Below are 57,671 nucleotides of genomic sequence, written 5' to 3' on the forward strand. Positions count from 1 at the left end.
AAGAAGTCGTGGTACTGGATATCCGCGTGGTAATAGGACATCACCCCGTCCAGGTCCCGATGCCGCCAGCACAGGTGGTGGCGCAACACCAGTTCACGCGTGGCGTGGGAAGACTGGCTGTCATCGTCGGGGCTGAGGTCGGGCATGAAGTGCTCTGCGGCGGGTAAACCCTGGAGATTGCCGAATTTTCGCGGTGCGTTCAATGGACGGTGGCAACTTCTGACTAATGGCCTTTTGCCTAATTTCTTGTAAGCCGTGATCCATATCAAACGAATCGAAAACAACCGCCGAACGGGGCTAAAAAAGTCTCCTTGGGCTTGCGAACGAATGCTATTTTGAAGTTCTCCGACGCCACGACCAGTGAAGGTCATGGCTCCCTGCCGCGAGCTAAAGGAAGCGCTCAATGTACAAGGTGGGCAATATGAACAAAGTGACGTTCCCCAACGCCTGCCAGCTGATGCGCTGGCATTTTCATCCGATGGGCTTCGAGGCGAGCATGGACGCGCCCGGCAGTATGATCGCCCGCCTGTTCGACCGTGTCAGCGGCGAAACCTTGATCGCCATTGCGGGCATCCCGTGTGCCACGGTGATGAACGCCGCCGACGTGGAGCGCATCATCGAGGCGGTGGAGGATGAACTCGAGTCATTCGTGCCGCCGCTGTCGTTGCGGGCCTGACAGCTCATCCATCAAACAATGGGTCAACGATCTGGGTAGGCATCGCCGGCAAGCCGGCCCCTACACAAGGATTCGTTGGTCGTCGAAGAAGGCTTTCCTGCCATCCACCCGCTCCGAGGCTTTCGGCACATTCACTGCCGGACCTTCCGGTTTCTCCACATACCAATAGCAGTGGCTCACCGCTCGGGTAATGCCGACATAAGCCAGGCGCAGTACTTCGTCCTTTTGCGCGGTGTCATAGGGCTCGCTGTCACCGTCCTTGCCCAGGCCCGCCATGCGATAGACCTGATTCTTGTAGGGCGAGCTGGTTACGTGCTGGCAATCTCCCAGCAGGAATACCGCATCCGCCTGCAGGCCCTTGGCGCTGTGATAGGTCAGCTGTTTCAACCGGCGCGCCTGCACTGGCAAGCTGGAATCCACATTAACCACTGACTGAATATGTTCTTGAATCAATAGCTTATCGCTACTTTTTCGATACAACATCAATACTGAATCGCCCTGCTGATAGTGCTCCAGCAGCTTGCGACCCAAGGCGGCGTCGTCACGTTCGAGTACGGTGACCGGCACCAACGCCTTCGGTGTGCCAGCCGCCTTGGCTTTCTTGCCAGGGATCGCCGGTGCGGCCCGCACAATGTGCTCGGCAGCATCAATGATGTGCTGATGGCTGCGGTAGTTCTCACCCAGCATCACCCGCGTGGTACTCGGCGACGGGAACTCCTGGTTGAATGCCATGAAGTACTTCGGCGAACTGCCGCGCCAGCCGTAGATCGACTGCCAGTCATCGCCCACGCACAACAACGACGAGCGTTGCGCCCCCCGCCCGACATGCATCGCCGGGCCGCGACTGCGGATCTCGCGCAGGCTGGCGCGGAGCCACGAGACGATCTGCGGCGACACATCCTGGAACTCGTCGATCATCAGGTGCGACATCGGGCGCAACAGCGAATCACTGAGCAGCTTGAGGTTTTCCGGGGTATTTTCGCCGAACAGCGAAAACATCCGGTTGTAGGTCATGATCGGCGGGGATTGATCGAGCAGATGGTCTTCCAGGGCTTTCCAGAAAATGCTCAGGGCCTCGAAGAAGAAGCGATCGGGATCGTCCTTGGCAAAGCTCATGTTGCCGACGGCGGTCGGCACGTCGAGCCCCAGGTTTTCGATAAACCCCGCCGCCATGACAAAGCTGTCCAGCAACGGCGCCGAGGCCAGCTCACCCTTGACCTTGTAATCAAAGCCGGGCCCGGCACTGGCGTCACCGGCGAGGCTGCTCAAAAGACGCTTGGATGAGTCGTAACTATCCAACCATATCAATGGCTTATGACAGAAAGCTTGAAACAGGGTGCGCTTTACCGCCCACTCTGCACGCACCGACAGCTTTGCATTCGGCCGGCTGATCTGCGCGTTCTCCCGCGAGTCGAAGCCCAGCACTACCCAGGCATCCAGCTCCGAAATATAGCCATGGCAGTGAAACTGCGCACCATTGATTTCGAAGGTCTGGCGGCTGGGCTCAATGCCCTTGATCGGCCACGCGCCGGCACGGAACCACAGGTCCTCGATCACATCACAGAGCTCTTCATCACGCTTGGCGGCCAGTTCGGTCACCGCCATGCGCTTCTGCACATCCGGATGGTCGCGCTCCAACTCCTTGAGTTGCAGGCCTTGTCGAGCCAGCGGCGTTATCAGCTCGCGAAATCGCGCGTGGCGGCCATGCAACTGGTGATAGCAGGCATTCATCTGCTGGCGCTGGGCATCACCGATACGCAGGTCGAACGGGTTGCTGTCAGCCTCTTCGAAACCCGCGCTGAGGTTCTCGAACGCCTGCAGGCGCTCAAAACCCGGCAGGCTGCGCACCATCGGCAGGATGCGCGAATGAAAGGTGCGCACCACGGCCTGGGCTTCTTTAAAACCAAGGGGTTGGCCCCAGAGGTTGAGGATTTCCATGAGCTTGTTGATGAAGTCTTTGCGCGACTCGCGGGTGAACGTCACGACGGTCATCGAGCTGAGTTCAAAGCCCAGGTAATGGGTGAGCAGCAGAATCCGCAGCACCAGCGAGGTCGATTTGCCCGCGCCGGCGCCGGCAATCACCGAGGTTGACGGCGTATCGCTGAAGATCATCTTCCATTGCGCCGCGCTCGGTTGGGCATGGGCCGGCAGGAGTCGGGCAACGTCGGCCTTGATACGCTTCTTGATATCGGCCGTGAGCGGCAGGCGCCAATCGTCGAACAGGCTGTCATCCACGCCCGGCGCACGGTGCTCGTCCGGGCGGAAGTCGCGGATCAGCAGGACTTGGCGGCCTTCTTCAAGGCCGTCCGCCTTGCCCTCGCGATAGCCGTACTCCACCCCTGCTTCATGGCCGCTGCGAAAACCGTCGGCCTGGCCGTGCAACCAGGAAAACCGGTGCTGGGCACGCAACCGGGTCAGGCCATGGCCAAACAGGCGAGCGGCGAGGCGTTTCAACAGGGGCATTTCTGCCAGGGGGCGCAGTTCAGGGGGCAGATCAGGCTTGTGTTGCGGCACGCGGACTCCTGCGATGAGCTGAGTTTCAACAAGGTCGCCATGGTCGCCGGAATTGCCGTTCAGTTCCACCAATTGCTTTGCCGTCATGCAGTTAGGCGATGAACTGAAAGTACAAACGCCGGCTACCAATCTAATCGACTGATAGGAATCAGGCATTTTTTACGCTTTTTATCGATTATGCCCTGCTGGATCATAGGCGCCATCAACAGGAGACGATCATGCTTGAACTTCGACCTTTTACGACCTTGGGCGGCGCCCACCACGGCTGGCTCGATGCCCATCATCATTTTTCATTTGCTGAATACCATGATCCCAAACGCATGCACTGGGGCAACCTGCGGGTGTGGAACGACGACATTATCGCCCCTGGCACAGGCTTCCCGCAGCACCCGCACCGGGACATGGAAATCATCACTTATGTGCGTGAAGGCGCCATCAGCCACGCCGACAACCTGGGCAACAAAGGCCGCACCGAGGCCGGTGACGTGCAGGTGATGAGTGCCGGCACCGGCATCGCCCACAGTGAATACAACCTGGAAGCGACACCCACCAAGATCTTCCAGATCTGGATTATCCCGAACGAGGCCGGTTTGCCGCCGTCGTGGGGCGCCAAGCCGTTCCCCAAGGGTGATCGAGAAGGATTTGTCACGCTGGCCAGCGGCAAGGCCGGAGACAGCGAAAGCCTGCGCATTCGCGCCGATGCACGCCTGGTAGCGGCCAATCTGAAGGCTGGGGAAACTGCGCAATACCGCCTGGACCACGGGCGTCGGGCGTATCTGGTGCCGGCGACGGGCGTGATTGAAGTCAATGGCTTGCGTGCGCAAGCGCGAGACGGGGTTGCCGTGGAAGATGAGCAGATGTTGCACGTGACGGCAATTGAAGACAGCGAGATCGTGTTAGTCGATCTCGCTTGAGCCGTGGCTTGCCGGCGATGGCGGTCTTGCGAGCGCTATCACCGGCGAGCCGGCGCCTATAGCGGGTTATTCGCTGATGGCGACGTCAACCAACACTTGTGCCTCTTCTACCAGCTGCTTGAGGTGATCTTCGCCGATAAAGCTCTCCGCGTAGATCTTGTAGATGTCCTCGGTGCCGGACGGACGCGCGGCGAACCAGCCGTTTTCGGTCATCACTTTCAAGCCGCCAATCGCCTGGTTGTTGCCCGGCGCATGGCTGAGGATCTGCTGGATGCTTTCGCCGGCCAGTTCGGTGGAGGTCACCTGCTGCGGCGACAGCTTGCCCAACAGGGCCTTTTGCGCCGGCGTCGCCTTGGCGTCGACGCGAATGGCGAAGGGTTCGCCCAGGGCATCCGTCAATCCACGGTAGATCTGGCTCGGGTCCTGGCCTTTGCGCGAGGTCATTTCTGCCGCCAGCAGCGCCGGGATCAAACCGTCCTTGTCGGTGCTCCACACTGTGCCGTCCTTGCGCAGGAACGAGGCACCGGCGCTTTCTTCACCGCCAAAGCCCAGCGAACCCTCGAACAGCCCATCGGCGAACCACTTGAAGCCCACCGGCACTTCGTACAGGCGTCGACCGATGCGGGCCGCCACGCGGTCAATCAGGCCGCTGCTGACCACGGTCTTGCCCACGGCCGCGTCGGCACGCCAGTCGGGACGGTTCTGGAACAGGTAGTCGATCGACACCGCGAGGTAGTTGTTGGGCGCCAACAGGCCGCCGGACGGGGTCACGATGCCGTGGCGGTCGTGGTCCGGGTCGCAGGCGAAGGCAACGTCGAAGCGCTCCTTGAGGCCGATCAGGCCTTGCATGGCGTAGCTGGAGGACGGGTCCATGCGGATCTGGCCATCCCAGTCGACGCTCATGAAGCGGAACGTCGAATCGACTTCGGTGTTCACCACGTCCAGGTTCAGGCGGTAATGCTCGGCAATCGCCGACCAGTAGCGCACCCCTGCTCCGCCCAGCGGGTCTACGCCCAGGCGCAGGCCGGCGCTGCGGATGGCGTCCATGTCGATCACATTGACCAGGTCCGCCACGTAGCTATTGAGGTAATCATGGCGATGGGTGGTGTCCGCCTTGAGGGCCTGCGCGTGGGTGATGCGCTTGACGCCAGCCAGCTTGTTCGCCAGCAGTTCGTTGGCCTTGGCTTCGATCCACTTGGTGACGTGGGTATCAGCCGGGCCACCATTGGGCGGGTTGTACTTGTAGCCGCCGCTTTGCGGCGGGTTGTGCGACGGCGTGATCACGATGCCGTCGGCCAGGCCGCTGGTACGGCCGCGGTTGTAGCAGATGATGGCGTGGGAAATCGCCGGCGTTGGTGTGTACTCATCACCTTCGGCCAGCATCACGTGCACGCCGTTGGCGGCCAGCACTTCCAGGGCACCGGCGCCGGCTGGCGTCGACAGTGCGTGAGTATCCAGGCCGACAAACAGCGGGCCGTTGATGCCCTGGGCTTCGCGATACAGGCAGATGGCCTGGCTGATGGCGAGCACGTGCCATTCGTTGAAGCTCAGGTCGAACGAGCAGCCCCGGTGCCCGGAGGTACCAAAGGCCACGCGCTGGGTGGAGATTGCTGCATCAGGCTGGCCGGTGTAATAGGCCGTGACCAGTCGCGGGATATCCACCAGCAACTGGGCTGGCGCCGGCTTGCCCGCAAAAGGACTGATTGTCATGCATGAACCTCGGAAAGAAGGAATCGGAAAAGTCGCAGTTTACTGAGTGTTCGACTGCTGCGCGACGGTATCGATCCTACAGCATCAAGAGAAAATTCACGTATTCACTCCATCTGTGCCTGCCGCAGCGCGTCGCTCAATGCAGCCAGGGCAATATCCAGGTTGGTTTGCCCTTCAAAGGTATGGCTGATGCGCAGGTGCTGGCGATGCAGGCCGCTGACACTGAACAGTTCGCCCGGGGCCATCACCACGTGTTCAGTCAGCAGGCGCTGGAACACCTGGCGCATGTCGACCGGTCGGGTGCAGCCCAGCCAGAACGTCGCCCCGGCGGCGGGCGCGCGGTAAGTCACCTGGTCCCCCAGGTGCTGGTCCAGGCGCTGGCTCATTTCGGCGGCCTGCTCGCGCAATTGCTGGCGCAGTGCGCGCAAGTGCTGATCGATCCGGCCGCTCTGGTACAGGCGCGCAATGGCACGCTGGCGGATCGACGACAAGCGAAATGAACGCAGCAGAAACTGACGCTGTAATTCACTGCTCATGCGCCGGGACAGCAGATAGCCAAAGGGGGCTTCCGCGCCCAGGACCTTCTCGAACGAAGAAAACACGATCAACCGTTCGGGGTTCACCAGCTCCCGCAGGGGCGCTTGCGCCCCCTTGAAACCCAGCTCGCCAAAGGTGTCGTTCTCCAGCAGCCAGCAGCCGTATTGCTCCAGCAACTGCGCCACGCCCAGGCGTTCGCTGATCGACATCGCCACCCCCGAGGGCAAGCTGACCGCCGAGGACAGCAACACCAGGTGCACGGGCTCATCACGTAACAGTTGATCGAGGGTCGCCATGTCCAGGTGTCCGTCGGGCGTCCAGGGCAGTTCGATGAGGTGCACCCCGGCATCCTGGAACAGGCGCAGGATCAGCCAATCACACGGTGACTCCACAATCACCGTGGTGCCCCGCAGGCCCAGCACCTCGATCAGAATGTCCAACACCCCGCGCAAATCGGCACCGATATACACCTCGTCGGCGTGCCAGCAGCGCGTGGGCGATGTGGTGTAGCGCGCCGCCAACGCCGCGCGCAACTCCCACACGCCGCACGGCTGCGACCACGGCTGCAACGGGTGCGGATAGTGACGCACCAACTCGCGCTCCAATCGCAACAAGCTGCTATCCAGGGATGCCAGCAACGCCGGCTCATCGCCGCTGAGCACCAGCATGCCGGGGCGACGGGCCGCCGCGTAGAGCCGATCGAGCAAATCGCCGCCCGCCCAGGCCGACGGGCTCACCGACAGCGGCCAGGCGTAATAGCCCGATTTCGCCACCGAATAGACCCTGCCCTCCTTCTCCAACAGCGAATATGCGTATTGGATCGTCGAGATCGATACGTTCAGGCGCCCGGCCAGTTGGCGCAAGGACGGCAGTTTTACCCGGGCATCGGTACTGACCTGGTTGATCAGGCTGATCATGTAGCGATAGACCGCCTGATACGCGAAGTCAGCCTGCCGCTCGCCGCGCAGGCTCATTGACCGGACAATTGCAGGGCCTGCGCAGGGTTGCGGGCCGTTGCGCGGGCGCCGCGCGGTTTACTGCCCGTAATGACCATCGGCCGTTTCTGGTACAGGTGCAGCAACAACGGCAGCGGCAAGCCACTGGTGTCCACCACCCACTGCTGCAGCATGTCGGCGCAGGGCTTGCCCTGCAGCAGTTTGTGCAGCTCAGGCAGGGCCACCAACATGCCAGGATGGCACTGGCGCAAATAGCTTTCGAGCCTTTCGCCATGATGGATAAACGGCGAGAACAACAGGCAAGTCAGCTGGGTTTCATCCAGGCCGAAAAACTGGTTGGCCTGGGTGGCCGACAAGGTGCGGCCATCACCGGTGCAAGCCTCGGCGAACATCGCCTCGCTCAGGTGCAGGCGGCGCATGAACGGCGCCACCTGCTGGATAAAGCCTTCGACGCCCATTTCGTAGTCCAGCGTGCGCAGGCACTCGGCCTGCAACCCACGCAGGTGAGCCATCAGCAAGGGATGGGAAAAGGCCGGATGGCTGAAATGAAAGCCCAGGGCGTCAGGGGTGTGGGCCATGAACTCGGTGAGCAAGGACGACGACCGGGGGTCGACGCCATCGAGCAGGTCGGCAATGCCGATGTACGCCAAGTGGCGGTGGCCGGCGAGACTGGGCGTGACGCGGGGCGCATGTTCTTCGCCGTACAAGTCGTCGTAGTAAGCGGTGCTCCATTCTTCCATGCGCGCGAACAAGCCGTTGAGCGACTGCGGCCAGGCTTTGGGGGCGGCGACACCGGCGCCCAGCGCGGTTTTCTTCAGCCAGGCAAGCAAGTGGCTCTGTTTGCGTGGCGAATCGCCACTGACCAGCGCATGCACACCGCCGCGCCAGGTGCTGGCCCGCTGGTAGAAATCCCCCAAGGCCAGGTAGGTGTCATTGCTCAGCGCCGCGCGACAGTCTCCGGAGGTCATGTGCCCCACCATCACCCGATTGCGCTGGCTGATTTCACGCCCGGCGGCATTGGCCGGGCGAAGGTGGTTGAAGGGGTGAACGTCGTGGTTTTCCACCATCAACAACTCCACGCGCGGGTCGTCGTGGAGAAACAGGCGGCTGTAGCCTCGATTGAGGGTGTCGAGCCTGCTCTCGGTCATGCCGGGGTAGCGCAGGGTCGCGACCCGCAAGTGAAAGGTACGCGGGGCCCGGCCGGCAATACTCAGTTGCGCAGCGCGCAGCAGCGCCAGGGTGTAGCTGCTGACCTCGCCGCCGCCGTGGGCGATCAGCACCTTGTAATCCCCCACCTGTTCCATGCCACCCGCCGCGACCACGATACGCTGGATCAACAATTGAAGTGCAGTACGTTCAGCGCGATTAAAGTGCCCGATCAAGCGTTGTAGAACTTGCTGGTAAACATACGTCATGGCTTGTTCGTGAATAGTGCTCATCATTCTACTACCTGAGTTGAAATATCAGTTTCAAGCAACTGCTGACAGTGTTTGCTTGAGCTATTGCGCAGATAAGAAGTTCGCCCGTCGCCAGGTGCACCGATGAATAGACACTAGCACCGCGCAACAAAACGACACGGATCTCCTCGGGCATGGCTCACGCCTGGAAAACGCACAGACAGCCTTTATTACTGGGCCGAAGCGCGCCGAGGCGGCCATCCTAGGACTATTCCGACGCCCTCCTACGCACCTTTATCCAACAACTTGAAGAAACATCCGACAAATTGATTCAAGCAACTTCTGGCTGTCCACACTGTGAACTTCCCCTGCAAGTAAGTGCTCGCCCTGCACCACGTCTCGGCTGCGCGATGAGTTCGAAGCCCTCGCGGATGACGCATCAAATAGTCAATCATTGCTCAGTCCTTGAGATGAAAGTGAAGGGCAATTATCAGCGCTGGAATAATGATTAATAGATACAGAAGCTGGCCGAAAACCAGTGCAGATAGACAACGCCACGGGCGTTAATGACGCGCACACAACAACGCCGCGCTGGAATTCAACGCGGCGTCAGGGGGAAAGCCAGGAATCAGGGGCTCAAATGCAGGGAGGTCAACTTGAAGCCTGCGCGGCTTCAGCCCTGTCAAATGGCGCATTTGCCCCATGCGCCAGTGGTCAGGAACACTCGTTTGCGAATATTCCTACGCCTTAAACAGCTTCAACCTGCAGTGCCACACGCTCGCGGCACGGGCATTCGTCCATGTAGCGGTGTGCTTCCACGAACTGATTGAATGGAAACACCGTGGTTTTCAGCGGTACCAGCACGCGGTCAGCAGTCAGCTGGTTGATATCCCGCAAGGCGCGCTGCAAGGCGACCTGGTCCTGGATGATGCCCAGCTCAGGCTTGCCGGTGAAGTTACCGATGCAGTGCACAAAGAACTGAATGTTCTTCTGGAACGCCGCGCAGGCCGGGAATGGCGTCTGGTTGCCACCTTGCAGGCCATAGAGCACCAGGCTGCCACGTGGCGCCAGCACATCACCGAGCAGCGACATCTGCGGGCCGCCCAAACCATCGAACACCACGTCCACGCCGCGGTTGTCGGTGAACTTGTTGATCTGCATCAGCAGGTCCTGTTCTTCGGTGACGATGACCTTCTCCGCACCGAGGGACAGCAGGTATTCGCGCTCTTCGCTGTCCTTGGTGGCGGCAATCACCCGCACACCCAGGGCTTTGCCCAGTTGCACAAAGGAAGGCCCGGCGCAGTGGCTGGCGTCCGTCACCAGGGCAAATTGGCCGGGCTTGACGCGTGCCAGGTCCACATACGCAAAGTAGGCGATCAGCAGCGGCGTGTAGTGCACGCTGGCTTCTATGGGGCTCAAGACATCCGGGTAGCGGGTCAGGGCCGAACGGGGCAGGACGATCTGTTCGCCATACACCGGGTAATCATTGGGGCTCTCGGCCGGAAAACTGGCGACTTTATCGCCGACGGCCAAGTCATCCACGCCATCGCCTACGGCAACCACGACACCGGCCATCTCATGACCAAGGCCGGACGGCAGGCGTGCATGGGAAGACGCCAGGTTCTGGCGCCACAGAATGTCATACCAGCTGATGCCAATCGCTTCGACACGCACCTGCACTTCGCCCGGTGCGGGCTGCGCGGCTGCATGCTCTTCGCATTTGAGCACCTCGGCCGGACCAAACTTGTGAAAACGGATCGTGCGGGACATCGCAAACCTCGTCAAAGTAACCTCTAATGCCATGAACTCTATCTGGGCTTTCCAGGTAAGACCACCGGTCGCCGTTAATAGTCGACATGTCTGTTATTGATTCCGCAACTGAGGAATTGACCTCAAGTATCGTAGGAAAACTCAATTATCCTGTGCAGAGTACCAGCCTTTCCCCGTAAGATTCATGCCGGTCATTGTTCCTATGTGGCCGCTCTCGTCAAGTTTGCTGACTCTTCCAGGACACAAGATGAACCGTAACGACCTGCGTCGTGTCGACCTTAACCTCTTGATCGTATTCGAAACCTTGATGCATGAGCGCAGTGTGACCCGCGCTGCCGAGAAATTGTTCCTTGGCCAGCCGGCGATCAGCGCGGCATTGTCGCGCCTGCGTGGGCTGTTCGATGACCCGCTGTTCGTACGCACTGGCCGCAGCATGGAACCGTCGGCCCGCGCGGTCGAAATCTTCGCCCTGCTCTCCCCGGCCCTGGACTCGATTTCCACCGCCGTCAGCCGCGCCGCCGAGTTCGACCCGGCGACCAGCACCGCCGTTTTCCGTATCGGCCTGTCCGATGACGTCGAATTCGCCCTGCTGCCCCAACTGCTCAAGCGCCTGCGCGCCGAAGCCCCCGGCATCGTGCTGGTGGTGCGCCGCGTCAACTACATCCTGATGCCCGGCCTGCTCGCTTCTGGCGAAATCTCGATTGGCGTCAGCTACACCGCCGACCTGCCGGCCAACGCCAAGCGCAAAGTCCTGCGCCGCAGCCTGCCGAAACTGTTGCGCGCCGACAGTGTGCCGGGCTCCCTGAGCCTGGACGACTTCTGCGCCCGCCCCCACGCGCTGGTGTCGTTTGCCGGCGACTTGAGCGGGTTCATCGACGAAGAACTGGAAAAGCTCGACCGCAAGCGCCACGTAGTGCTCGCCGTGCCGCAGTTCAACGGCCTGGGCACCTTGCTCTCAGGCACCGACATCGTCGCCATCGTCCCCGACTACGCCGCCGAAGCCCTGACCGCCGCCGGCGGCCTGCGCGCCGAAGAGCCGCCGTTGCCGGTGCGCTCGTTTGAACTGCACATGGCGTGGCGAGGGTCGCAGGATAATGATCCGGGGGAGCGATGGTTGCGGTCGCGGATTCAGATGTTTTTTGGGGACCCCGATAGCTTGTAATGGAGTTCCAGTAAATTCCATAAAACTGTCTTATAACAGGTGCTTATTGGTAATTTCGGTCCATTGCCGCCTGTCCAAATCCAATGAAATCCACGACTCATGGGGGCATAATTGGGGGCAAATTTCGGTTCCTTAAAAAGGATGCCCCCACCGATGCCCCCTGATAATGCGGTTGTTTTGAAACGAAAACTCAGCGATGCCTTGATCCGCTCGCTGACCGAACCCGGCAAACACGCCGATGGCGAAGTTCCTGGCCTCTACTTGGAGGTAAGGGCGTCGAGCAATGTCGGCAAATCCCCTTCCAAGTTCTGGCGCTTGAAATATCGGCTGCATGGCAAGGAAAACCGCTTCTCAATCGGCGCTTACCCCGAAATAGGCTTGAAAGAAGCAAGGGACATTGCCCGCGGTGCACGCCGTGACGTGGCTAACCACACCGCTCCGCTCAAAGCTAAGACTGCCAAAATCGAGGCGCAACTCCTCAACGAGGTGCGCACCTTCGAGTATGTAGCCAAGCAATGGTTGGCATTCAAATCTGCCGAACTGGTGACTAAATCCATCTCAGGGTTTAGCGGAGCGCTGAACAACCACATCTTGCCTGCCATTGGTAAAAAACCGGTCACCGAAATCAAGCTGGAGCACATCACCACGATCATTACCGAACTGCGCCGCCAGCGCACAATGGCGATGGCCCGGCGCGTGCGCACCATCATCCGTGCCGTCCTGGGATTTGCTGAAGGGCGCGGCTGGGTTGAACGCAACGTAGCGCTCAGCAACACTGAGGAATTGAAGATACGGCATGTCGTCACCAGCAATCCGGCGATCGAAAGGCCAGCCGACCTAGGCAGGTTTCTCCTGCGTCTGGATGACTGCAACGACGGCAGCGTTGCCTCCGCGATGCGCCTGCTGATTATGTTGCCGGTCCGACCAGGCGAACTGGTGCAGATGCGCTGGGAAGATGTCGACTTGGTGGGTGCCGATTGGCGTTATGTGGTGAGCAAGACCAAGCACCTGGACAAGAGCAAACACATCGTGCCGTTGCCTGAGCAAGCCTTGGTTCTGTTACGCGAGCTACATAAAACCCGCGTGGTGGATGAAGAAGGCAAAGGCTGGGTGTTCATCTCGCCAGTCTATCCGGGTCGCCCCATAAATCCGACCTCCATGCTCAAGTCCTTTCAGCGCATCTGGCCAGAGTATGACATCACAGCCCACGGCTTTCGCACAACCTACAGAACCATTGCCCACGAGCACTTGGGGATTGATCCAATTGTGCTCGAACTGTCGTTATCCCACCGGATGCCGGGGGCGCTAGGGGCTGTATACGCGCGCGCCCAACTGCTGGTACAACGGCGGGCAGCGGCTCAACAATGGGCTGACTATTTAGATCAGTTGCGGCAAAACGCTGCGCGAGTTACCACAGATTGACGATACAGCGAATAAAAATCAGTAGATTGAAGCTGGAAACGAGACTCGCATCTGGTATCCGCCCCATTGAAATCTAAGGGGTTTCTTTTCCACCCGGAGCAGAAAAAGAATCAATTCTGGACTTGTTTTTGGGGTGTTTCAAGAACGAAAAAAGGGATAATTCTAAGCAAGGCTGTTAGCTTCTACCCAAAGCCAATGGACGAACTATTATCAAGCTGGTGTCATTTTCACAGGATCAACAGGGTACAAGCCACCCGAAAAGACGTACCCAACTCCCCCGCTCACCAGTCAACTCAAAACCGACGAATATCGACCAACGCAGGCAACTCTTCGGGCTGGTAGACCGTAAGCAGATGTTCTGGAGCCCCCCGCCCTTGGTTTAAAAGTCATCAGCTCAGTTAGCGAACATGACCTGCGGAACTTGGTACGATCCGTAATGGCTCGAGATCCAACTCGTCAGGCCATGAGCCTCTTTTCGGATATCGTTCAGATGTTTGGATGGGCCCAGAAACGGCAACTATGGCGAACACTACTGACTGACTGAAACCCAGCAGACTTGGTAGAAATCCATAAGCTTGTACCCATTGACTACTAGGAGAAGCGAACTCGGATCCTCTCCTCTATCGAGCTTCAGCAGCACTACCTGCCGGCGCAAAGTACAATGGGATTCGCCCACTCAAACTAGAGCCCCAACTTGCGCTTTGCATCTGCCTGGGAACGCTGTGCCGGATCGGGGAGCTGCTTCAGACAGAATGGAAAAACATCCATCTGGAATATGGCGTTTGGTTTATACCCGTTGCGAATGTCAAAGGCAGCCGGAGAAAGAAGCAGACCACCACGTGTTCCTATCTGCGTTTACAACTCACTATTTCATCAAGCTTCGGCAGCTGACAGGACATTCTCAATGGTGCTTCCCCGCAAAGCATCATGACGGGCATGTTGATCTCAAGGTCATCAGCAAACAGGTTGGAGACCGACAATCACGCTTTAAGAATCGCAAGCCGCTAGCACGTCGCCGACATGATGACACCTTGGTGCTGTCCGCTGGTTTGAATGGCGAATGGCCCGCTCATGACTTGAGACGAACTGGGCAACCATGGTGCAAGCCTCGGGGATAAGCCTTGATGTATTAGATCGGTGCCAGAACCACGTGCTGGCAGGTTCCCGAGTCCGTCGCCACTACTTAGACCATGGTTATGCTGCAGAGAAAAAGCTGCTTGGAACCTGTTGGGCGAGAAGCTCATCGACATCTTGATCGACCAGGATGAACTTGGAGGGATTTGAACACCCAAATGAGGAGATACTTTGAGTGTGGGCCGCGAAACGAAACTCGTACCTAGCATCCGGCTCATTAAGATCTAGAGGTTTCTTTTGCTGACATAGCAGGAAAAGACTTAATTCTGGATTTGTTTTTGGAGAGTATCAAGGGCGAAGAACGCGTGATTCCGGGCTATGCCATTTTCTTCGCCCCATTGCCAGCCGGATGGAAAGGGGGCATCGGCGAAGGATGATGTCCACCCCAGGCCGAGCATCTATCAATTGACAATGTCGCGGCCCGATGGAGTCCTGCCACCTCAGCCATTTCGCAGCTGAGTAACATGAGCTGTTGCCTAGATAACGCGCCGCTATACCGCCGCGTGTTATACGCGGAACTGATCCATCAGCTTCATCTGTTGATTGGCCCGTGCGTTGAGCTGACTGCTGATCTGCGCCGACTCGGCGGCCTGTTCAGTCAGGGTCTCGGTCACACCGCGGATGGTCGAAACGTTGCGATTGACCTCTTCGGCTACTGCACTTTGCTCCTCCGCCGCGCTTGCAATCTGCAGGTTCATGTCGCTGATCACCGTTACCGCGTCGCTGATCTTGCCAAGCGCCTGCACGGCCTGATGGATCTGCCCGGCGTTGTCCTGGGCGAGCGTCTGGCTGGAATGCATGGTCGCCACCACGCCCCGCGTGCCGGTTTGGATGCGTTCGATGACCATGCGGATTTCCTCGACGGAGTCCTGGGTGCGCTTGGCCAAGTTGCGTACTTCATCGGCCACCACCGCAAAACCCCGGCCACTTTCCCCGGCGCGCGCCGCTTCGATCGCGGCGTTGAGTGCCAGCAGGTTCGTTTGCTCGGCAATACTGCGGATCACTTCCAGCACCGAACCGATCTGCTCGCTGTTGACCGCCAGGGCTTCGACTTCCGTCACGGCCTTACTGACCTCGCGGGCCAACGCATTGATGTCCTGGGTGCTGCGCTCAATGAGGGTGATGCCTTCCCTGGACGCCTGGTCGGCACCGCGCGCTGCCTGGGCAGCACTCGAGGCGCTGTGGGCGACTTCATGCGCAGTCGCGCTCATTTCGTTCGACGCAGTTGCCAGTTGATCGATCTCGCGAAATTGCACCTGCATCCCTTCACTGGTCAGCCGCGCGATTTCCGAAGACTGGTCGGCGGTACCGCGCGCATCGGTAATGCTCTGCTTGATCTGCGCGACGGTGGGCTGCAGTTTGTCGAGAAAACGGTTGAACCAGTTCACGAGCTCGCCCAGTTCATCTTTCTTGCGGTAGTGCAGGCGTTGGGTCAGATCGCCGTCGCCGCTGGCAATCGCCTTGAGCATCTGCGCGACACTGTTGATCGGGCGCGTCACCCCGGAAGCGGTGAACCCGATGAGTAGCAGGCCCAACAGGCCTGCGCCTATGGCCACGAGCAGCGACTTCAGGGTGTCGCGGGTTTGGGTCTGATCAAGCAAGGTCTGAAGCGCTACCGAGTCGGCCAGCAATACTTGTTTGGGCAAATCAATGACCACCCCCCAAGCTGGCGCATCGGGGATTGGGGAGACGGGGTAGACGGCGCGGATCAAATCATTCTGTGCCAGCACCAGCGGTTTTTTTTGCGTCAATGCTGCGAGTATCGCCTTGCCGTCCTCGCCCATAGTGATGCTGACAGGTTTGCCGACCTGACCTGCGTCCTTGCTGTAGGCCGCGAGTACACCACTGTCGGATACAATCAGCATGCTTCCAGAGCCTTCGAACAGGGTACGCTGAGCATCGCTTGCGGCCGCTTGTAGGGCGCCGAGTGCGAGGTCTACGCCCAGGGTGCCGATCACCTTGCCATCGGCAATCAACGGCATAGAGAGCGTAGTCATCACTTGGGCTTGCCCGTCCAGGGTGACGGCGTAAGGCGCCGTCAGGCACGTGCGCCGCGTGTCTCGCGGGCAGGTGTACCAACTGTTGTTTGCGGTGCCGCTAATGCTCAGCTCGGTATTCTGCAGATCGATTTCTGTAATCATCAAGTTCATCGATTGGCCGCCACCCCGATTCCAGGCGCTGCTAAAGCGTCCGCTTTCGTTGGAGGCGCGCGCTGCGTCGTTAACGAACTCGCTGTCTTTACCCTCCAGCGCATTCGGTTCGTACACCAGCCAGAACCCAAGAATCTGCGGATTGTGCTCGAATGTTATCTTGACGCTATGGTTCAGTTCCTCACGCAATGTAGCGGCCGGCAACCCACGCTGGCTGGCCATGTTACGCAAGTTGTTCACCTGGTCGGCCAGAGCAGAGATGAGCAGCAAGCTGTTACCGAAGACATGCTCCAAGTTTCTAGCCTGTTCGGCGGCCTTGGCCTGCAGCAGACTCTCACCGCTGTCGGTCAGCATCTTACTACTCGAGGCACTGATCAATCGGTTGTTCTGGTCGCCTTGATAGAGGTTCATGTAGACGATCAAACCGATCACCCCCATGAGGCACAAGCCGGACAGCAGGATGATTTTCAAGCGGATGGAGAGTGCGTCGATCATCGGAGTATCTCGTGAGTGAACAGCGGCCAGTTGACCATCAGGTGGCCTGGGCCACTGACTTCTTATAGGTGATGTCATTACACCGGCCGGTCTCGCGATTTAACGAGACCGACTTGGTGATTTTGAACTGTTGACTCATGACTGCCGCTGGTCTTTACGCCGTTACTTCGCATGGTTAGTTAGTTCTGGCCAGCGGCTCGACGGTGGTGCTGGCGATGTTCGCCTACAATATTCTGCAGATCGCCCTAGGTGTGCTAGGTGAGTCGCCTAGATTCAATACAGGAATCTAGGGCCGAACATCGCTACGAAAATGTTCCCCAACCTTTTGAGACTTGACGTCGATGGTGTGAGACTGCTCGAGCGTAGCGTTTTGAGAGGCCGTCGAACATTCGTTACTCTCGTCGTCAGTCATTGATTTGCGAAAACCCTTTATGGCTTCGCCAATGTCTCCGCCCAAACCTTTTATCTTCTTTGTCCCAAAAATCAAAATCACTACAGCTAGGATTACTAGCCAGTGTTTCCAATCAAAAACTCCCATGGGTAAAGCCTCTCTCGGTAAAAATCTTGAAGAAGCGAAATTCGCTTTTTTGCGCCTAGGTCACGAAGCCATTTGGTGGCAAGAACAACGGGATAGGAAGCAATGCATATATCGTTGAGAGACGTATCGCCTCCCTGCATTCAAAGACTTCACCCCTCGAGCGCGCGAACTCGCTCGTGACGTTGCTGTTCTTTAGGTTGATCGGATAATTGAAGCGTAAAGTCGAAATCGATCTCAGCGAAGCGGCCAGTAATGCCATACGCTGCAGCGCGCTCAGGATCATCGGTAAAAATGATCTTCGCGATCAGTTCATCACGGGTGGCGTAGGCGAAATCGTCATGCAGATACCGATCGCCATCCAAATTGATTTGCGTGGTCAGATGGCGATGATCGGGCGCCGAGATGAAAAAGTGCACGTGCGCCGGGCGCTGGCCATGACGACCCAACTGGTCCAGCAATTGCTGCGTAGGGCCATCTGGGGGGCAGCCATAGCCCGAAGGAACGATACTACGAAAACGGTAACGGCCGTTGGCATCGGTAACGATGCGGCGACGAAGGTTGAACTCCCATTGAGTAGTATCAAAGTAAGAATATGTGCCGAGGGTATTAGCGTGCCAAACGTCAACTACCGCACCTGCCAATGGTTCGCCGGAGGTATTTCTAACTTGGCCTTGCATGAATAGCACAACACCTAGATCGGTACCGTCGTCTAATCGTGCCTCAAAATCCGAGAGCGGCGCACCTGCGACGTAGAGCGGACCTTCAATGGTCCGAGGAGTGCCGCCGGACTTACCCGCCAGCTTATCTTCAGCATCCATGAGGAGGTCCAGGTAATGCTCAACACCGAGTCCTGCAACCAAAAGACCGGCCTCTTGACGAACGCCTAGAACGTTGAGGTAGTTAACCGCTCTCCAAAACTCCTCAGGAGTTACCGAAAGGTCTTCGATAATTTTCACGGAGTCGCACAGAATTCGGTGAATCAGAGTTTTGACTCGTGGGTTGCCGGCACTGTTGGTGAGGCCGCTAGCGTCCTCAAGAAATTTCTGAGCATTGCTGGTATGTGAAATCATAACGGCCATTTTTTATCCTCCTCTTGTAACTCTTAAAACAGAAAAATTAAGAAAGTCGGACTTAGAGGTCACCTTCAAGAATCGACGAGGTTTGCTGGTATAGCCGTACAACCTCAATAGCCTTGAGGGTCCCTAAGAAGAATATATAAGCAGCGCATAGGCACATCCCTCAAAGGGACGGGCCTTGCGCCTTAAAAAACTTAAAAATGCGTGAGAAAAAGAACCTGACTATAAATATTACGTCGATCAGTACCGATTTGAGAACCACCTTCTAAATCAGAAGCATCAGGCTTATAAATACCCAACAAAGGCACCACTGTAAGTTCTTTAGTTGCCTGCCAACTTGCATATATATCCACCTCATTTCCGCCAAGGTTAGAAAATGTTCCAGTCCTCTTACTTAATGTATCGAAATTATATAGAAGCACACCCAGCGAGAGCGACTCAACGGGGGTGAATGAAAGAGCAACCTGATGAATTCTTGTATTAGAGTTAAATGGGCCTGCGTAATTCGAAGCCACTTCGCCCTGAAACCAAGTTCCAAGCCCGCGAATATTTCCAAAGAAGAAAGGATCGTAACCTTCAGAGAATCGGCTGTAACGATAATTTACAGAAGGTGTACCATATACATCCGAGAACTTCCAACCTGCCTCAAGATACCACGCACTTTCATTGCCAGCAGGGCGGTCCTGCCATGCATATTCGCCAGAAAGAAAAAGATCTGGGTGGCCTAAGCTACCTTGGCCTCTAACGGTATAGGTCTTAGTTCCGTTTCGACGAATTAAATCAAACTTATCATCGGTATTCAATACATCCATATATGTGAAACCGACAGTTCCTTTTTCACCCACGTTTTCTAACGTGGCGACGAAGGACTCTGCTTTGGCTTGGGCAGGGTTATCTGACTTCAACCACATCAAATCACTGCGCAAACCTTCACGCCCACCGATCCGAAGGACTGCGGTCTGGTCAAACGCCTTACGTGGAGTGATGTAATACGCACCACCACGATTCAGAGTTCCGTTAGAGATCCCTTTGCCAAGGTTCAGCGCGTCACCGCCAATAAGAAATCCATCGCCCACAACAATATTTTGCCGACCAAACGATAAATCAATTCCGTCAAGCCCAAGCGCGGGAAAGTAATTTCCCGATTTCCAGCCAAGATATGCGTCTTCGACTTTGGTAGTCCGCTCTGTGCCATCAGTCCATCCGGCAGCATCTCCTTGGCCGAACGTCGCACTACTAACCCAGTTTAAAGCACCATACACTTTTTGCTTCTGTTCGCCCGCAGAAACCCAACCGGATAATCCGTACTTAAAATATGCCTCTTGCCAATCAGTCCCCCCTTTCTTCAAAGTTCCAGACTGAGCATAATTTTGTTGGCTATGATAAATTCCAATACCGCCATCCAGATCGGCATTTAACCCGTAGCTTTCGTCCGAATATAATTCCAACGCGCCTACGCCGCTAGAGCACAGAGAAAAAGCCATAAAATAGAAACTAACTGACACGGTTCGAAGAGACGTATTCATAACTACCCTCAACATATTAGGCTTTTTATTTTTAAGCAAATCGAAGATTCGATTCACTCCTCAATAAATCATTTCAAGCTACCCAGGAAATCGAAAAAAACGGCGTAAACAAGTGGAATCGTCCCCACTACTGTTTACGTAGTTATGAATCTTCTTAACTTGATCACTAACGTAAATTGCAACGAGGTTCCACATGAGAGAAAGGATGCTGCAAGTGGCAGCATCCTATTGCGAAACTAGCTATTGCTGCCCTGAAGATTGGGCAACAGTTGATTTGCCTTTCCAAGCCAATACGCCGAGCCAAAAGAACCAGATAGGGGTTGCGTACAGAACACCCTGGAGACCCAAGCCGGCAATTTCACCGGCATCTAGTATTTTCGCAGCACTCGATAACAACCCAAAACAGCCGTTCAAAAAAGTTACAGTAGCGAAGCCTTTACGGTGCGGCCAAATGACCAACGCTAGACCTACGTACCAGACCCCGGAAAGGAAGAACTCTAAACGCCCCCACATGCCGTCCTGAACAAACATGGTGATTACACGAAAAAGCTCCGTGTAAATTTGAGCGGCGGAAGGATCCGATGCGGTAGCTGTTGCAATCGTAAGCACAGGCCACGCTACAGACAGAATCGATGCACCAATAGCACCTACCAATGCGAAAAATATGCCTGCAACTGTTGCCAGCGATACCAGAAACGGATTTTCCTGCTTAAAGTTCATCCATAGATAAATAGCAGCAGGAATGCTAAATAGGTAAAAACCAAACGTATCGCTCAGCATCATCCATTTGAGGTTGGCAGCGCCTGCGACACCAACTTGCAACTGCGCGGCAACATCACCAGCGGCCTCATATTCGAAACTACCGGCTTGGATTGCCAAGTATGTTGTCAACATACAGAAACAAATAGCTAACCAACTGGTCACTGAGACCAGCCTATTTCTACTGAGAACAAGCTGTTTGTCTAAACTATTCACAATGGGTGCTCCAATCTATATTTATAAGGTTAAGTGGACTTTATTTTGCAGATAACGGCCGCTCTGTCTTCGGGGTTTTTAAGGCCGCTAAAAGGCATACGCGTTTGAGGCACTACATCTTGGGGAGCGGCCAAGAACGCATCAAGCTTCTCGATCGTAAACACTACATCCGAGGCCTTCATCGCTGGCGAATAAATAAACCCCTCGAGCGAGCCCGCTTTTCGGCCAATAACGCCATGTAGGTTCGGGCCCAGCATCGAGTTATTACCCTCTGCAAGAGAATGACAAGCTGCACACTTCCCCCACGCTTTTTCTGCGGTCTCTGGCGAACAGTTAGCAGTATCCGCTTCTGCCAAATTCGAAACCAACATAAAAGTCAGAACCAGTGTTGTTTTTTTCATCTGAAGCCCCTCACCCCAACTGCTTCAATACAATTCTTGACGCCCGCAATCCTGTTTCAATCGCACCGTCGATAAACCCCCGCCATCCATTGGCTATGTCGGAGCCAGCAAAAACCACGCGGCCCTCGTCTTTGCGCATATCCTCGCCATACTTGCTCCACATCCCCGGCTTGTAATCGCACCAGGTCCCCTTCGAATACGGGTCGGAATTCCAGTCGTAGGCGAAACTTTCCATGATTTCGGCTCCCGGTAACAAACGAGTAAATGCTTCACGAACATTATCGTCGTCGTTTACATCGAAGCCGGGCACTGAATATCCCATAGCTACAAACTTGGTATGATGGTCAGAAATATAATCGGTATATACCAAGTTGATAGGATATCCGGAGGATGCCATACCTTGATAGCTACCTTTGTTGCCCTTAACCTTAACCTTCAATTCAAAACCAGAACCCACGTGCCGTTCTTTACTTGCAGCTACTTTTCCTGGAGATAGAGCAGGCAACCACTCAATATCGTTCCAGCAGTTCATAGGCAACGCGACGATGCAAGACTTAGCGAAATAGGTTTTGCCGTTTTCCGCAGTTACTTTTACTCCGCGCGAAGACTGCTCCACCTTTTGCACTGGCGTATTCAATTTTACTTCAGCACGACTGTCACGAAACAACAATTCAATAAGCGAAGACGTACCGGTACTAATTTTATATTGAGTACACGCCCGTAACAGACGATCCATATCGTTGCCTGCGCGCGCATACCAATGAATCTGATCCAAGTACCCAGCCTGCTCGATAGGGCCGTTCACAGCAGTAGTGAAATAAGATTCGAGAATTGCTCGGGTTTCATCAGAAACATTGATCTGTTTCATTCGCTGAGCAATAGAAATATTATCGGTCTTTAAGGAGTCCGGATTGAAATTTGGGTCATAGGGACGAGGAAACAGATCAATCACATCCTTACTAAACACTTGCATGCCTAGGTTTAACAGCTCAAAGGCCTTAGCAGGATCAAAGGGTTCGAGCTTACCATTTACCACAACACCGTAAGCAGTTGGACTTGCACCTGGCGTTTCAAGCAGCTGCAAACCATAACGTTGCATTTCCGCCCAAACATGCGGCTGGATCCAGTGGATCCATTGACCACCAACGTCTGCACGCTCGCCAAAGACCTCTGTAGTGAAAGTGCGGCCACCTGTTCGGTTGCGCGCTTCTAATACTAAGCATTTCTTGCCTCGAGTTCCCAACTCTCTTGCTGCTGTAGCCCCCGCCATACCGCCGCCGATAATAATCGTGTCGTAGCCCCCGTCAGCCGAAGTTTTTTCCGGAACATCGGGCGCAGGCTTTATCGAACTTGCCATCGCAGAATTCAGCACAGAAGCGGCAAGCACTGTGGTGGCGCCTGCGGCAATCCCTTTTAGGGTTTGGCGACGGTTGTAAGTAGCCTTTAATAAGTCATTATCGTTGTCAGTCATTTAAGTCTCGCCATTACTTTATTGGTTTAATTCCCAGGCAGTCGGACAAACAACCCATCAACTAGAGTTATATGCTTTTCGACAGCAGTTAGCACGCAAGAGATACAAATCCCAGCACCACCTAAAACCCACAGATCTAACTAATGCAAATTTATTAGACGTCAAAACCCCTATGACGTCTATCCTATTTATACTTCATTCTCATCCAAAAAATCGGCCGATTTTGACAACTCAACACCGCACTATAGAGATATGTCAGCGCTATTTTGATTTCGACTTGTAAATTCATGCTTAAACCGGCAATAGCTTTAGAGAAATCCCCCCCACAGTTAAGCGCGGTAGCTCGCTAAGTCGCTACCTGCCACAGTTAGAAATGGATCTGTATGACTGAAACTATACTCTAAAGCCCTTCTACAAACTCAACCCCTTTGGCTATAGCACTAGAACTCTCGTGACTTCTAGCCAAAGGTCACTCAGTCACCACATCGAGCTCTTATCCGACGTCGCTAATAGCGAAATGCAAGCTTCGGACACTGACACCAGCCCCAAAGATCTCTTGCATAGAAAAGCCGTCCCATATCAGAGAAACCTTTCCCTATTCATTTCACCGCGATGCAATGTCGAACTCGGTGTTTCATTGAATAGTTTACGATACTCAATCGCGAATCTTCCCAAGTGATTGAAGCCCCAGTCAGTGGCAAGTAGTGACAAACTTTTAACCGGACCACCCTCTAAAATCTCTCTACGAACGGCAGTAAGCCTGTATTTTTTTAGATACGCCATAGGCGGCATACCGAAGTACTTTTTGAAACCATCAAAAACCTTGAACCTTGATACGCCCGAAGCTCGCTCTATATCCTCCAGACAAATATTTTCACGAGCATTATTGTGAATATAATCTCGCGCCTTTATAAGATAATAAGGGAGCTGACACTGAAGGTGCTCATTTATAAGGTCGCTATAGTTATTGCGCTGAGACAAAATTAAACCTTTGATCAGAGCAGCCTCAATATCTCGAGAAAATATAGCATGCTCAAACACACCACCGCCGCGCTCAAACTCTTCTGCGAAGTTTCGCACTAAGCGCCACCACGAAGCTGTAGCACCGTTAATTGCATCAATAACAGGTTCAAATCGAAGAGGAACGTCTAGGGTACGATGAAGCATTTCCTCAAGTGTCTGCCGCATAGACATCCGAGGAATTACAATAGAGAGTTTTCTACAGTTACCAGCCATCCACAACTCTTGTGTTTCGTGCGGAGAAACAATTAAACCGCTACCTGTATAAGAGTTAAACAACTTGCCATTTTTCATTAGCTTTTGCTCTCCCATCAACGGGAGACTGAGGCTGTAACTATTTAAACAATCAGATTCTTCAATTCTTACAGTGACGTCAGCGCCATACTCCATAAAACCTAGCGCAGTGGAAAAACTGTTAAAAACCTTGGCACTATGACGAAACCGGATATCCTGAGGTTTGGTTGCCCGGAGCGAATGCGGCCCGCAAATTCGCTCCATCCATGCTTGCGCGCCGGAAAAATCAAATTGATCAACACGAATATTACCAACGACGTGACTATTCGTTTGCATGATAAGGCACTCACGGCTATTTTTTCACGCTCTAATCGGCGTGACTCAGCGCTATCCAAGCAAGTGTTGTGCCGACGAACCGCTCAACCTTAGGAAAAAAAATATCGGGATATCAATATGAAAATTTACGGATAACCCCACTCAAAAAAATCAGTTCCTGGGCCGATTCAGATCAATAAATTATTCGATAGCACCAAAACAGTGCTCATTTTTTTAGCGACTAGACCTACGTCGTTACCATCATTCCCGACTGCCCAGACTAGGTAACAGATGCCTCGTAGCTCAGTGTGACGTTACAGCGGCTCCGACAGCTCTTGATCACCTGGCGTCATCCGGAAACGGTCCAAATGCAGCCCGAAAAACTGGCTCAGGATAGCGGTTTCGAAGACGTATGCCACCGAGCCACCCCCTCATTAAAGCCAACCAATTTGGATAGTATCAGCGGAATAATCGGACAACTTCGCCTATATAGCTCGTAATTTCCACCTGAAGCATTATTGCGAGCACCATTCATGATCAAAACAAACGAATTTGCCCTGCATCCTACCGGAGAAAATTGCCCTGAATAACGGGTCGACACCATTCTACTCAAGACAAGTAACACCCCCCCACAAACAACAATGATTATCACTATCAATTACGGCAATCGTCAAATTGCTGCTCTCATTTCGGATGTTTCTAATCTCATTAAGTGGCTTTAAGTCATCAATAAATTGGATAGACCAATCGGCGCCCGCCACCTCTAATAGGAACCCTGCATAACCGCACGATTGAGGATCTACCCATGAGCCGTATGCGTGATATTAACCAATGGAAAGAATATATCGAGAGCTGCTTGGATTTTCGAAGCGAGGAAGGCATCTATCGCATTGCCCGTGATATGTTCACGGAGCCAGAACTTTTCGATCTGGAAATGGAATTGATTTTCGAAAAAAACTGGATCTATGCCTGCCACGAAAGCGAGATCCTAAACAAACACGACTTCCTTACAATGCAAGCAGGCCGTCAGCCACTTATTATTACGCGTGATGGCGAGGGCAAGTTAAACGCTTTGATTAATGCGTGCCAACACCGTGGCACTACTTTGACTCGCGTCGGCAAAGGTAATCAGTCGACTTTTACCTGCCCTTTCCATGCTTGGTGTTATAAGAGCGATGGGCGACTTGTAAAAGTCAAGGCACCTGCTGAATATGGGGAAGACTTCGATAAAGCCACTCGTGGATTGCAGAAAGCCCGTATCGAAAGTTATAAGGGTTTCGTCTTCGTCAGCCTTGACGTGAATGGCACTGATTCGCTTGAAGATTACTTGGGCGATGCCAAAGTATTCTTCGATATGATGGTCGCCCAATCGCCCACTGGCGAACTGGAAGTGCTGCCGGGCAAATCCGCCTATACCTACGATGGTAATTGGAAGCTGCAAAACGAGAATGGTCTTGATGGCTATCACGTCAGCACTGTCCACTATAACTATGTGTCGACCGTGCAACACCGTCAGCAAGTTAACGCCTCCAAGGGGCATAACGCCGGCGAATTCCTCGACTACAGCAAGCTAGGCGCAGGGGATGCCGAAACCGACGATGGCTGGTTCGCCTTCAACAACGGCCACAGTGTCTTGTTCAGCGACATGCCGAACCCGGAGGTTCGCCCAGGGTACGCAACCATTATGCCGCGACTGGTGAAGGAATACGGCCAGGACAAAGCCGAGTGGATGATGCATCGCCTACGCAATCTGAACGTCTATCCGAGCATGTTCTTCCTTGATCAGATCAGCTCACAACTGCGGATCATCCGACCGATTGCGTGGAACAAGACTGAAATCAACAGTTTTTGTCTTGGAGTGAAAGGCGAGTCCGATGCCGACCGCGAAAACCGCATCCGCCAATTCGAAGACTTCTTCAATGTGTCCGGCATGGGAACTCCCGACGACCTCGTCGAGTTTCGTGAAGCGCAGCGTGGATTCCAGGCGCGCCTGGAGCGCTGGAGCGACATCTCCCGTGGTCGCGACAAGTGGACAACAGGACCGACGAAAAACACGGACACCATTGGCATTTCTCCCGCCATGATCGGGGCCGAATTTACACATGAAGGCCTATACGTGAATCAACACGGCAACTGGCAGAAGTTCCTGCTCAATGGTCTGGCGCGCAAAGCAGCCGATGCCCAAGCGCTGAAGTTGAAGGAGGTATAAGGCAATGAACGTCGAACTTCAGTATCAAATAGAACAATTCCTTTACAAGAAAGCAGAGCTTTGCGATGACCAGGATTGGGACGGCTACCTCGCGCTATTTAGCGAAGATAGCGTGTTCCACCTTCCCCAATGGGATTCCGAGCACATCTACACCACCGACCCCAAGCGCGAGATGTCGCTGATTTATTATCCCAATCGCGGGGGCCTGGAAGACCGGGTATTTCGAATTCGTACAGGCAAAGCGGCCTCTGCGACACCGCTGCCAAGGACATTGCATCAAATAAATAACGTGCGGATTAACCCGTTGGAGGGTGGCGATCTTGAAGTGCGCGTTAATTGGCAGACTTTGTATTACCGCCAGTCCTTGTCTGAGCAATTCTTCGGGCGTGCTACCTACACGCTTCGACCGCATGGCGATAGCTGGTTGATCTCCAAAAAGCACAGCGTGCTGCTGAATGACAAGATCAATTCAGTGCTGGATTTCTACCATATTTAAGTCCGAGAAAGGTTAAATCATGTACAAGGTTGCGTTGAACTTCGCCGACGGTAAAACACTGTTTTGCCCCGTCCAGCCTAACGAAATTTTGCTGGACGCTGCGCTCAAAAGTGGGATCAAAATCCCTCTGGACTGCCGCGAAGGGGTTTGCGCGACCTGCCAAGGCCGTTGTGAATCCGGAAGTTACACTCAGGATTACGTAGACGAAGAGGCCCTTTCCAAACAGGACTTAGCGGATCGCAAGATTCTATCGTGCCAAACAAGGGTGTTGTCCGACGCATCCTTCTATTTCGACTTCGACTCGACACTGTGTGGAAGTACTGGAACCTCGGAATTGATAACGACTGTCACTGACGTCATTCAAGTGTCTGATAGCACCGCAATATTGAAGGTAGAGTTGGCCTCCGGTGCTGCTCCACTCAATTATCTACCCGGCCAATATGCGCGCCTGCAAGTGCCGGGCACCGGTCACAGTCGCTCCTATTCGTTTGCCTGTGCACCCGGAAGTAGAACACTTGAATTTCTGGTTCGGCTTCTACCCAGCGGGGTCATGACCGACTACGTGCGCGATCGTTGCAAAGTAGGCGACATCATCAAGATGGAGGCGCCATTGGGAGCCTTCTACCTAAGACATATCGACCGTCCGGTGTTGATGGTCGCAGGCGGAACCGGACTGTCCGCCTTCCTCGGCATGCTCGACCAGTTGGCAGAGCAAGGTGGGGCCGGGTTCCCTGTCCATCTTTTCTATGGCGTCAGGACAGAACAGGACCTGTGCGAGATTCCGCGTATCGAGGCGTATAAATCAACGATTCAAGCCTTCGATTTCACACCGGTCCTCAGCAATGCCGCTGACGATTGGCAGGGTAAAAAGGGGTTTATTCCTGAACACCTCGCCCCCTTTGAGGATTCAGACAGCCCCTTTGACCTGTATATGTGCGGCCCTCCCCCAATGGTAGAGTCTGTAAAAACCTGGCACATGGAAAAAAAACTTACTTCCGTCAGAATGTATTTTGAAAAGTTTACGGAAAGCAATACCTAGGTTCATTCAAACACTGCCGATAACGCGGTGAAGACTTCCCTGATTTGCATTGTTTTAATGATTAGCGGCACCGCAAGCCCAGCTGATTTTATTGACTGCTAGTTATGTACGCAGGTTATTTATGTCCACTTTATCAGTAAAAATAGAAAGCATTGAGGCGCTTACTCCCCGCATTCGACGCTTGGTATTAGTTGCTCATGACGGTAGGCGGCTGCCTGAATTTACCCCAGGCGCCCACCTTGAGCTGCACATCCCAGGTGATAGAAAGCAAAAGCGTGCCTATTCAATCGTGAATGTGTCGGCAGGCGACCACTATGAAATAGCCGTGCAACTCGATGACAAAAGCACGGGAGGTTCGAAGTGGGTACATACACTTACTGAAGGTCAAGTCATTGAGGTAGAAACACCTCGCAATCATTTTCCACTGGTCGACGAGGCAAAACACATACTGTTGATAGCCGGTGGAATCGGTATTACACCGATGCTGAGCATGGGCCGCGCACTGCAAGCGTCCAAAAAGGCTTTCACCCTGCATTACGCTGGCCGCGATGCCACCCACATGGCGTATCTGGATGAAGTCCAGTGTTTGGGCAACAGCCAATGCTGGATAAGCGGCGGAGACGCCAGCAAACGTTTTGCCGCATCCACTGTATTGGCGACACCATCCGAAGGCACTCATCTGTATATATGTGGCCCCGTAGAGATGATCACCTCGGTCATACAAATCGCTCGGGAACTTGGCTGGCAGGAAGATCACATCCATTACGAACTGTTCGCCGGTGCCCTTGAAGAAGATGGCGACCAAGCGTTTGAAGTAGAACTTCGCGCCAGTGGAGTAACGCTTGCAGTGAACACAGGCCAGACCCTCTTGGACGTGATGATCGAGGCAGGCCTGGACCCGATGTTCGACTGCCGACGTGGTGATTGCGGAGTATGCGTAACTCAAGTCATTGAGGGTGAACCCGATCACCGTGATATCTGCCTGTCTGATCGCGAGCGCTCCGGCGGCGCCTTCTGCACCTGTGTTTCTCGTGCCAAGACTGCCAAGTTGGTACTTGACCTCTAATAAGTAAAGGAGCGAACAATGATTCCCAGCAATGAACAAATTGCCGATTTGATCCGGCCCGACAGCGTTCATAAAAGCGTGTACACCGACCCTGTTCTCTTTCAACTCGAAATGGAGCGAATTTATGGGCATGCCTGGATTTATGTGGGCCATGAGAGTCAAGTAAAGAACCCTGGCGATTACCACACGACCCGGATCGGCGACCAGGATGTGGTGATGGTTCGTGCGCCTGACGGCAAAGTAAACGTCCACTACAACCGCTGCCCTCACAAAGGAGCAAAGTTGGTGGCGGACGGTGACGGCAATGTCGGCAAGTTCTTCCGCTGCCCCTACCACGCCTGGACATTCAAGTTGGATGGCACTCACCTGTCGGCACCGCTGAAGAGCGGCTTCGAGGGCACATGCTATGACCCGAAACATCCGGATTTCTCCATGGCCAGTGTGGCCAGGGTCGATAGCTACCGCGGTTTCGTATTCGCCAGCCAGGCGTCCTACGGCGAAGACCTGAAGACGTTCCTTGGCGGCGTCGTCAGCTCCATCGACAACATGTGCGACAGATCTCCGGTGGGTGAGCTTGAAGTAGCGGGCGGTATTTTCCGCGTCCAACAACGTTCCAATTGGAAAGTTTTCTACGAAAACCTCCACGACACCATGCACGCACGTGTCACCCACGAGTCATCAGTCGATGCAGCTCGGGAACAGGCTGAAGCCATCGGCGAGATGCCGTTCGAACTGCTGATCATGGATGGCAATGGCGAGCCCTATGACTTCTGGGAAAAGCTGGAACTGCGCGCCTACCATAATGGCCATGGCTACATGGAGGCGATCTTCGATCCGGACGCCGCCGAGAAGGACGAAGTTTCCCGCGCGCACTTTGAATGTTTGAGCGAAGCCTACGGAGCGGACCGCGCCCGTGAAATCATGGGCATGAACCGCCATAACACCGTGATTTACGGCAGCGGATCGCCTCATACCGTCTTCATGCAATTTCGGGTTATCCGCCCGGTTGCTGTCGATAAAACCATGGTGGAGATCCAGACGTTCCGCTGTAAAGGTGCCCCAGATGTGGTGTTCGATCGGGCACTAACTTACGCCAACGTCATCAACTCCCCCTCTTCCAATGTCATGCCGGACGACGTTGAAGTGTATGCACGCTGCCAGGAGGGCAACATGACCCGAGGCGGCAACTGGATCAGCATGCACCGTTATGTCGGCACCGACACCCTTCTTGAAGACGGTGCAGTCTCTACCAATGGCACCAGCGAACTGCCCATGCGTAATCAGTTTGCAGCCTGGAAAAAGTTCATGACCGGAACAATTATCGCCAAGGAGAGCAATAATGTTGCTTGACCGCGCTTTCAACGTAAATACATCCGACCTCAAGCCTGCACTTGCCGAAGAAACCACCCTTCGCTCGGTCGAGCAGTTTCTGTTTAAGGAAGCTCGTCTGCTGGATACATGGAAGTTCTGGGAGTGGGACAAACTCTTTACCGACGATGGCATGTATTGGGTACCGCAAAAGCATAACCAGGTAAATCCTTTCGATCATATTTCCCTGTTCTGGGAAAACCGCATGCTGCGCGAGACGCGTATTCGTCGCGTGGAGAATGCGCGTAACTGGTCACAGCAACCACAAACTCAAACAGCGCACCTGGTTGGGAATGTGTGCATCGAAGGTCTGGACGAGGATGGTTACCTTGTGGTCAGCGCGGTGTTCCAAGCCACGGAATGGCGCTTGGATCAACGTCAGCTCGCCGGGCGTTACACCTACAAACTTGCCGGCAATAAAGTGGAAGGTTGGAAGATCAAGCTCAAGCGTGTTGACCTGGTCAATTGCAATGATGTTTTTGCCAACCTGGAGGTATTTGTCTGATGGAGCGGCCCGTGGTTATCGCGCTCCACTATCAGAATGATGTCCTGCATCCGGAAGGACGTATCAAGGTAGGCATGGACGAAGATCGGGCCGTTCGCGCGAATCTGATTGCCTCTGCGACGGCATTACTTCGTGGCGCGCGATTAAACGGCTGGCCCATCCTCCATGCGCGTGTCGCGTATCGAGGTGATTACTCCGACTTGATTGCCAACGCGCCCATCTTGAAGAACGTAAAGAAGATAGGTGCCGTGATTGACGGCACGTGGGGCGCCGAATTCCTCGACGCGTTGAGCCCCCATGAAAACGGCAGGGAATTCATCATTACCCACAAGCGGATCAATGCGTTTTACGGGACGCATGGGGAAGCACTTCTAAACATGCTTAACGCGAGGACGCTGATCATTGCCGGCGTGGCAACTCATTCTGTAGTGGAAAGTACCGTAAGGCACGCCGTGGACTGCGGTTATCACGTAGTCGTCCCTGCAGATGCCTGCTCTGCCGCAGAACCGGCGGCGCATCAAGCGTCGATTAATAGCATGAGCTTAATCGCTGAAATTTCCAGCGTTGACCAATTGTTCAAGGTGCAATCATGAGCCTGACAGGAAAAGTCGCAATCATCACGGGAAGCACTCAGGGACTTGGTCTGGATATTGCTAAAGTTATGATAGCCCAAGGGGCGGAAGTCATGCTAGTTGGTCGCAACGCCAGTGCCGGAAGAACATTATGCGACGAGCTGGGTCCATGGGCTTCCTATACAGAGTGCGACGTGGAAAACGACGAAGATATTGATAAGTGCATTGACAATACAATCAATCAATTCGGGAAAATTGATATTCTGGTCAATAACGCATGTATCTACACTGATTTGGGCATCCAGTCTTCAAGGGAAGACTGGCACAAAAGCCTGAACGTCAACGTCATCTCTGCCGCCATCTTCGTGCAAAAAGTATCTCCGCTTCTAAAGCCTGGCAGCACGATAGTGAACATCACCAGCACGGGTGGGAAATTCGGTGCAGCAGGCCGCGCACTCTACCCTGCGTCTAAAGCCGCGATGCTTCAATTGACCAAGAATTTCGCCGTGAGCTTGGCACCCAGGGGCACGCGCGTGCTGAGCGTCTCACCGGCGTGGACCTGGTCCCCAACCGTAGCCAACCTGACCAATAACGATATTGCGCTCGCTGACCGCGTCGGCGCTGACTTCCACCCTCTAGGGCGTATCGGACGAGGTGAGGAAGTCGGGAATGTGGTCGCTTTTCTCTGCACACCCGGCGCCTCTTGGATGACCGGTGTGGATATACCTGTAGATGGAGGTTTTTCCATCCTTGGTCCAGACAGAGGTATATCACCTCGTGTGTGGTTCCAGCGTCATTCCGATTCTCAATAGTTTGATCGAGAGGAACATAAAAATGGGCGAATTCATCGGTATCCAGACCCTGGACAAAGCACAAACGTTTCGCGGCTATCTTGCTGTTCCCGCGAGCGGAAAAGGCCCGGGACTGGTTCTTGGTCAGGAAATTTTTGGCGTCAACGCAAATATGCGGGCCGTTGCAGACCTCTATGCTGAAGAGGGATATGTGGTACTGGTGCCCGACCTGTTCTGGAGAATGGAGCGGGACGTCGACCTCGGTTACACGGAACAGGATTTTGCAAAAGCGATCGATTTCTTCCAGCGCCTGGATTTGGATCTGGCTGTTGACGATATTTCTGCATGCTTTGCCAAGCTCAAGACCCTGGACCAGGTCGAAGGTGATGACTTGGGTTTCGTCGGTTTCTGCATGGGCGGCAAACTGGCGTATCTCACGGCCACACGCACCAAGGCTGCTTGCTCCGTCGGTTTCTATGGCATGGGTATCGAAAACTATCTCGACGAAGTGGATAACATCCAGGGGCGGCTGGTTCTTCATTTTGCCGAAAACGATGCTTACTGCGACGCCCGAGCCCGCGCCAAAATCAGCTCAGCATTAAAAGGCAGTAAAGGCTCGGAGATCTATGTCTATCCGAATGTCGACCATGCTTTTGCACGTGTAGCTAGTGACCACTTCGACAAACCCGCCGCCCTTATGGCCCACGAAAGAACCATCGCCGCGTTGAAGCGGGAGATTGGTCCAAACTTCAACCTTTCTGATTTGTGGGACGAGCATGTAAAGCATGAGTTCGATACTCGGGACGTTCCTGCAACGATGGCAACCATGGTCTCGGAACCCTACGTCAACCACATTCCGACGATGACTGGTGGGGTTGGCAGCAAGCAACTGAGTCGTTTTTATCAGCACCACTTTGTCCACGGAAACCCGCCGGACATGAAACTGATCCCCCTTTCCCGGACGGTCGGTGCGCTCCAGATCGTCGATGAATTCATCATGTGTTTTACCCACACGACAGAGATCGATTGGATGCTCCCGAACGTGGCGCCTACCGGAAAGTATGTCGAAATCCCCATGCTGGGAGTCGTCCGATTCAGGGGCGACAAGCTCTATCACGAGCATATTTACTGGGATCAAGCGAGTCTGCTGGTCCAGGTCGGTCTTCTTGACCCGAAAGGCTTGCCTGTCGCAGGCGTGATCACTGCGCAGAAGCTTCTGGATGAGGCACTGCCTTCGAATACGCTGATGAATAATTGGAAGAATAGCGAAGCCTTGTAATGCGCCGCTGGAGAGTCCTAAGGACAGGGACGCGCAGCCCATATCCAGTTCGTTACTTCAACAATAATTTTCTGCGCAAACATGACCCATAGGTGTGCTGCAATGACCGACTTAGCCCTAAAAGACCTAAAAATCTACCACCCTTATATCAATGGTAAATCCTGGCAGAGCGAAGACCAGCCGGAACAGGTCGTGATTAACCCCTACACCCAAAAAGCTATTGCACGTGTGAAGCTTGCAACGGCAGCAGACATCGATAGCGCTATCGCGTCAGCCTTCGAGGCGCAAAAGGCCTGGGGGAAAACCCTCGCCAAGGAGCGCGAAGCCATTCTCTGCCGTGCTGCGGACATCATCGAACGTCGTCGAGGCGACATTGCGAAGATCCTCATCGAGGAAGGTGGCAATGTGTTCGGCAAAGCCATGTTCGAATGCGACTACATGGTCAGCACATTTCGTATAGCGGCAGGACAGGCGCGGGATATCCGTGGCGAAACCATGCCTGCCGATGGTGCGGGTCGTATCTCGATGTCCATAAGGCAGCCGCTGGGTGTCATTGCGGGCGTTGGTCCTTTTAACGCACCGCTGCTCTTGAACGGGAAAAAGCTTGCACCAGCCCTGGCCGCCGGGAACGCGTTCCTGATGAAGCCTGCCCCGCAAACCCCGCTGATTGGTTTGCTCTTCGCTGAGATTCTGGAAGAAGCCGGCGTCCCTCCAGGCGTGTTCAGCGTGCTGCCCACTACCAATGAAGCGTTAGGGGATAAGTTCTTCTCAGACAAACGCGTGAAAATGGTGACCTTCACGGGGTCGGCGAAAGTCGGTCGGTACCTGTCCGAGCTGGCAGGGAGGTTCCAGAAGCGAATTGTCCTGGAACTTGGCGGCAAGAGTCCCATCGTCATCCTCAATGATGCGAAGCTGGACTATGCCGTCAGCGCCGCTGCATTCGGAATTTTCTTCAACCAGGGCCAGGTGTGCATGGCCAACTCCCGGATCATTGTCGAAGACGGCATTTATGAGGCGTTTTGCACTGCGTTCGTTGAGAAAGTCCGCTCCATTCGGTGCGGTGATCCTACCGACCCCACCACGATAGTGGGTCCACTGATAAGCGCCAACCAGTGCGAATTTATCCGTGGTCAGATCGACGACGCCATTGCCAAAGGTGCAACTCTGCTGACGGGTGGTGAATATCTGGGAAACCTGTTCCAACCCGCCGTATTGACCGACGTCACGCCGTCGATGGCTGTCTATGATGAAGAGAGCTTCGGACCGTTGGTTTCCATCTACAAGGCCAAAGACTTCGAGCACGCCATTGAGCTGGCAAACGATACTTCCTACGGCCTTTCTTCAGGCATCGTGACAAACGATCTTCAGAAGGCATTCGACTTCGCACTTCGTATCGACGCGGGTTCGGTACATATCAATGATAATTCTTTTGACGACGACCCCAATGCGCCTTTCGGAGGTTTCAAGGATAGCGGTCACGGTAAGGAAAATGGTCGTTATTCAATTCACGACATGACCGAGCTTAAGTGGGTGACTTTACAACTGGGGGAGCGTGCCTTCCCTATCTGATGAGCAATGTATGGCCCCATCCTGTCGGATTGGGGCCATTGCACTAAACCACACAGTCGCTGGAGATGGGTTTCAGAAGACGGAAATAATGAGCACTGAGCGAGAACTACTATTTCCGAGAAATTTTACGCGTAAAAAATCGTTTAACTGGAAATGGAGTGACCTCACCGAGTTGGTCAACCGAGGAAACAGCTAGCGTGAATAGCTAGTTTTGATTTTTTGATAGTCGGTGTGAGGCCTACCCATTAGGAATGGAAGTCCGCCGCAGATGAGCGTTTATGTTTTCAATCCACATAGCAAAAGCTTCTATCGCCCTGTAGACGCAGCATTGCGCTGGTGCAATCTCACTCGCTACGAATCCCAAATAGTTCAGGCGGATTGGTCTCAGCCCGAGAAGCTTGCAGTCCTATTTCCCCAATGGCCCAATCTTCACATGGCTTTCGAAAGGATTTTAGACGCCATACGCAATGGTGAGCTGCCGTATGGCTGCCTCGGCATTTCTGTTCCTTTGGGAAGCTATGTAGAGCCCTATCAGCTGACCATACGCCATTCGGACTTACGCCGTTGGATGGAGATTCATTACCCCGACCACAAGCCCAGTTTCTTATTCGAGTCTGGTGAAGATGCGCCTTCAAAGGTCAGTCTAGGAACTTTTCTCTCCTTGAAAGCAGATCGAGATGAGTTATCGAGAGCGTTCAAAGCGCAACAGCATCGCATTCAAGAAATCTTGGGAGAGCTCCAGTCGATTGGACTTGAAAGAGATGATCTCAAAGCCTTGGCCAAAACGAATGGTCAACTCAGCGAGCGCAGCGAACTGACCTATCACAACATCATTGGGGCATTGGTCAGCCTTCTCTTGGACCGTTCGCCTGCCGGAAAACCTCTTTCGGTATTCACGAATCAAGCAGCCATCGTTGACGACATTGTCGCCCGCCACAAAGATGTCCCCGGCCTCAGCAAGCGCACGCTGGATGAAAAGTTTGCCGTGGCCAATCGTAGCCTCAAGAAAAACAACTGATCCAGTCAATTGCGTTGCAATGGGCTTGATTGCAATGCAATGACTCATCCCGCCTTGTGCGATTCAATCCATGTCACTTCCCACCACGCGCCAATTGGCGCCAGGAGTGACTAACATGTCCAACCAACCTGTCACCTCAGTTGAAGCACCTCAACCCCAACGCCACATCATGCGACGTGACGAGGTTGAACAAAAAACCGGCTTCAAACGTGCGCACATTTACAACCTAATGAAGGAAGGCAAGTTTCCGCGGGCGAAGCGTGCAGACCTTTACCTTTCTGCGCCTTCAACCGGCGTTGATCTGGGGGAACGAAGACAGGCCTGAGGCTTTCAGCGGAACGGTGAGTGTTGCAATCGATGCACCCCCCGACTGATGCTCCTGTATCACTGCGAGCGTCCAAGTCAGTCAGTACGAGATCAACTCAAAGCCCATTGCAGCCCGAGCCACCGGAGATGGAGGATACCGACTACCTCGGAACGTTGCTGGATATGTTCGAATTGGCAGAACCCGAGGTCAGTGATGCGCCGTCAGAAAGCATTCTCGAAATCCCAACGCCCCTTTCGAGTAACCCTGGTCAGGTTTTTGTGAATTGGGTCAAGGAAGGCATCCAGAGCCACAAGTTGATCATCAACGACAGCAAGGCCAAGGTGCACACGGTGCGCGGTTCGGTGTTTCTAGTAACACCTGGTCTCTTCCAACGCTACGTTCAGGAGTTTCCTGGTATCTCACAGGGTGCCAATCAAGAAACTGAAGAGTGGCGCTGGGTGCAGAAGGAGTTCGAGAAACTGAAGATCCACAGGAAGCGAGGCAACGGCTTGAATATCTGGGCGTGCAAAGTGCAAGGTCCCAGGAAGAAAACGACCTTGAAGGGCTATCTGATTTCGGAGCCGACGTCACTTTTAGAATCGCTGCCGCCAGATAACCCTTTTCTCGTGCTTGATGATGGCTAACGACGCTAATCACATCCTTCAGACGTTTGTTGTACTCGCGCCGCAATCCTTGCTTCCTATTTGCCTCCCTGTTCGAGGCCTGTGTCACCGAATCTTGACGTTATCTGGGCTCACTCCAGACTGGAGCGAGCCCAGTGTGATCATGCAGGCACTTCCGCGGGACGGTCAGCGATGAACCCACGCTTGCGCCAAGTGACCCTAACGAATGATTGGAAATCAGCTTCACCACTCAGCTCAAGTTCATCGGCGTGATCGGTGACGATTACTGGGGCATGATCCCAGTCGCTTCTTTCGTTTCCTGGCAAAACTCTACGAGCTTGTCGAACATATTGGTGACAGACCCGATGTCCTCATCAACCTTTTCCACCCGATCGGTGAGCTTCGCCAAGGCCAGGGCGTTAAAGCCCTGCTGCCCGTGGTCGATCTTAGCCGGAAAATAGACCTGCGTTGGTTGATCCAGAAATAGTATTGGGGGGATCTTGCACCCATCCTTGTGCTTAAGTGCAAATACCGAATGCAAAGCCAGGAATAGCGTCAGGTGCGAATACAGCCAATTCGCACCACTGCCCATAGAGCGAAGGTATAGGTTGCCCATCTCGACGCTTTCATGCCACAAGTCGAAATTTTCGAGATCAAATTTCAGGTTTATTGGCATATAAGCAGGCTCGAAATCAAAGCCAGCACCAATTCGCGCCATTTCATTATTAATTAAGTCGCTCAGGTCGCGCATTTTCCCGGGCACGTCATATCCATCCAAGATGGGTTTAAGCTCAGCCATCTTGGCTTCAATTGTTTTCCGCGTGCCTTCAAACTCTGACTTCGGTTTATTGGAGTAGTTTTCAATCTCCAATTCCAAGCGATGTTTCACTCGCAGCGCAATCTCATCGACCGTTTTACTCTTCTTAAGATCTTCAACCTGCTTCCCCAAGCGAGTAATTCTCGACTGGATACTAGACATAGTTTCTTTTTGGTCTGTGAGCTTCTTAGCTATCTTACCCTCCTCATCGCGCAAGCTCTCACGCGCATAGGAAGAAATTTCCTGCCCGGCGCGGCCAAAGTCGCGCAATTCGACAGCAAGACCGGCAAGGCACTGCGGGTGCTGCGCTTCGATAAGGACATCCTGCCGCCCGGCACGGTCATGAATGACCTGCGGGTGTTTGATCATCGCGTCTATATCACCGACGCCGACATTGGCGGCCTGATCATCCATAACCTGGACACCGGCAAAACCGTGCGCCGCTTGAGCAACCGCCCGATGCTGCGTCAGCCCGTGGACAGCCCCTTGCTGGCAACCCATGGCCGCCTGTATGAGGACGAGCACGGCAAACGCCCGCAGGTGCACGCCAACATGCTGGAAATCACCCCGGATGGTCAGTGGCTGCTGTTCTCCACCCCCAGCAGCCCGATGTGGAAGATTCCACGCAAGCTGCTGGATGACCCGTCCGTCAGCGATGCCGAACTGGAACGGCATATTGTGAAGGCTTTCGACAAAGGCACTATCAACGGTACTTGCATCGACTCGCTCGGCAATCTGTACCTGGGCCTGGTCGAGTCGCGCAGCATCGGCATCGTTGCACCCGATGGTCGTACCGCAACGTTGATCCAGGATGACCGGCTGATCGGCCCGGATGCGCTGTTTATCGACGCCAACCGCCGCCTGCTGATCCCGGCCACGCAGGGCGAACTGCTGGCTAACTTCAACCGTGGCGTGAATGCGACTTCAGGCACCTTCAGTGTCTATTCAATGGCACTGCCGACGTTGGTGGAGGGCATCCCGCTAGGGCACTCAATGTCGTTCCAAAAGTAAATCCAAACTAACGCAGGCGCCTCTGACATAACCCGTCAAGGGCGTTCGGCTGAACGCATTTCATGGATCATGCGATACTCTGCGCCTCTTTCTTCAGAGCGCCTGACCTCGCCCATGAAAAAACCCTTCACGACCCTGGAAGATGTGGCCCTGGCGGCCAATATGTCCCGTGCGCAAACCTCCCGCGCCCTGCGTGGCGACCCCGGTGTGCGCGCCGAGACGCGTGAGCGCATTGCCGCGATTGCCGCCGAGCTCAACTATCGGCCAAACCTGGCCGCACGCAGCCTGGTATCCGCGCACTCCTCCATCGTCGGGTTGATCATTGGCGACCCGAGCAACCCTTTCCATATCCAGTTGGCCCAAGCCGTGGATCGCGCCCTGCTGGACCGTGGCTTCGAGCCCGTGACCACCCTGCGCTCGGCCGAGGACGGCTCGGCAGTGAACGAGACCGAGCGGCTGCTGCGCTTTCGGGCGGCAGGCGTGATCCTGATCGCGCCGCTGATCACGTCCAAAGCCATCAGCACCATCGCCGATAGCCTGCCGTGTGTGTACCTGGGCAGTCAGCGCGTGAACCATCCGCGAGTCACAGTGATTACCGTCGACGACAATGGAGGCGTCAGAACGGCCATGGAGCACCTGCTCTCCTTAGGCCACCGGCGTATCGCTCACCTGGGCGGTGGCAATGAAGCGTCTGCGCGGGAACGCACCAAGGCCTATTGCGAGGTGATGGAGGAAGCCGGGCTCGAACCGTTTTTCCTGCGCGGCACCCATGATGCGGCCTCGGGCCGACGCGGCGTCGACGCACTGTTCAGCGACGCCAACCCGCCGACGGCGATCTTCGCCTCCAATGACTTTCTCGCCCTGGGCGTACTTGATCGCCTCAAGGGCATGGGTTTGTCTGTGCCGGAGGATGTCTCCGTGGTAGGTTTTGACGATATTCCCAGCGCCGCGAACTCGGTGTTTTCCCTGTCGACCCTGCGCCAGGATATCCACGCCCAGGCGCAAACAGCCGTTGATTCCCTTGAGGCAATGATTGCCAACGGCGCCAAGCGCATACGTCGCCACGTGATGCCGGTGGAGCTGGTTCTGCGCCATTCCTGCGGCCCCGCAAAAGCGTCCTGACCTGCACACCCGGGGCGTTTCGCGCTCGGGGCGGATTGACGCGACATTGTGTCGCGGCCTAGAATCGCCGCCTGCCAGCACACGGAGCAGTCTTCTGCCCAGCGGTTGCTGGTTTTTTTTCGTCACAAAATGAGAACGCTCTCTTTTTCAGGTAGCGTTTATTTTTTCATAGAAAATGAGAGCGCTCTCTAAGCGTGCCATGTTGCACGCAAACCCAGCGCCGATCGCCGTACCTGAGAAGGAGTAAAGATGGATCGTCGAAGTGTGTTGAAAGCCGGCATGGTGCTGATCAGCACCAGTGTGGCTGCCTCGATTTTTCGACCTGCCGGTGCAGCGCTGCGGGTCCTCAACGGTGGCACCAAGTGGCTGGCAAAAGAAACCTTGCCGCCCTCCCCGGTTGACCCGACAAAACGCATGTTCCTGACCGACAAAGAATTCGCCCAGGTCACGGCCATTTTCGACCGCCTGATCCCGGCGGATGACATCAGCGTCAGTGCTTCGCAAGCTGGCTGTGTGGTGTTTATCGATCACCAACTGGTCACGCCCTGGGCCGCCGGTGCGTTGCGTTACCTGAGTGGCCCGGAAGAAAAAGGCAGCGACACCCAGGGCAACCAGTCGCTGAGAACCCCGGCGTATCTCTACCGCAAGGGCCTGGCCGAGCTGGACGCGTACTGCCACGCCCACCTGGGCAACAGCTTCGAGGCCCTGAGCGCCGAACAGCAGGATGAGCTGCTTGAACATATGGAAAGCGGCGACGTGCAGCTGGCGTCCATACCCTCGAACGCGTTGTTCACGCAATTGCTGAGCAACGTGCAGGAAGGTTTCTTCGCCGACCCGATCTACGGCGGCAACAAGGACATGGCCGGTTGGAAAATGGTCGGTTTCCCTGGCGCCCGTTACGACTACCGCGACTACGTCAACCTTAAAGGCCAGAAGCTGGACATTATCCCGGTCAGCCTCATCGGCCGCATCTGAATCGAACTTCATCCCAATGACGCCGTATAGGCGCATGCCTGATCTGGAAAGCATTCATGAATTACACACGACCTAAAGCCGATGCAGTGATCGTCGGCCTGGGCTGGGCCGGCGCGTTGATGGCCGAAGAACTGACTCGCGCCGGCCTGAATGTGGTGGTGATCGAGCGTGGCCCGTGGGAGCAAACCCACCGCAATATGCCGCCTAGCATTGCCGCCGACGAATTGCGCTATGGCGCACGACGCGAGGCCTTGCGCCCGCCCAGCGTCGAAACCCTGACCTTTCGCAACAACCGCCATGAAAAAGCCCTGCCCGGCCGCGACATGAATAACTGGGTGGTCGGCTACAGCGTGGGCGGTGCCGGCAAGCACTGGTCGGCCAACGCCTGGCGCTTCACCCCGGCGGACTTCACCATGGCCACGCGGGTCAAGGAACGCTACCCGCACATGAAGCTGCCTGAAGGTCTGATCGTACAGGATTGGGGTGTGACCTACGAAGAGCTAGAACCGCACTACGATCGCTGGGAAAAAATCTCCGGCATCTCCGGCAAAGCCGGCGTATTGAATGGCCAGGTGCAACCCGGCGGCAACCCGTTTGAAGGTTCGCGCAGCTCGCAATACCCGACCCCGCCACTGGTGCGTTCGCGCTGGAATGACATCTTCCACCAGACTACCGAAAAAATGGGCCTGCACCCGTTTCCGATCCCCGCCGGCACCATCGGCGCAGCGTACACCAACCCGCTGGGGATCAATCTCGCGCCCTGCACCTACTGCGGTTTCTGCGGGTTCTACGGCTGCGGTAATTGGTCCAAGTCATCGCCCAATGCCTGCGTGATCCCGGCGCTGATGACTCGGCCGAACTTCACCCTGCTCACCGAATGCACCGCGCTCAAGGCTGAGAAAGCTGCCGACGGCAAGACCGTTACCGGCGTGACCTTTCTTGATTCGGACAAGAACATCGGCTTCCAACCGGCCGATATCGTGGTGTTTGCCGCCTTCCAGTTCGACAACGTGCGCCTGATGCTGCTGTCCGAAGTCGGCACCCCGTATGATCCGCAAACACGCAAGGGCACCATCGGCCGAGCGTATAACTTCCAGACCATGTCCTATGGCTTCCTGTATTTCGAAAACGAATACATGAACCCCTTCATCTCCACCGGCGCCCTATCGACCCAGATTGATGACTACAACGGCGACAACTTCGACCACACCAACCTGGGTTTTCTGGGCGGCGCGGGCATCCAGGCACTGAGCGACCAGGCCACGCCCATGGGCATGACCGACCGCGTGCCGGCCGGCACAAAAATGTGGGGCTCGCAGTGGAAAAAAGCCTTCCAGCACAGCTACCAGAACTACGCCAAGATCCAGGGCCAGGGCACCTCTTACGCCCACGTCGAAAGCTACCTTTCGCTGGACCCGAACTACTCGGACGCTAACGGTCAGCCCTTGCTGCGCATGACCTTCGAGTACAACGAAAACGACCGCAAAATGGCGCGCTTCGTACGCGACCGGATTGCCGATATTTGCCGTGTAAGCGGGGCCAAGACCTGGGATGCGCAGGCGTTCCCGGATCAACCGTTCTCACCGTCACGCGCGTACGACAGCGGCCATACCATCGGCGGCGCGGCCATGGGCCTCGACCCGGCCACCTCGGCCCTCAACCGTTACCAGCAGAGCTGGGACGCCCACAACCTGTTCGTGATCGGAGCATCGTCGTTCCCGAACAATGCCGGCTACAACCCCACCGGCACCCTGAGCGCGCTGACCTTGTGGACCGCTCAAGCCATCATTAACGACTACCTGCGCCAACCTGGCCCGCTGACCCGCTGAGGAACACACCGTGAAAAAGCTCACCAAGCTCGCTGCGGTCGTTGCAGGCTGCGGCATCCTCGGCGCGGCCGGGTTTATCGGGTTTGCCAGCTACGGCGAACACCGCACCTTTGCCCCCGTGCAGGCCGACAACAGCGGCCCTCTGCAAGGGCAGATAAAACGCGGTGAATATGTCGCCGCCATGGGCGACTGCATGGCCTGCCACACCGTACCGGGCGAGCCGCCGTACGCGGGTGGGTACGCGCTGGAAACGCCCTTCGGCATAATCAAGGCATCCAACATCACCAGCGACACCGAAACCGGCATCGGCCACTGGGACCTGGAGCGCTTCGACAAAGCGGTGCGCCACGGCATCGGTAGTCACGGTTATCTGTACCCGGCCATGCCGTACACCGCTTACGCCAAGATGACCGACCAGGACATCGCCGATCTGTGGGCGTACATGGGTACCGTCGCGCCGGTGAAGCAGAAGGTGGTGGAGAACGAACTGCCCTTTCCTTATAACCAGCGCGTGTTGCTGGCGGGATGGAACCTGCTGTTCTTTCGTGATCAGCCCTTTACGCCGGTGCCCGGGGTGACCGCCATCATCAACCGCGGTGACTACCTGGTCAACGGTCCCGGGCACTGCGCTGCCTGCCACACCGCCAAAAATGTCCTCGGTGGCGATGTCAGCGACGCGCTGCACGGCGGGACTTTGCAGGGCTGGCATGCGCCTGACCTGACCGGTAACCACAAGGTCGGCCTAGACCAGTGGACCACTGACGACATCGTCAGCTACCTGAAAACCGGCGCCAGCCGCCAGGGCGTGGCCTCCGGCCCAATGCAGGAAGCCGTGGAATATTCCACCCAACACCTGACCGATCCGGACCTCAAGGCCATTGCCGCCTACCTGCAGCAGTTGCCAGCCAGCCCAGCGCGCAACACAGCGGCTATCGCCGCAAGCGACCCGCAAATGGTTACCGGCAAGCGCGTGATGGAAAGCCAGTGCAACGCCTGCCACAACACCGATGGTTCAGGCGTGCGCCACATGATCCCCGCGCTGAGCGCCAGCGCCCAGGTAAACGCAGAAGACCCGGCCAACCTGCTGCACGTAGTTCTCAAGGGGGCCGAAGGCCCGGTCACCACAGGCAATCCGACTGGAGCCGGCATGCCGCGTTTCGACTGGCGCTTGCCGGACGACAACATCGCGGCGGTACTCACCTACATCCGCAACAGCTGGGGCAACAGCGCACCGCGCGTAACCCCGGACGATGTGAAACACGCGCGCACTCAACTCGATGCGCAGCCATGGTTGAACCATTAATAACAATAATTGCCGGCAGTAAGCGCTGCGCCCTGCCCGGCACCACCCTTGACCCAGGAAGACCCACCTATCATGGAATTCAAGCCTCTCCGCGCACTGCCACACGGATCTGCCACCGCCCTGCTGCTCTGCCTCTGTGCCACCAGTGGCACAGCCAGCGCCGACGCCTTTGGCGCCGAATCCCCCTGGATGACCGGCGACTGGGGCGGCCTGCGTACCGACCTGCTCAAGCTGGGCGTCGATATCAAGATGGGCTACCTCGGTGAAACCGCCACCAGCCTGCTCGGCGGCTACAGCCGCCACGAACACCCGACACGCTATTCGGACCAGTTCAACCTTGGCGCCGATATCGACCTGCAAAAGTTCATGGGTTGGGAAGACGCGCTCTTCAGCGTGGCGGTCTCCAACCGCAACGGGAAGGAACTCGGTGAAAAGACCGACGACCCGAGGGCGCGCGGCATGGGGTCAACCCAGGAAATCAATGGTCGCGGCAGCGTCACACGCTTGGGTGAGCTGTGGCTGAGCAAAGGTTGGCTCAACGATCGTATCAACCTCAAGGCCGGCCGCTTTGCGGTGAGCGACGAGTTTGCCGCCGAAGATTGCGTGTTCCAGAACCTGGCCTTCTGCGGTTCGCAGCCGGGCAACTATGTCGACAGCATCTACAACGGTCCCATCAGCCAATGGGCGGCACGCCTGCGCTATCGCTTGAGCGATGAGGTATATGCACAGGTCGGCGCGTTCAACGTCAACCCGTCCAACCTGGAAAACGGCAACGGCTTCAAGCTCAACACCGCCGGTATCAGGGGCACGCTGGTGCCGGTGGAGTTGGTGTGGACACCCCGCGTCAACGACCTGCCGGGCGAATACCGCATCGGTTACTTTCGCAGCACGGCAGATGGCACAGACCTCTACAAAGATGACGCCAGCCAGCCCGCCGCGCTGACCGGCAACGACTACCGCAGCGTTTCAAGCCGCCACGGTTACTGGTGGGTGGGCAAGCAGCAGGTCACCTCGGTGGACGGCGACCCGTCGCGCGGCCTGACCCTGACTGCCAGCGTATCGTTCTACGACCGCGCGACCACTCCCGTCGACAGCTACCAGAAAATCAGCGCACTCTACAAAGGCCCGTTTGATGCACGCCCCAAGGATGCCCTGGGTTTCGGCGTGGCCCGCGTGCATGCCAGCTCACACCTGCTGCGCAATGCGCAAACGGCCAATCAAGCCAGTGGCTTGGGCTATGACGCGACTGGCTACGTGCCAGAGCAACACAGCATGTACGTCGCAGAACTCAACTACCGCGTGCAAGCCACCCGCTGGCTGAGTGCGATGCCAAACCTGCAGTACATCAAGCACCCTGACGGCGTGCGCGAAGTGCCGAATTCGCTGGTGTTTGGCATGGAAGTGCAAACCCTGTTCTGACCTCGTGCAGGGCGCGATCAACCGCGCCCTTACGATCAGGTGAAGTCATCCGCGGCCTTGTCGTGACCTTGCCCAGCGCGTGGATTCCATTGGAACCCCGACCGGGCCACCACTCCCGCCTTCAGGCGTTGATCGTCGCCATAGTCTTCACGCGGGTGAAAAAACAGCGGTTCAACCTCATCAATAACCTCGAGCACCTGCTTGTACCTCTGCAGGTAAATAATGCGTTGTTCCTCAGACACATTGCCCGGCATCCAGGCAACGTAGGGTGGCAACACGTCAAACCCCAGGTAGCGAAATATCCCGTTGTGGATCGGCCAGAGAATATGGGTCATGCAGCCATCGATCCCATCGGGCTGATATAGGCTTTCGGCGGTGCCGGTGGTGACGCAGACCATGGCTTTGCGGCCGTTGAACTTGCCGTTGTCGTATTTCTCACCGGACGCGTACGCAAAGCCACGGGTCATGGTGCGGTCGACCCAGCCTTTGAGCACGGCTGGCATTGAGAACCACCAGATCGGGAACTGGAAAATCAATAGATCACACCAAAGCACCTTTGCCTGCTCCTGTTCCACATCAAAGGTCGGGCGGCCTTGGATGAACATGTGCTCCTGTTCAGCAGGGAGATTCAGAAACTCTGTGTTCACCCGCGGCGTGGTGATATCGGCGCCGTCGAGGGGCGCCTTCCATTCCAGTGCGTACAGATCACTCACTTGAACCTTGTGTCCCTGGGCCGTCAGGGTTTCACTCGCCAGGTCTTTCAGTGCACCATTGAAGGAACGAGGTTCCGGGTGGGCATACACAATCAGGACATTCATCTGCATTTCCTCAAGACCAATGATGCCTGTGATTCTTACGCCTGACCCCGAGCACGACAAATCATCATTTTTAGCCGTATGAAAGAGAAAAACTGCGCCATGAAACCTGAAGTCCCCCTCAAGGCCATCGCCTGCTTCGACGCAGTCATGCGCACCGGCAGTGCAGCCCTGGCTGCCGAGCAGATGTTTGTCACCCCGGGTGCCGTGGCGCAGCAGATCCGTAAGCTTGAGGGTTGGCTGGGCGTGTCGTTGTTCACTCGCACCGTGCGCAAGCTGAATCCTACTCAGGAAGCGTTGGCCTACTGGAAACAGGTGCAGCCCGCACTTCAGACGCTGGAGAACACCAGCCTTGCGCTGCGTCACCGGCAGGGCCAGGAAGTGCGCCTTAGCCTGCCACCCGCCTTTGCCAATTCGTGGTTCGCTCGGCGCATGCCGACACTCACTCGCCAGCACACTCAACTCAAGCTGCACCTGAGTGCGAGCACCGATCTGGTTGACGTCAACCACGATGGAGTTGACCTTGCCGTACGCCATTGCGATGGGAAGGTTCAAGGGTTGGTGGCCGAGTTGTTGCTGGCGGATGAGGTCCGGGTGTATTGCAGCCCGCTGTATCGCGAGCGCCTGCAGTTACGCTCGCTCGCCGACCTCACGCGCACGACGCTGCTGTACACCACGTCGCATGCGCACTGGCCCGCGTGGCTCGCACAGCTCGGTATGGCCGATGCACAAATGGCATCCGGCCTGCGTTTCGACCAGCCCGAACTCGCCATCGATGCGGCGCGGCGGGGTCAGGGAGTGGTGCTGACCAGTCCCTGGCTGGTCGAAGAGGCCGTGGAGCAGGGGCAACTGGAGCAGGTGTTCGAAGCAACCCTGTCCGTCGGCAAGGGTTACTATCTGGTTCACCGCGCTAGCGCGCCCTTGCGTGCACCCGTCGAGCAACTCCGGCAGTGGTTATTGCAATCGGCACTTAGTTGCTCGCCTCACGTGTAGCCCGGACCAACCCATTCAACCAGTCCTGATGGCCATTGATCATCGGGTTGGGCCTAGCCATGGCCAGTTCTACTGCCGGCTTACCCTTTTGGGTTTCCTGGGTGAGGACGCGCACGCGCCCCTGCGACAGGTCCTCGATGAGCCACGCATGATGAACATCCAGGCGGGTATCGCCCTCGCCCGCCCAACCATGCCAGGCAATCCGACCTGGCTGGCCGTCCGCCGGGGGGACGAATTCATTACACTGCGCTTCGACCGGGAACCCGAAGGTTTCAAAGTAGAAGCGCATACCGTCTTCTAGCTCAGGACCCACGCCGTCATGCAAGCGCACATTCGCCGAGTTGGCGTAGTAGCTCGGCCATTGCGACGCATGGCTCAACAACGGCCAGATATCCGCGGCGGCGAGGCCGGCGACGATGATTTCATTGGAGACAAAATTCTCGGTGAAGCCTGGCAGGTAGTCTTGCGGCCAGATGATCTCGTTCATGCTCAGTACTCAGTGGTAATGGACTGGCGCCATCGTCGGTATTATCGTGAAATAAAACCAATCGTCATCTTTTATGCAGAGCATCATGAATTCTGATGTCAGACACCTCGACCTCAACCTGCTCAAAGCCCTCGATGCCTTGTTGGATGAGCGCAGCGTCACCCGCGCCGCCGAGCGCTTGTCGCTGACCCAGCCCGCCGTCAGCGGAATGCTCACTCGTTTGCGCGAAAGTTTCGGCGACCCATTGTTCGTGCGTGCGCAACGCGGCATGGCGCCTACCCTGCGGGCGGAACAGCTGGCTGGGCCGGTCAAGCAGTTGCTCGGTAGCGTCGAGCAGATGCTGCAACCCCAGGCATTTGACCCGCTCACGGCGACGATGACGGTTGCGCTGGCGTCCACCGACTACGCGTTGCGGGCGGTGGTGGTGCCTTTCCTGAGCGCACTGCGCGTACAGGCGCCGAATATCCGCATCGCGGTGCAACCCGTCGACCCGCAACAGCTGCCTGGCCAGTTGGACAGTGGGGCCATCGACTTGGCGCTGGTGACACCCGACAGCACCCCGCCCGGCCTGCATTCGGCGGCGCTGTTCGATGAGCGTTATGTGTGTGTGATGGGCGCCGATCACCCTGAATTACGGCATGAGGTACTGACCCTGGAGCGCTTTTGTGAGCTGGATCATGCGCTGGTCTCCCCCGCCGGTGGCGCCTTCGTAGGGGTAACCGATCAAGCACTCGCCCGTATCGGCCGATCACGGCGCGTGACGGTTTCGGTGACCAGCTTTCTGGTGCTACCGGAGATCCTGCGCACCAGCGACCTGATCGCGGTGGTACCCCGGCGCTTGGCATTGCACGCTGATGGGTTGGTGTTGCGCGTACCACCGCTGGACATTCCAGGCTTCAGCAAGACCGTGGCCTGGCATGAGCGCACCCATCACGGCCCCGCTCACACTTGGTTACGCAGCCTGTTGGTGGACACCTGCCTGGCACTCGACTGAACGCCTTCAAGCGCTAAGCTGCGCCTTGACCTTGCTGACGATAAAAGCACCGATAGGAATTGCCGAAGTAGCCGCTGGCGACGCCGCGTTACACACGTTCACGATCAGTTTAGTGTTCACAAACAGGAAGTCGTCAATCAACTTGCCGTTGTTCGACACAGTCTGGGCGCGGACACCAGCAGGATAGGGTTTCAAATCATCCTGGTTGATAGAAGGGAAGTATTTTTGCACCTGCTTGAGATAGCCGCGCTTGAAGATCGAGTTTCTCATCTCAATCAACCCAGGCTTAAAGTTGGCCTTGAGCACTTTCAACACACCGGGCGAGGTGAATATCTCGAACAAGACGCTACAGCCTTCGCAGGCATCCAAAACCGCGATATACGATACGAAATCCCGTATTTAGCGATCGGCACCCTGTACTATCATGGCGTGCCGTTTCGCTAATAACCCATCGAGCGTTCAAGAAGGGTTATATCCAATAAAAACAATAGGAGCCCACCATGACTACCCGCGCTGTTGCTCAAGCGTATCGGGCATACAGCCTCCGAGCTCTCGACAGCGGAACAGGCAGATGCGGATGAGCTGGCCGGTGAAGCTGTTACTGCATCGACGCAACAGTCACACGGGCAGCGGCCGATCCTGAATGACGCGCTTCATGACGAGCGTCGAGGTCAGCCGTTGCACATTGGGCAAGGCTGAGAGGCTCTCGTCGTACAGCCGCTGAAAAGCCGGCAGATCCTGGGTAATGACGTGAAGCAGATAGTCCGGCTCGCCGAACAACCGCTGAGCATCGATTACCTGAGGGATCTGCATCAGCGCTGCTTCAAACGCATGCACAGCAGATTTGTCGCCCTCGCGCAGGGTGACAAACACCATCGCAGAGAAATTGAGCCCCAGCGCTCCAGGGTCCAATTGAGCGCGATAGCCCATCAACACCCCGGACTCTTCCAACGCTCGCACGCGACGATGGCACGGCGACAGGCTAAGCCCTATCCGTTCAGCCAATTCCGTGACCGAGAGACGACCGTTTTTTTGCAACTCAGAAATAATCTTGCGATCAATCTCATCCATCTGGAAGATTCTCCCAATCCAGAGCGCTAACTTGACTATCTTTAGAAGCACATTCTAATCACATTTCATTATTCTTCCTCGCGTTCATTTATGCGTGAGGCAACGAGATGCAAAGAAGTAGATGTCATCAACGGAGAGGGCCAGCGGCATGACCTTGAGTATCTTCGTTGCATTCTGGGCCGTGTCGATTCTGTTTGTAATAACCCCTGGCGCGGATTGGGCCTATGCCATTTCGGCAGGGTTGAAAGGCCGCGTGGTACTGCCTGCCGTTGGTGGACTTCTGTCAGGGCATATTATCGCCACGCTGATCGTCGCCGGCGGCGTTGGTACGCTGGTGGCCAACCATCCTTTGGCGTTATCTGTGCTGACCGTTGCCGGTGCCGGCTACCTGCTGTGGCTGGGGATCAACATGCTTGCCCACCCTGCCACGCCCCACGCGGATCAGATCCAGGTATCCGATTCGTGGCAACGCTGGGCGATCAAGGGCCTATGTGTCAGTGGCTTGAACCCCAAAGTGTTCCTGCTATTCCTCGCACTGCTGCCGCAATTTACCGATAGCACGGCAACCTGGCCGGTGCCGATGCAGATGGTGGCGCTGGGGCTTGTGCATACGCTGAGCTGCGCAGTGATCTATCTGTTGGTCGGCTATGGCTCCCAAACCGTGCTGCGTGCCCGGCCCGCAGCGGCCCGGAGTGTCAGCCGTTTCTCCGGCGCGGCCATGATCCTAATCGCGATCGTGTTGTTCATCGAGCAAGTACTGGGTTAATCCCTTTTCAGCGAGGCAACAAAATGACTGATCAGCCTGCACCCTACGGCAACGCCCAATCGGCGCCGCGCATTCGTATCCCGCACTTGAAGCAGATGAAGGTCGAGGGTCGCAAATGGGCGATGCTCACCGCCTACGATATGTACAGCGCAGCGATTTTCGAGGAGGCCGGTATCCCGGTGCTGCTGGTGGGCGATTCAGCGGCCAATAATGTCTATGGCTACGAATCCACGCTCTCGGTGACCGTGGACGAACTGATTCCGCTGGTGCGCGCGGTCAGCCGCTCAACCCAGCGGGCGCTGGTGATTGCCGATCTGCCCTTCGGCGCCTACCAGGCGTCGGCCGAGCAATGTTTTCACACCGCCGTGCGCTTTATGAAAGAGGCCGGCGCGCATGCGGTCAAATTGGAGGGGGGAATCGAGATGCTGCCCCAGGTGGAGAAACTCGCACAGTCCGGTATTCCCGTCATGGCGCACATTGGTTTCACGCCCCAGATGGAGCATCAACTGGGTGGTTACCGGGTTCAGGGGCGCGGCGACGATGCGCAACGCCTGATCGACAGCGCCAAGGCATTCGAGGCGGCCGGGGCGTTTGCGTTATTGATCGAGATGGTGCCGGGAGAAGTGGGCCGTGCGATCACCGAAGCGGTGTCGATCCCCACTGTGGGCATTGGAGCGGGTAACCAATGCGACGCCCAGGTACTGGTGTGGCAGGACATGGCGGGGCTGCGCAACGGCCGCCTGCCGCGCTTTGTCAAACAATATGCGGACCTACGATCGGTACTCCGTACCGCCGCCAGTGACTTTGCGCGGGAGGTGCAGACCGGTGAGTTTCCGGGGCCTGAACATACGTTCTGAGCCCTGAAATACTTGTCGCAACGCCCGCTCAGGGCGTTGCGCCCATCCGCTATCCCTCGTCAAAACCTAACTTCACCCACTTGACCGACCCCTTGGGTATTGCCAGACCAGAGTGAGGCAACACCTGGCGATGTCAGCCGCCCGTGAACAATCAGGTCCTCCCCGGCAATTAATGGGCGGACGCCCTTGAAACTGAAGCTGCGTGGAACGATCCCCGAATGCGCTTCAAGCAGGCTTTGCAAGGCAAGCGTTGCCACAAGCGGACCATGCATGACCAGCCCAGGATAGCCTTCAACCTCAGTCACGTAGTGCAGGTCGTAATGGATGCGGTGGGCATTGAACGTAATTGCGGAATAACGAAACAGCAGGGCTGGGTGCACACGCGTAGATCGTTGCCAATCACCTCCCGGCAGGGGCTCCCCTCCAACTACGGTGCCGTTTGCCGCCTTGTAGACAATGTCTTGCTCCTCGTAGACCTTAAGGTCGCCATCCTGACTATATTCGTGTCCAACGGTGACAAATAGCAGGCTGCCGCTACGCCCAGCCTTCTCCTCAATGGAGAGGATCGAGGACCTGCGCAGTGCCGCCACACCTATTTTCAAAGGAAGATGAAACGTCAGCTGACTGCCTGCCCACATCCGCTTGCGGCCGTGTGTCTCGGGAAGAAAGTCTCCCGTCAGCGGGTGGCCATCGACGCCCAGCTCCTGGCTGTCGACGGACTCGTGAAAAAAGGCCCAGTGCCAGAGCAACGGCAGGTCCGCGCTATCGGACGGGGCCGCCCGACCAAGGGTCCAACCGACGCGTTTTACATGGGAGTGATTCAGCGAGTCATGACTCACCTGAACTTTTCCAATCCAAGCTGCGTAATCCATCTGCACTCCTAAACTTAAACAGACATGGTCCGGCCGGCACGCTCCCAATTCAGGCAGGCAAACGACCGGTAGAAAGCATTTGCAGGCTAACGATAACAGTGTTATCTGTAAAGAACACAATTATAATCACGCACCGTTTGGAGGCCGTCATGTGTTCAGCCGCATCTGCAATCGATGTTCCTGTCGCTCACAGCTATGTCAGTGGCACCCCTACCTATCCCCTCTTGGGAATGACCATTGGCGAAAGCTTTGACCAAGCTGTCAGAAAAAATCCGGATGGCTTGGCGTTGGTCATGCGCTCCCAAGGCATCCGCTGGACCTACGCTCAGCTTGCCGAGCAGGTCGATCGGTTTGCCTGTGGCCTGGTCTCGCTGGGGCTCAATGCGGGAGACCGGGTCGGGATCTGGTCGCCAAACAACGTCGAGTGGGTCATCACTCAATTTGCCACGGCCAAATTAGGGTTGATATTGGTTTGTATCAATCCAGCCTATCGGCCTGAAGAGCTTAAATATGCATTAAAGAAAGTGGGCTGTAGTGCGTTAGTCACCGCAACTCAATTCAAGAGTAGTCATTATATTGAAATGCTGTATCAGATGGCGCCGGCCATAAGTACGCAAACACCGGGAGATTTGAAGCTAAAAGACCTGCCGGACCTGCACACCATCATTCAAATTAACCAGCTGGCCTCGCCAGGTTTTATAAGTTTTGACAGTGTCAGTGAGCGAGGTCAGTTTTTCTCAATTCCGACTGTAAAGCTCAAGTTTGATGACGCGATCAATATCCAGTTCACCAGCGGCACTACCGGCTCACCAAAAGGGGCCACGTTGTCCCACCATAACATTCTTAATAACGGTTACTTCTGCGGCCAGGGAATGGGGCTCACGGCCCAAGACAAACTGTGCATTCCCGTACCGTTTTATCACTGCTTCGGCTTGGTACTGTCCAACCTGGCCTGCATCAGTCACGGTGCGGCGATGATTATACCGAGCGAATCATTTGATGCTCTTTCAGTCCTTGAGGCTATTCAAGCAGAACATTGCACAGCGTTACATGGTGTACCCACCATGTTCATCTCAATTCTGGAACATCCCGACTTCCATACATTCGACCTCAGTTCTCTGCGAACCGGGATGATGGCAGGCGCACCCTGCCCTATGGACGTAATGCGCAGAATCATTTCAGATCTAGGCATGACCGAAATCACCTTCGCCTATGGAATGACCGAAACCAGCCCGATAAGCTTCCAGACCAGCCGCGACGATGTTCTTGAGCGCCGCGTCTCCACGGTCGGCTCGGCATTACCACATATTGAGGCAAAGGTCGTCGATGACGTTGGTAACATCGTTCCCCGAGGCGTTCCCGGGCAGATCTGCATCCGAGGCTACTCAGTCATGTTGGGCTACTGGGGCGATGCCGAGAAGACGTCTGAAGTACTCGACGCCAATGGCTGGATGCACACCGGCGATATTGCTACGTTGGACAGTAACGGTTACTGCAACATCACGGGCCGAATCAAGGACATGGTGATACGCGGCGGAGAAAACATTTACCCCAAGGAAATTGAAGAGTTTCTATCCGGTCACCCAGCAATCGGTGAGGTTCAGGTATTTGGTGTGCCTGACTCTAAATTTGGTGAGGAGATATGTGCCTGGGTTCGCCTTAAAGAGGACTACACGCTGGATGAGGAGGCGGTCAAAATTTTTTGCCGTGGATCAATCGCACACTACAAGATCCCGCGGTACATTCGTTTTGTGTCTGCGTTCCCCATGACAGTAAGCGGCAAAGTTCAAAAGTTCAGCATGCGCGAGGTGATGATTAATGAACTGGGACTTAGCGAAATAAAAACCGCTTGATAGCGCGCGACGGTAGTTAGTGGCTGCCGTTGTACAATCAGGGACTCTACAGGTCTTCACCTCGACAGGCACTACGTGCGAAGGTATGATTGAAAATTCCTATCTTCGCAGCCCGAGTCATTCATTTCAACGATACGAGCTTGTTTGAAGATGAACATAATTAGATAGCCCAGCGAGCCAACTATGAACGAAGAGGTAAAGCCACCCGTCGTTAAGCGTAAAGCAGCACTGAGTGCCTTTCGCCGGGAACTGATCAGGGACGCAGCCAAACAAATATTTGTCGAGGTCGGTTTGCATGGTGCGTCGCTGCGTGAAATTGCCAAAATCGCAGGGTGCACCACCGGGGCGATTTACGCGCAGTACACAAACAAGGAGGAGGTGTACGCAGATATCCTCCGTGAGTCTCTGGTCAACATGGCAGAAGCCGTCAAGGACGGTGCCGATCAAGGGCCTAAAGGCAAACAGAGCCTCGCCGCATTACGTGCCTGGTTTGAATACTTCGATGCCAGGCCTGCCGAATTCGATTTGGGCTTTTACCTCTACGGCGGCGCGCATCCCGTCGGGGTTGGCAGTGAGTTGAACCGTGAGCTGAACGTAAAGCTCAAGGTTGTATATGAAACGGTCGCCAACGCCATGGAAAACGACGCGATTGCGACAGCAGACAACAAGCATCATCTTGCGGTCGCAGGCGCATCGTGGATGTTTGGCATCCTGTTAATGAAAGGCACCGGGCGCCTGAAAATCCTGGAGATCGATGTGGACAAACTACTGGATGACAGCCTTAGAACACTCCAGCACGCCCACAGCGCATAACCCAGTTTAAACCGCCTCCTTCGGATACCGTGCCACTAAGGCTCGGTAGACCATCCTGCAAACTCGCCCCGTAATCGCTCGCCCTCCCCCAGCGTTTCAACTCTTCGTACCGTGATCGCCCACCCAATCCAGGCGTTTCTTAGCCTGCTTACGCTTGCTCTTTTCCCAGCGGAAAATTCATATCGGGCATCTTTAAAAATCACGCTTGCTATCTTTTCGTAACGGCGTTATTTTTTCGTCGACCTTCACAGAATGACGAGACATACGATGAATAAGAATGTTGACGTGAATTGGCATGAACGGGCTGCAGCGCTGGTGCTACCAACGGATGCCGTTATCGGAACGCAGCACGTGCGTGCGGAAAAAACCTCGCTCTGTATCAACCCGGCCAATGGCCAAGCACTGGTGGAAGTCTCCGCCTGCGGCGAACGGGAAGTGGATGCAGCCGTCAAGGCGGCGCGTCATGCCTATGAAGCAGGCACCTGGCGTCGGATGGCGCCGACCCAACGCAAGCGTCGTCTACTGGCGCTGGCTGAATTGATGCGCAAACATTCCGATGAACTGGCACTGCTAGAGTCCTTGGCGGTTGGCAAGCCCATTCGTGACACCACAACCGTTGATATTCCGGCATCAATCGCCTGCTTCGTCTGGAACGCGGAAGCAGTCGACAAGCTTTACGACCAGGTTGCGCCTACCGCTCAGGACGTCGTTGCAACCATTACTCGCGAACCTCTGGGCGTCGTGGGTGTGGTCACCCCATGGAACTACCCCCTGCTGCTTGCGGTATGGCGCATCGCCCCGGCCCTGGCCACCGGCAACTCAGTGGTGTTGAAGCCTTCTGAAGAAGCTCCGTTTACCGCTCTACGCCTCGCAGCGCTTGCCTTGGAAGCAGGTATTCCGGAAGGCGTATTCAACGTCATTCCTGGCGGCGCCGAAGCAGGCCAGGCCCTTGGTCTGCACCCTGATGTCGACTTCATCTCCTTCACGGGTTCTGCCGACGTCGGCAAAAAATTTCTGCAGTACGCAGGCCAGTCCAACATGAAGCGACTGAGCTTGGAGTGTGGCGGCAAAAGCCCTCAAGTCGTGCTGTCCGACTTCACCAATCTGGATGAGGTGGCCAAAGCCGTTACATTCGGTATCTACACCAACCAAGGCCAGGTCTGTTACGCAGGCTCACGGCTAATCGTTGATCGAAAAATCAAGGATGAGCTGGTGGACAAGATCATTGCGTCCGCCAGCCGCCTGGTCCCTGGCGACCCTTTGGATCCGCAGACCCGTCTGGGCGCCATCGTCAGCCAAAAACAACTTTCACGCGTGTGTGGCTATATCGAAGGCGCTCAACGCGACGGCGCCACCCTGCGTTGTGGCGGCGAACGCAGCCTTGTTGATAGCGGTGGCTACTACCTGACGCCAACGTTGTTCGACGATGTACTGCCGTCCATGACGATTGCCCAGGAAGAGGTCTTTGGCCCTGTCCTGTCGGTCATTTCGTTCGACGAAGAAAGCGAAATTCTGCCGCTGGCCAACGACACCCCTTACGGCCTGGCCGCCTCTGTCTGGACTAACGACATCAACAAGGCACACCGAGTGTCCCGAGGCGTCAAGGCAGGCACTGTCTGGATCAATTGCTTCAACGAAATCGACTTCGGTGTTCCGTTTGGTGGGTTCAAACAATCTGGATTTGGTCGCGACAAAGGTATCCAGGGTCTGGAGAAATTTACCGACCTCAAAACCACTTGGGCGCGTATTCGCTAGGAGCGGACCATGATTCAGCCAAATGAACTGCCGGCAGCTGTCCGGTACGAAAAACAAGCCGGCGGCGTCGTGCTAATCACGATTAATAACGCCAACCGCGAAAATTGCATCGATGAAGCGGTCCACGAAGGGTTGTGTGAAGCCTGGGTGAAATTTCGTAAGGACCCGGAGCTGAACGTAGCGGTTCTGACAGGGGCTGGCGAGAAGTCTTTTTGTTCGGGTTGGGACATCAAAGGTTACGCGAAACGTACCTCCACCCTGAGTTTGAACGACCTGCGTGAACGCGCCGCCTATGAGCCAGGGCTCGGCGGTCTGACCCGTGGCGTCGAGGTGTACAAGCCCATCATCGCCGCGATCAACGGGTATTGCCTCGCAGGCGGAATGGAACTGGCCATGGCCTGCGACATTCGATTTTCAGTGCCCGAAGCCCAGTTTGGTGTGCTGAACAGGCGCTGGGATATCGGTTGCGAGTCGGGCCTGACTCAACGTCTGCCGCATATCGTCGGCCTGGGCAATGCGCTGGACTTGATTCTCAGCGGTCGGCAATTCACCGCTGAAGAAGCCCTGCGCATCAACTTCCTGAATCAGGTTGTCCCCCGTGAAGCCTTGTTGGACAAGGCCCTGGAATACGCCAGGCAAATTGCCGCACTCCCGCAAGCCTCGCTGCGCACTGATAAAGAGTCG

Annotated in this window: 49 protein-coding genes and 4 pseudogenes (2 of these 53 cut by a window edge); 32 read left to right on the forward strand and 21 right to left on the reverse strand. The window is 55.7% G+C overall.

Features of this window, described 5'->3' with window-relative positions:
* Positions 1-146, reverse strand: partial view of an AraC family transcriptional regulator gene (locus tag C9990_RS16035; protein WP_106803915.1) — the beginning only. Its footprint begins 664 nt before the window's first position; only the first 146 of its 810 coding nucleotides appear in the window; it begins with the start codon at positions 144-146; its stop codon lies beyond the left edge, outside the window.
* A 257-nt stretch (positions 147-403) separates the two neighbouring features.
* Here C9990_RS16035 and C9990_RS16040 point away from each other — a divergent pair, with 257 nt between their 5' ends.
* Positions 404-676 (forward strand): DUF1652 domain-containing protein, encoded by a 273-nt coding sequence (locus C9990_RS16040; RefSeq protein ID WP_065905103.1) that lies wholly within the window; start codon positions 404-406, stop codon positions 674-676.
* A 60-nt stretch (positions 677-736) separates the two neighbouring features.
* Here C9990_RS16040 and C9990_RS16045 read toward each other — a convergent pair whose 3' ends face one another.
* Positions 737-3,190 carry a UvrD-helicase domain-containing protein gene (locus tag C9990_RS16045; protein WP_106805668.1) on the reverse strand — a complete coding sequence of 818 codons (2,454 nt, stop codon included), beginning with the start codon at positions 3,188-3,190 and terminating at the stop codon, positions 737-739.
* A 218-nt stretch (positions 3,191-3,408) separates the two neighbouring features.
* Here C9990_RS16045 and C9990_RS16050 point away from each other — a divergent pair, with 218 nt between their 5' ends.
* Positions 3,409-4,104 (forward strand): pirin family protein, encoded by a 696-nt coding sequence (locus tag C9990_RS16050; RefSeq protein ID WP_106803916.1) that lies wholly within the window; start codon positions 3,409-3,411, stop codon positions 4,102-4,104.
* Between the two features lie 66 nt (positions 4,105-4,170).
* Here C9990_RS16050 and pgm read toward each other — a convergent pair whose 3' ends face one another.
* The 4 genes from pgm to C9990_RS16070 form a co-directional block, all read right to left on the reverse strand.
* Positions 4,171-5,814, reverse strand: coding sequence for a phosphoglucomutase (alpha-D-glucose-1,6-bisphosphate-dependent) (pgm, locus tag C9990_RS16055; protein ID WP_106803917.1), 1,644 nt, complete (start codon positions 5,812-5,814; stop codon positions 4,171-4,173).
* Positions 5,815-5,918: 104 nt separating this feature from the next.
* Positions 5,919-7,325 (reverse strand): PLP-dependent aminotransferase family protein, encoded by a 1,407-nt coding sequence (locus C9990_RS16060; protein WP_106803918.1) that lies wholly within the window; start codon positions 7,323-7,325, stop codon positions 5,919-5,921.
* Complete coding sequence (locus C9990_RS16065; RefSeq protein WP_106803919.1) at positions 7,322-8,746, reverse strand: hypothetical protein; 1,425 nt, start codon at positions 8,744-8,746, stop codon at positions 7,322-7,324. Before C9990_RS16065 ends, C9990_RS16060 begins: the two co-directional genes overlap by 4 nt.
* 705 nt (positions 8,747-9,451) lie before the next feature.
* On the reverse strand, positions 9,452-10,474 hold the full coding sequence (locus tag C9990_RS16070; RefSeq protein WP_016975808.1) for a zinc-dependent alcohol dehydrogenase family protein: 1,023 nt from the start codon (positions 10,472-10,474) through the stop codon (positions 9,452-9,454).
* Between the two features lie 247 nt (positions 10,475-10,721).
* Here C9990_RS16070 and C9990_RS16075 point away from each other — a divergent pair, with 247 nt between their 5' ends.
* From C9990_RS16075 to C9990_RS33095, 3 genes are all read left to right on the forward strand, one after another.
* A complete protein-coding gene (locus C9990_RS16075) occupies positions 10,722-11,636 on the forward strand; it encodes a LysR substrate-binding domain-containing protein (protein WP_065905096.1) in 915 nt (304 codons plus the stop codon).
* Positions 11,637-11,789: 153 nt separating this feature from the next.
* Complete coding sequence (locus C9990_RS16080; protein ID WP_106803920.1) at positions 11,790-13,058, forward strand: site-specific integrase; 1,269 nt, start codon at positions 11,790-11,792, stop codon at positions 13,056-13,058.
* A gap of 729 nt (positions 13,059-13,787) precedes the next feature.
* The gene (locus tag C9990_RS33095) at positions 13,788-13,949 is read left to right on the forward strand and encodes a hypothetical protein (RefSeq protein ID WP_371920702.1); all 162 of its coding nucleotides are present in this window, start codon (positions 13,788-13,790) and stop codon (positions 13,947-13,949) included.
* 749 nt (positions 13,950-14,698) lie between these two features.
* On the opposite strand, the pseudogene C9990_RS33100 reads toward C9990_RS33095, so the two are convergent.
* From C9990_RS33100 to C9990_RS16125, 9 genes and pseudogenes are all read right to left on the reverse strand, one after another.
* A pseudogene (locus C9990_RS33100) lies at positions 14,699-15,226 on the reverse strand (methyl-accepting chemotaxis protein); the annotation flags it as partial.
* Between the two features lie 330 nt (positions 15,227-15,556).
* Positions 15,557-16,915: pseudogene (locus tag C9990_RS33105) on the reverse strand (HAMP domain-containing protein); the annotation flags it as partial.
* A 208-nt stretch (positions 16,916-17,123) separates the two neighbouring features.
* Entirely contained in the window at positions 17,124-17,375 is a 252-nt protein-coding gene (locus tag C9990_RS16095; protein ID WP_101270298.1) for a Sec-independent protein translocase subunit TatA, read from the reverse strand.
* A 149-nt stretch (positions 17,376-17,524) separates the two neighbouring features.
* Positions 17,525-18,454, reverse strand: a complete 930-nt coding sequence (catA, locus tag C9990_RS16100) for a catechol 1,2-dioxygenase (protein WP_106803922.1) — start codon at positions 18,452-18,454, stop codon at positions 17,525-17,527.
* 191 nt (positions 18,455-18,645) lie between these two features.
* Positions 18,646-19,977 carry a hypothetical protein gene (locus tag C9990_RS16105; protein WP_106803923.1) on the reverse strand — a complete coding sequence of 444 codons (1,332 nt, stop codon included), beginning with the start codon at positions 19,975-19,977 and terminating at the stop codon, positions 18,646-18,648.
* Between the two features lie 240 nt (positions 19,978-20,217).
* Positions 20,218-20,952 carry a hypothetical protein gene (locus C9990_RS16110; RefSeq protein WP_101270290.1) on the reverse strand — a complete coding sequence of 245 codons (735 nt, stop codon included), beginning with the start codon at positions 20,950-20,952 and terminating at the stop codon, positions 20,218-20,220.
* 29 nt (positions 20,953-20,981) lie between these two features.
* The gene (locus C9990_RS16115; protein ID WP_101270288.1) at positions 20,982-21,353 is read right to left on the reverse strand and encodes a cytochrome c family protein; all 372 of its coding nucleotides are present in this window, start codon (positions 21,351-21,353) and stop codon (positions 20,982-20,984) included.
* 10 nt (positions 21,354-21,363) lie between these two features.
* On the reverse strand, positions 21,364-22,824 hold the full coding sequence (locus C9990_RS16120) for an NAD(P)/FAD-dependent oxidoreductase (protein ID WP_253397384.1): 1,461 nt from the start codon (positions 22,822-22,824) through the stop codon (positions 21,364-21,366).
* A gap of 579 nt (positions 22,825-23,403) precedes the next feature.
* Positions 23,404-24,414, reverse strand: coding sequence for a helix-turn-helix domain-containing protein (locus C9990_RS16125; RefSeq protein ID WP_218274445.1), 1,011 nt, complete (start codon positions 24,412-24,414; stop codon positions 23,404-23,406).
* A 784-nt stretch (positions 24,415-25,198) separates the two neighbouring features.
* On the opposite strand from C9990_RS16125, the gene antA reads away from it, so the two are divergent.
* The 13 genes and pseudogenes from antA to C9990_RS16190 all read left to right on the forward strand — a co-directional run.
* The gene (antA, locus tag C9990_RS16130) at positions 25,199-26,602 is read left to right on the forward strand and encodes an anthranilate 1,2-dioxygenase large subunit (RefSeq protein ID WP_101270286.1); all 1,404 of its coding nucleotides are present in this window, start codon (positions 25,199-25,201) and stop codon (positions 26,600-26,602) included.
* 4 nt (positions 26,603-26,606) lie between these two features.
* Positions 26,607-27,098 carry an anthranilate 1,2-dioxygenase small subunit gene (gene antB, locus C9990_RS16135; protein ID WP_101270284.1) on the forward strand — a complete coding sequence of 164 codons (492 nt, stop codon included), beginning with the start codon at positions 26,607-26,609 and terminating at the stop codon, positions 27,096-27,098.
* Positions 27,099-27,114: 16 nt separating this feature from the next.
* A complete protein-coding gene (gene antC, locus C9990_RS16140; RefSeq protein WP_106803925.1) occupies positions 27,115-28,137 on the forward strand; it encodes an anthranilate 1,2-dioxygenase electron transfer component AntC in 1,023 nt (340 codons plus the stop codon).
* Between the two features lie 121 nt (positions 28,138-28,258).
* On the forward strand, positions 28,259-29,203 hold the full coding sequence (locus C9990_RS16145) for a PDR/VanB family oxidoreductase (protein WP_101270279.1): 945 nt from the start codon (positions 28,259-28,261) through the stop codon (positions 29,201-29,203).
* Positions 29,204-29,221: 18 nt separating this feature from the next.
* Positions 29,222-30,553, forward strand: a complete 1,332-nt coding sequence (locus tag C9990_RS16150; RefSeq protein WP_101270277.1) for an aromatic ring-hydroxylating dioxygenase subunit alpha — start codon at positions 29,222-29,224, stop codon at positions 30,551-30,553.
* A complete protein-coding gene (locus tag C9990_RS16155; RefSeq protein WP_106803926.1) occupies positions 30,543-31,076 on the forward strand; it encodes an aromatic-ring-hydroxylating dioxygenase subunit beta in 534 nt (177 codons plus the stop codon). The genes C9990_RS16150 and C9990_RS16155 overlap by 11 nt, the downstream gene beginning before the upstream one ends.
* An 11-nt stretch (positions 31,077-31,087) precedes the next feature.
* A complete protein-coding gene (locus C9990_RS16160) occupies positions 31,088-31,669 on the forward strand; it encodes a cysteine hydrolase family protein (RefSeq protein WP_256595102.1) in 582 nt (193 codons plus the stop codon).
* Entirely contained in the window at positions 31,666-32,460 is a 795-nt protein-coding gene (locus tag C9990_RS16165) for an SDR family oxidoreductase (protein WP_106803928.1), read from the forward strand. The genes C9990_RS16160 and C9990_RS16165 overlap by 4 nt, the downstream gene beginning before the upstream one ends.
* 22 nt (positions 32,461-32,482) lie before the next feature.
* Positions 32,483-33,718 carry a dienelactone hydrolase family protein gene (locus C9990_RS16170; protein ID WP_106803929.1) on the forward strand — a complete coding sequence of 412 codons (1,236 nt, stop codon included), beginning with the start codon at positions 32,483-32,485 and terminating at the stop codon, positions 33,716-33,718.
* A 102-nt stretch (positions 33,719-33,820) separates the two neighbouring features.
* Positions 33,821-35,287, forward strand: coding sequence for an aldehyde dehydrogenase family protein (locus C9990_RS16175; RefSeq protein ID WP_101270265.1), 1,467 nt, complete (start codon positions 33,821-33,823; stop codon positions 35,285-35,287).
* Between the two features lie 268 nt (positions 35,288-35,555).
* Entirely contained in the window at positions 35,556-36,305 is a 750-nt protein-coding gene (locus C9990_RS16180) for a hypothetical protein (RefSeq protein ID WP_106803930.1), read from the forward strand.
* A gap of 115 nt (positions 36,306-36,420) precedes the next feature.
* Positions 36,421-36,630 (forward strand): AlpA family phage regulatory protein, encoded by a 210-nt coding sequence (locus C9990_RS16185; protein ID WP_256595103.1) that lies wholly within the window; start codon positions 36,421-36,423, stop codon positions 36,628-36,630.
* Positions 36,554-37,256 (forward strand): annotated as a pseudogene (locus C9990_RS16190) (conjugal transfer nickase/helicase domain-containing protein); the annotation flags it as partial. The gene C9990_RS16185 and the pseudogene C9990_RS16190, both read left to right, overlap by 77 nt.
* Before the next feature lie 262 nt (positions 37,257-37,518).
* Here C9990_RS16190 and C9990_RS16195 read toward each other — a convergent pair.
* The gene (locus tag C9990_RS16195; RefSeq protein WP_256595104.1) at positions 37,519-38,466 is read right to left on the reverse strand and encodes a DUF3732 domain-containing protein; all 948 of its coding nucleotides are present in this window, start codon (positions 38,464-38,466) and stop codon (positions 37,519-37,521) included.
* Between C9990_RS16195 and C9990_RS16200 the strand changes: the two genes are divergently transcribed.
* From C9990_RS16200 to C9990_RS16225, 6 genes are all read left to right on the forward strand, one after another.
* The gene (locus C9990_RS16200) at positions 38,353-39,063 is read left to right on the forward strand and encodes a major royal jelly family protein (RefSeq protein ID WP_256581928.1); all 711 of its coding nucleotides are present in this window, start codon (positions 38,353-38,355) and stop codon (positions 39,061-39,063) included. The genes C9990_RS16195 and C9990_RS16200 overlap by 114 nt on opposite strands.
* Positions 39,064-39,177: 114 nt before the next feature.
* Entirely contained in the window at positions 39,178-40,185 is a 1,008-nt protein-coding gene (locus tag C9990_RS16205) for a LacI family DNA-binding transcriptional regulator (RefSeq protein ID WP_101270167.1), read from the forward strand.
* Positions 40,186-40,434: 249 nt separating this feature from the next.
* Positions 40,435-41,160, forward strand: coding sequence for a gluconate 2-dehydrogenase subunit 3 family protein (locus C9990_RS16210; protein WP_101270165.1), 726 nt, complete (start codon positions 40,435-40,437; stop codon positions 41,158-41,160).
* A gap of 56 nt (positions 41,161-41,216) precedes the next feature.
* Positions 41,217-42,989 carry a GMC family oxidoreductase gene (locus C9990_RS16215; protein ID WP_101270163.1) on the forward strand — a complete coding sequence of 591 codons (1,773 nt, stop codon included), beginning with the start codon at positions 41,217-41,219 and terminating at the stop codon, positions 42,987-42,989.
* A gap of 10 nt (positions 42,990-42,999) precedes the next feature.
* Entirely contained in the window at positions 43,000-44,292 is a 1,293-nt protein-coding gene (locus C9990_RS16220) for a cytochrome c (protein ID WP_106803932.1), read from the forward strand.
* 72 nt (positions 44,293-44,364) lie between these two features.
* A complete protein-coding gene (locus C9990_RS16225; RefSeq protein ID WP_106803933.1) occupies positions 44,365-45,711 on the forward strand; it encodes a carbohydrate porin in 1,347 nt (448 codons plus the stop codon).
* A 35-nt stretch (positions 45,712-45,746) separates the two neighbouring features.
* Here the strand turns inward: C9990_RS16225 and C9990_RS16230 are convergent, their stop codons facing one another.
* On the reverse strand, positions 45,747-46,529 hold the full coding sequence (locus C9990_RS16230) for an NAD(P)H-dependent oxidoreductase (RefSeq protein ID WP_101270157.1): 783 nt from the start codon (positions 46,527-46,529) through the stop codon (positions 45,747-45,749).
* A gap of 99 nt (positions 46,530-46,628) precedes the next feature.
* On the opposite strand from C9990_RS16230, the gene C9990_RS16235 reads away from it, so the two are divergent.
* On the forward strand, positions 46,629-47,519 hold the full coding sequence (locus tag C9990_RS16235) for a LysR substrate-binding domain-containing protein (protein WP_256581927.1): 891 nt from the start codon (positions 46,629-46,631) through the stop codon (positions 47,517-47,519).
* On the opposite strand, the gene C9990_RS16240 is transcribed toward C9990_RS16235, so the two are convergent.
* The gene (locus C9990_RS16240; RefSeq protein WP_101270152.1) at positions 47,497-48,006 is read right to left on the reverse strand and encodes a polyketide cyclase; all 510 of its coding nucleotides are present in this window, start codon (positions 48,004-48,006) and stop codon (positions 47,497-47,499) included. The genes C9990_RS16235 and C9990_RS16240 overlap by 23 nt on opposite strands.
* Positions 48,007-48,091: 85 nt before the next feature.
* Here C9990_RS16240 and C9990_RS16245 point away from each other — a divergent pair, with 85 nt between their 5' ends.
* The gene (locus tag C9990_RS16245) at positions 48,092-49,000 is read left to right on the forward strand and encodes a LysR family transcriptional regulator (protein WP_106805669.1); all 909 of its coding nucleotides are present in this window, start codon (positions 48,092-48,094) and stop codon (positions 48,998-49,000) included.
* 6 nt (positions 49,001-49,006) lie between these two features.
* Here C9990_RS16245 and C9990_RS16250 read toward each other — a convergent pair.
* Both C9990_RS16250 and C9990_RS16260 read right to left on the reverse strand, forming a co-directional pair.
* Positions 49,007-49,348 (reverse strand): annotated as a pseudogene (locus C9990_RS16250) (L-2-hydroxyglutarate oxidase); the annotation flags it as partial.
* A 270-nt stretch (positions 49,349-49,618) separates the two neighbouring features.
* Positions 49,619-50,071 (reverse strand): Lrp/AsnC family transcriptional regulator, encoded by a 453-nt coding sequence (locus C9990_RS16260; protein WP_101273794.1) that lies wholly within the window; start codon positions 50,069-50,071, stop codon positions 49,619-49,621.
* Between the two features lie 148 nt (positions 50,072-50,219).
* Here C9990_RS16260 and C9990_RS16265 point away from each other — a divergent pair, with 148 nt between their 5' ends.
* Both C9990_RS16265 and panB read left to right on the forward strand, forming a co-directional pair.
* Positions 50,220-50,837 carry a LysE family translocator gene (locus C9990_RS16265; RefSeq protein ID WP_106803934.1) on the forward strand — a complete coding sequence of 206 codons (618 nt, stop codon included), beginning with the start codon at positions 50,220-50,222 and terminating at the stop codon, positions 50,835-50,837.
* Between the two features lie 23 nt (positions 50,838-50,860).
* Entirely contained in the window at positions 50,861-51,694 is an 834-nt protein-coding gene (panB, locus tag C9990_RS16270) for a 3-methyl-2-oxobutanoate hydroxymethyltransferase (RefSeq protein ID WP_101270145.1), read from the forward strand.
* A 59-nt stretch (positions 51,695-51,753) separates the two neighbouring features.
* Here the strand turns inward: panB and C9990_RS16275 are convergent, their stop codons facing one another.
* Positions 51,754-52,566 carry a MaoC family dehydratase N-terminal domain-containing protein gene (locus tag C9990_RS16275; protein ID WP_106803935.1) on the reverse strand — a complete coding sequence of 271 codons (813 nt, stop codon included), beginning with the start codon at positions 52,564-52,566 and terminating at the stop codon, positions 51,754-51,756.
* A 149-nt stretch (positions 52,567-52,715) separates the two neighbouring features.
* On the opposite strand from C9990_RS16275, the gene C9990_RS16280 reads away from it, so the two are divergent.
* The 4 genes from C9990_RS16280 to C9990_RS16295 form a co-directional block, all read left to right on the forward strand.
* Positions 52,716-54,419, forward strand: a complete 1,704-nt coding sequence (locus C9990_RS16280; RefSeq protein WP_106803936.1) for an AMP-binding protein — start codon at positions 52,716-52,718, stop codon at positions 54,417-54,419.
* Between the two features lie 183 nt (positions 54,420-54,602).
* Positions 54,603-55,232 (forward strand): TetR/AcrR family transcriptional regulator, encoded by a 630-nt coding sequence (locus C9990_RS16285; RefSeq protein WP_101270138.1) that lies wholly within the window; start codon positions 54,603-54,605, stop codon positions 55,230-55,232.
* Positions 55,233-55,499: 267 nt separating this feature from the next.
* Entirely contained in the window at positions 55,500-56,987 is a 1,488-nt protein-coding gene (locus C9990_RS16290; RefSeq protein ID WP_106803937.1) for an aldehyde dehydrogenase, read from the forward strand.
* Between the two features lie 9 nt (positions 56,988-56,996).
* On the forward strand, positions 56,997-57,671 hold the 5' portion of the coding sequence (locus C9990_RS16295) for an enoyl-CoA hydratase/isomerase family protein (protein ID WP_101270134.1). The gene runs 123 nt beyond the window's last position; the window shows 675 of its 798 coding nt (coding positions 1-675); the start codon lies at positions 56,997-56,999; the stop codon falls past the right edge of the window.

It is taken from the genome of Pseudomonas sp. S5D5 (genome assembly GCF_003013355.1).
Lineage (GTDB): Bacteria > Pseudomonadota > Gammaproteobacteria > Pseudomonadales > Pseudomonadaceae > Aquipseudomonas > Aquipseudomonas aylmerensis.

Excerpts from the sequence above, each read along its gene's own strand:
- C9990_RS16040 (WP_065905103.1), top strand. The coding sequence starts at position 404 with ATGTACAAGGTGGGCAATATGAACAAAGTGACGTTCCCCAACGCCTGC.
- C9990_RS16050 (WP_106803916.1), top strand. The coding sequence starts at position 3,409 with ATGCTTGAACTTCGACCTTTTACGACCTTGGGCGGCGCCCACCACGGC.
- pgm (WP_106803917.1), bottom strand. The coding sequence starts at position 5,814 with ATGACAATCAGTCCTTTTGCGGGCAAGCCGGCGCCAGCCCAGTTGCTG.
- C9990_RS16060 (WP_106803918.1), bottom strand. The coding sequence starts at position 7,325 with ATGAGCCTGCGCGGCGAGCGGCAGGCTGACTTCGCGTATCAGGCGGTC.
- C9990_RS16065 (WP_106803919.1), bottom strand. The coding sequence starts at position 8,746 with ATGAGCACTATTCACGAACAAGCCATGACGTATGTTTACCAGCAAGTT.
- C9990_RS16070 (WP_016975808.1), bottom strand. The coding sequence starts at position 10,474 with ATGTCCCGCACGATCCGTTTTCACAAGTTTGGTCCGGCCGAGGTGCTC.
- C9990_RS16075 (WP_065905096.1), top strand. The coding sequence starts at position 10,722 with ATGAACCGTAACGACCTGCGTCGTGTCGACCTTAACCTCTTGATCGTA.
- C9990_RS16080 (WP_106803920.1), top strand. The coding sequence starts at position 11,790 with ATGCCCCCTGATAATGCGGTTGTTTTGAAACGAAAACTCAGCGATGCC.
- C9990_RS16095 (WP_101270298.1), bottom strand. The coding sequence starts at position 17,375 with ATGGGAGTTTTTGATTGGAAACACTGGCTAGTAATCCTAGCTGTAGTG.
- catA (WP_106803922.1), bottom strand. The coding sequence starts at position 18,454 with ATGGCCGTTATGATTTCACATACCAGCAATGCTCAGAAATTTCTTGAG.
- C9990_RS16105 (WP_106803923.1), bottom strand. The coding sequence starts at position 19,977 with ATGAATACGTCTCTTCGAACCGTGTCAGTTAGTTTCTATTTTATGGCT.
- C9990_RS16115 (WP_101270288.1), bottom strand. The coding sequence starts at position 21,353 with ATGAAAAAAACAACACTGGTTCTGACTTTTATGTTGGTTTCGAATTTG.
- C9990_RS16120 (WP_253397384.1), bottom strand. The coding sequence starts at position 22,824 with ATGACTGACAACGATAATGACTTATTAAAGGCTACTTACAACCGTCGC.
- C9990_RS16125 (WP_218274445.1), bottom strand. The coding sequence starts at position 24,414 with ATGCAAACGAATAGTCACGTCGTTGGTAATATTCGTGTTGATCAATTT.
- antA (WP_101270286.1), top strand. The coding sequence starts at position 25,199 with ATGAGCCGTATGCGTGATATTAACCAATGGAAAGAATATATCGAGAGC.
- antB (WP_101270284.1), top strand. The coding sequence starts at position 26,607 with ATGAACGTCGAACTTCAGTATCAAATAGAACAATTCCTTTACAAGAAA.
- C9990_RS16145 (WP_101270279.1), top strand. The coding sequence starts at position 28,259 with ATGTCCACTTTATCAGTAAAAATAGAAAGCATTGAGGCGCTTACTCCC.
- C9990_RS16150 (WP_101270277.1), top strand. The coding sequence starts at position 29,222 with ATGATTCCCAGCAATGAACAAATTGCCGATTTGATCCGGCCCGACAGC.
- C9990_RS16155 (WP_106803926.1), top strand. The coding sequence starts at position 30,543 with ATGTTGCTTGACCGCGCTTTCAACGTAAATACATCCGACCTCAAGCCT.
- C9990_RS16165 (WP_106803928.1), top strand. The coding sequence starts at position 31,666 with ATGAGCCTGACAGGAAAAGTCGCAATCATCACGGGAAGCACTCAGGGA.
- C9990_RS16170 (WP_106803929.1), top strand. The coding sequence starts at position 32,483 with ATGGGCGAATTCATCGGTATCCAGACCCTGGACAAAGCACAAACGTTT.
- C9990_RS16175 (WP_101270265.1), top strand. The coding sequence starts at position 33,821 with ATGACCGACTTAGCCCTAAAAGACCTAAAAATCTACCACCCTTATATC.
- C9990_RS16180 (WP_106803930.1), top strand. The coding sequence starts at position 35,556 with ATGAGCGTTTATGTTTTCAATCCACATAGCAAAAGCTTCTATCGCCCT.
- C9990_RS16185 (WP_256595103.1), top strand. The coding sequence starts at position 36,421 with ATGTCCAACCAACCTGTCACCTCAGTTGAAGCACCTCAACCCCAACGC.
- C9990_RS16195 (WP_256595104.1), bottom strand. The coding sequence starts at position 38,466 with ATGGATGATCAGGCCGCCAATGTCGGCGTCGGTGATATAGACGCGATG.
- C9990_RS16205 (WP_101270167.1), top strand. The coding sequence starts at position 39,178 with ATGAAAAAACCCTTCACGACCCTGGAAGATGTGGCCCTGGCGGCCAAT.
- C9990_RS16210 (WP_101270165.1), top strand. The coding sequence starts at position 40,435 with ATGGATCGTCGAAGTGTGTTGAAAGCCGGCATGGTGCTGATCAGCACC.
- C9990_RS16215 (WP_101270163.1), top strand. The coding sequence starts at position 41,217 with ATGAATTACACACGACCTAAAGCCGATGCAGTGATCGTCGGCCTGGGC.
- C9990_RS16225 (WP_106803933.1), top strand. The coding sequence starts at position 44,365 with ATGGAATTCAAGCCTCTCCGCGCACTGCCACACGGATCTGCCACCGCC.
- C9990_RS16230 (WP_101270157.1), bottom strand. The coding sequence starts at position 46,529 with ATGAATGTCCTGATTGTGTATGCCCACCCGGAACCTCGTTCCTTCAAT.
- C9990_RS16235 (WP_256581927.1), top strand. The coding sequence starts at position 46,629 with ATGAAACCTGAAGTCCCCCTCAAGGCCATCGCCTGCTTCGACGCAGTC.
- C9990_RS16240 (WP_101270152.1), bottom strand. The coding sequence starts at position 48,006 with ATGAACGAGATCATCTGGCCGCAAGACTACCTGCCAGGCTTCACCGAG.
- C9990_RS16245 (WP_106805669.1), top strand. The coding sequence starts at position 48,092 with ATGAATTCTGATGTCAGACACCTCGACCTCAACCTGCTCAAAGCCCTC.
- C9990_RS16260 (WP_101273794.1), bottom strand. The coding sequence starts at position 50,071 with ATGGATGAGATTGATCGCAAGATTATTTCTGAGTTGCAAAAAAACGGT.
- C9990_RS16265 (WP_106803934.1), top strand. The coding sequence starts at position 50,220 with ATGACCTTGAGTATCTTCGTTGCATTCTGGGCCGTGTCGATTCTGTTT.
- panB (WP_101270145.1), top strand. The coding sequence starts at position 50,861 with ATGACTGATCAGCCTGCACCCTACGGCAACGCCCAATCGGCGCCGCGC.
- C9990_RS16275 (WP_106803935.1), bottom strand. The coding sequence starts at position 52,566 with ATGGATTACGCAGCTTGGATTGGAAAAGTTCAGGTGAGTCATGACTCG.
- C9990_RS16280 (WP_106803936.1), top strand. The coding sequence starts at position 52,716 with ATGTGTTCAGCCGCATCTGCAATCGATGTTCCTGTCGCTCACAGCTAT.
- C9990_RS16285 (WP_101270138.1), top strand. The coding sequence starts at position 54,603 with ATGAACGAAGAGGTAAAGCCACCCGTCGTTAAGCGTAAAGCAGCACTG.
- C9990_RS16290 (WP_106803937.1), top strand. The coding sequence starts at position 55,500 with ATGAATAAGAATGTTGACGTGAATTGGCATGAACGGGCTGCAGCGCTG.